General features: G+C 74.5%; 49 protein-coding genes and 2 pseudogenes (1 of these 51 only partly in view). 25 read left to right on the forward strand and 26 right to left on the reverse strand.

Going from position 1 to position 55884, the window contains the following annotated elements; all coding sequences use genetic code 11:
• From ACIGG8_RS34720 to eccD, 9 genes and pseudogenes are all read right to left on the reverse strand, one after another.
• Window positions 1–10823: pseudogene (locus ACIGG8_RS34720) on the reverse strand (hypothetical protein); the annotation flags it as partial.
• Between the two features lie 119 nt (window positions 10824–10942).
• Window positions 10943–11242: a hypothetical protein gene (locus ACIGG8_RS34725; protein WP_350519405.1), complete on the reverse strand. Its 300-nt coding sequence runs from the start codon at window positions 11240–11242 to the stop codon at window positions 10943–10945.
• A complete protein-coding gene (locus ACIGG8_RS34730) occupies window positions 11235–11702 on the reverse strand; it encodes a YbaB/EbfC family nucleoid-associated protein (protein ID WP_396552614.1) in 468 nt (155 codons plus the stop codon). The genes ACIGG8_RS34725 and ACIGG8_RS34730 overlap by 8 nt, the downstream gene beginning before the upstream one ends.
• Before the next feature lie 73 nt (window positions 11703–11775).
• A complete protein-coding gene (locus ACIGG8_RS34735) occupies window positions 11776–14082 on the reverse strand; it encodes a hypothetical protein (protein WP_396552615.1) in 2307 nt (768 codons plus the stop codon).
• A gap of 37 nt (window positions 14083–14119) precedes the next feature.
• Window positions 14120–14530, reverse strand: coding sequence for a hypothetical protein (locus ACIGG8_RS34740; RefSeq protein WP_350519402.1), 411 nt, complete (start codon window positions 14528–14530; stop codon window positions 14120–14122).
• Window positions 14530–14829 (reverse strand): hypothetical protein, encoded by a 300-nt coding sequence (locus ACIGG8_RS34745; RefSeq protein ID WP_396552616.1) that lies wholly within the window; start codon window positions 14827–14829, stop codon window positions 14530–14532. Before ACIGG8_RS34745 ends, ACIGG8_RS34740 begins: the two co-directional genes overlap by 1 nt.
• A gap of 62 nt (window positions 14830–14891) precedes the next feature.
• Window positions 14892–15236, reverse strand: a complete 345-nt coding sequence (locus ACIGG8_RS34750; protein ID WP_396552617.1) for a hypothetical protein — start codon at window positions 15234–15236, stop codon at window positions 14892–14894.
• 75 nt (window positions 15237–15311) lie between these two features.
• On the reverse strand, window positions 15312–16766 hold the full coding sequence (gene eccB, locus ACIGG8_RS34755) for a type VII secretion protein EccB (RefSeq protein WP_396552618.1): 1455 nt from the start codon (window positions 16764–16766) through the stop codon (window positions 15312–15314).
• 80 nt (window positions 16767–16846) lie between these two features.
• Window positions 16847–18238 (reverse strand): type VII secretion integral membrane protein EccD, encoded by a 1392-nt coding sequence (eccD, locus tag ACIGG8_RS34760; protein ID WP_396552619.1) that lies wholly within the window; start codon window positions 18236–18238, stop codon window positions 16847–16849.
• Window positions 18239–18506: 268 nt separating this feature from the next.
• On the opposite strand from eccD, the gene eccCa reads away from it, so the two are divergent.
• The 4 genes from eccCa (at window position 18507) to ACIGG8_RS34780 (ending at window position 26984) form a co-directional block, all read left to right on the forward strand.
• The gene (gene eccCa / locus ACIGG8_RS34765) at window positions 18507–22442 is read left to right on the forward strand and encodes a type VII secretion protein EccCa (RefSeq protein WP_396552665.1); all 3936 of its coding nucleotides are present in this window, start codon (window positions 18507–18509) and stop codon (window positions 22440–22442) included.
• The gene (locus ACIGG8_RS34770; RefSeq protein ID WP_396552620.1) at window positions 22439–25327 is read left to right on the forward strand and encodes a hypothetical protein; all 2889 of its coding nucleotides are present in this window, start codon (window positions 22439–22441) and stop codon (window positions 25325–25327) included. Before eccCa ends, ACIGG8_RS34770 begins: the two co-directional genes overlap by 4 nt.
• Window positions 25328–25495: 168 nt before the next feature.
• Complete coding sequence (locus ACIGG8_RS34775) at window positions 25496–25861, forward strand: hypothetical protein (protein WP_350519395.1); 366 nt, start codon at window positions 25496–25498, stop codon at window positions 25859–25861.
• Window positions 25862–26075: 214 nt separating this feature from the next.
• Window positions 26076–26984, forward strand: a complete 909-nt coding sequence (locus tag ACIGG8_RS34780; RefSeq protein WP_396552621.1) for a LysR family transcriptional regulator — start codon at window positions 26076–26078, stop codon at window positions 26982–26984.
• Window positions 26985–27024: 40 nt separating this feature from the next.
• On the opposite strand, the gene ACIGG8_RS34785 is transcribed toward ACIGG8_RS34780, so the two are convergent.
• Entirely contained in the window at window positions 27025–27936 is a 912-nt protein-coding gene (locus ACIGG8_RS34785) for a neutral zinc metallopeptidase (RefSeq protein WP_396552622.1), read from the reverse strand.
• A gap of 170 nt (window positions 27937–28106) precedes the next feature.
• The gene (locus ACIGG8_RS34790; protein WP_396552666.1) at window positions 28107–28955 is read right to left on the reverse strand and encodes a helix-turn-helix transcriptional regulator; all 849 of its coding nucleotides are present in this window, start codon (window positions 28953–28955) and stop codon (window positions 28107–28109) included.
• 144 nt (window positions 28956–29099) lie between these two features.
• Between ACIGG8_RS34790 and ACIGG8_RS34795 the strand changes: the two genes are divergently transcribed.
• From ACIGG8_RS34795 to ACIGG8_RS34810, 4 genes are all read left to right on the forward strand, one after another.
• A complete protein-coding gene (locus ACIGG8_RS34795; protein ID WP_396552623.1) occupies window positions 29100–29630 on the forward strand; it encodes an EF-hand domain-containing protein in 531 nt (176 codons plus the stop codon).
• 88 nt (window positions 29631–29718) lie between these two features.
• Window positions 29719–30261, forward strand: a complete 543-nt coding sequence (locus ACIGG8_RS34800; RefSeq protein WP_396552624.1) for a hypothetical protein — start codon at window positions 29719–29721, stop codon at window positions 30259–30261.
• Between the two features lie 4 nt (window positions 30262–30265).
• Window positions 30266–30748, forward strand: coding sequence for a hypothetical protein (locus ACIGG8_RS34805; protein ID WP_396552625.1), 483 nt, complete (start codon window positions 30266–30268; stop codon window positions 30746–30748).
• A 334-nt stretch (window positions 30749–31082) separates the two neighbouring features.
• Window positions 31083–31940: an NAD-dependent epimerase/dehydratase family protein gene (locus ACIGG8_RS34810; RefSeq protein ID WP_396552626.1), complete on the forward strand. Its 858-nt coding sequence runs from the start codon at window positions 31083–31085 to the stop codon at window positions 31938–31940.
• A gap of 90 nt (window positions 31941–32030) precedes the next feature.
• Here the strand turns inward: ACIGG8_RS34810 and fusA are convergent, their stop codons facing one another.
• Together fusA and ACIGG8_RS34820 are read right to left on the reverse strand one after the other, a co-directional pair.
• Window positions 32031–34139, reverse strand: a complete 2109-nt coding sequence (fusA, locus tag ACIGG8_RS34815) for an elongation factor G (protein ID WP_396552627.1) — start codon at window positions 34137–34139, stop codon at window positions 32031–32033.
• Between the two features lie 394 nt (window positions 34140–34533).
• Window positions 34534–35142 carry a hemerythrin domain-containing protein gene (locus tag ACIGG8_RS34820; RefSeq protein WP_396552628.1) on the reverse strand — a complete coding sequence of 203 codons (609 nt, stop codon included), beginning with the start codon at window positions 35140–35142 and terminating at the stop codon, window positions 34534–34536.
• 159 nt (window positions 35143–35301) lie between these two features.
• Between ACIGG8_RS34820 and ACIGG8_RS34825 the strand changes: the two genes are divergently transcribed.
• Window positions 35302–35823: a DUF6328 family protein gene (locus ACIGG8_RS34825; protein WP_396552629.1), complete on the forward strand. Its 522-nt coding sequence runs from the start codon at window positions 35302–35304 to the stop codon at window positions 35821–35823.
• 69 nt (window positions 35824–35892) lie between these two features.
• A complete protein-coding gene (locus ACIGG8_RS34830) occupies window positions 35893–36489 on the forward strand; it encodes an AAA family ATPase (RefSeq protein WP_396552630.1) in 597 nt (198 codons plus the stop codon).
• A 1-nt stretch (window position 36490) separates the two neighbouring features.
• Here ACIGG8_RS34830 and ACIGG8_RS34835 read toward each other — a convergent pair whose 3' ends face one another.
• Window positions 36491–37510: a GlxA family transcriptional regulator gene (locus ACIGG8_RS34835; RefSeq protein WP_396552631.1), complete on the reverse strand. Its 1020-nt coding sequence runs from the start codon at window positions 37508–37510 to the stop codon at window positions 36491–36493.
• A 52-nt stretch (window positions 37511–37562) separates the two neighbouring features.
• Between ACIGG8_RS34835 and ACIGG8_RS34840 the strand changes: the two genes are divergently transcribed.
• On the forward strand, window positions 37563–37958 hold the full coding sequence (locus tag ACIGG8_RS34840; RefSeq protein ID WP_396552632.1) for a cupin domain-containing protein: 396 nt from the start codon (window positions 37563–37565) through the stop codon (window positions 37956–37958).
• Window positions 37959–38087: 129 nt separating this feature from the next.
• Here ACIGG8_RS34840 and ACIGG8_RS34845 read toward each other — a convergent pair whose 3' ends face one another.
• From ACIGG8_RS34845 to ACIGG8_RS34860, 4 genes are all read right to left on the reverse strand, one after another.
• Entirely contained in the window at window positions 38088–38477 is a 390-nt protein-coding gene (locus ACIGG8_RS34845) for a hypothetical protein (protein WP_350519376.1), read from the reverse strand.
• A 193-nt stretch (window positions 38478–38670) separates the two neighbouring features.
• Window positions 38671–39138 carry an NUDIX domain-containing protein gene (locus ACIGG8_RS34850; RefSeq protein ID WP_396552633.1) on the reverse strand — a complete coding sequence of 156 codons (468 nt, stop codon included), beginning with the start codon at window positions 39136–39138 and terminating at the stop codon, window positions 38671–38673.
• A gap of 75 nt (window positions 39139–39213) precedes the next feature.
• Window positions 39214–39462, reverse strand: a complete 249-nt coding sequence (locus ACIGG8_RS34855) for a hypothetical protein (RefSeq protein ID WP_396552634.1) — start codon at window positions 39460–39462, stop codon at window positions 39214–39216.
• Window positions 39459–39626: a hypothetical protein gene (locus ACIGG8_RS34860; protein WP_396552635.1), complete on the reverse strand. Its 168-nt coding sequence runs from the start codon at window positions 39624–39626 to the stop codon at window positions 39459–39461. The genes ACIGG8_RS34855 and ACIGG8_RS34860 overlap by 4 nt, the downstream gene beginning before the upstream one ends.
• Before the next feature lie 155 nt (window positions 39627–39781).
• On the opposite strand from ACIGG8_RS34860, the gene ACIGG8_RS34865 reads away from it, so the two are divergent.
• The 3 genes from ACIGG8_RS34865 to ACIGG8_RS34875 all read left to right on the forward strand — a co-directional run bounded on the left by ACIGG8_RS34865 (window position 39782) and on the right by ACIGG8_RS34875 (window position 42007).
• Window positions 39782–40618: a DUF5753 domain-containing protein gene (locus ACIGG8_RS34865; RefSeq protein ID WP_396552636.1), complete on the forward strand. Its 837-nt coding sequence runs from the start codon at window positions 39782–39784 to the stop codon at window positions 40616–40618.
• Window positions 40608–40814 (forward strand): DUF397 domain-containing protein, encoded by a 207-nt coding sequence (locus tag ACIGG8_RS34870; RefSeq protein ID WP_396552637.1) that lies wholly within the window; start codon window positions 40608–40610, stop codon window positions 40812–40814. The genes ACIGG8_RS34865 and ACIGG8_RS34870 overlap by 11 nt, the downstream gene beginning before the upstream one ends.
• A gap of 746 nt (window positions 40815–41560) precedes the next feature.
• Window positions 41561–42007: an NUDIX hydrolase gene (locus tag ACIGG8_RS34875; RefSeq protein WP_396552638.1), complete on the forward strand. Its 447-nt coding sequence runs from the start codon at window positions 41561–41563 to the stop codon at window positions 42005–42007.
• A 72-nt stretch (window positions 42008–42079) separates the two neighbouring features.
• Here the strand turns inward: ACIGG8_RS34875 and ACIGG8_RS34880 are convergent, their stop codons facing one another.
• Both ACIGG8_RS34880 and ACIGG8_RS34885 read right to left on the reverse strand, forming a co-directional pair.
• Window positions 42080–42865: an oxidoreductase gene (locus ACIGG8_RS34880; protein ID WP_396552639.1), complete on the reverse strand. Its 786-nt coding sequence runs from the start codon at window positions 42863–42865 to the stop codon at window positions 42080–42082.
• An 84-nt stretch (window positions 42866–42949) separates the two neighbouring features.
• Window positions 42950–43525, reverse strand: coding sequence for a TetR/AcrR family transcriptional regulator (locus tag ACIGG8_RS34885; protein WP_350519369.1), 576 nt, complete (start codon window positions 43523–43525; stop codon window positions 42950–42952).
• 163 nt (window positions 43526–43688) lie between these two features.
• Between ACIGG8_RS34885 and ACIGG8_RS34890 the strand changes: the two genes are divergently transcribed.
• A complete protein-coding gene (locus ACIGG8_RS34890) occupies window positions 43689–44480 on the forward strand; it encodes a DUF2785 domain-containing protein (protein WP_396552640.1) in 792 nt (263 codons plus the stop codon).
• A 151-nt stretch (window positions 44481–44631) separates the two neighbouring features.
• On the opposite strand, the gene ACIGG8_RS34895 is transcribed toward ACIGG8_RS34890, so the two are convergent.
• Window positions 44632–45381: a C39 family peptidase gene (locus ACIGG8_RS34895; protein ID WP_396552641.1), complete on the reverse strand. Its 750-nt coding sequence runs from the start codon at window positions 45379–45381 to the stop codon at window positions 44632–44634.
• Window positions 45382–45563: 182 nt separating this feature from the next.
• Between ACIGG8_RS34895 and ACIGG8_RS34900 the strand changes: the two genes are divergently transcribed.
• The 4 genes and pseudogenes from ACIGG8_RS34900 to ACIGG8_RS34915 all read left to right on the forward strand — a co-directional run.
• The gene (locus tag ACIGG8_RS34900) at window positions 45564–45812 is read left to right on the forward strand and encodes a hypothetical protein (RefSeq protein ID WP_396552642.1); all 249 of its coding nucleotides are present in this window, start codon (window positions 45564–45566) and stop codon (window positions 45810–45812) included.
• 48 nt (window positions 45813–45860) lie between these two features.
• Window positions 45861–46439 (forward strand): IS607 family transposase, encoded by a 579-nt coding sequence (locus tag ACIGG8_RS34905; RefSeq protein ID WP_396552643.1) that lies wholly within the window; start codon window positions 45861–45863, stop codon window positions 46437–46439.
• On the forward strand, window positions 46432–48078 hold the full coding sequence (locus ACIGG8_RS34910) for an IS200/IS605 family accessory protein TnpB-related protein (protein ID WP_396552644.1): 1647 nt from the start codon (window positions 46432–46434) through the stop codon (window positions 48076–48078). Before ACIGG8_RS34905 ends, ACIGG8_RS34910 begins: the two co-directional genes overlap by 8 nt.
• A 6-nt stretch (window positions 48079–48084) precedes the next feature.
• Window positions 48085–48285, forward strand: a pseudogene (locus ACIGG8_RS34915) (hypothetical protein); the annotation flags it as partial.
• Window positions 48286–48333: 48 nt separating this feature from the next.
• Here the strand turns inward: ACIGG8_RS34915 and ACIGG8_RS34920 are convergent.
• The gene (locus ACIGG8_RS34920) at window positions 48334–48837 is read right to left on the reverse strand and encodes a hypothetical protein (protein WP_396552645.1); all 504 of its coding nucleotides are present in this window, start codon (window positions 48835–48837) and stop codon (window positions 48334–48336) included.
• Window positions 48838–49024: 187 nt separating this feature from the next.
• Between ACIGG8_RS34920 and ACIGG8_RS34925 the strand changes: the two genes are divergently transcribed.
• On the forward strand, window positions 49025–49798 hold the full coding sequence (locus ACIGG8_RS34925) for a cellulase family glycosylhydrolase (protein ID WP_396552646.1): 774 nt from the start codon (window positions 49025–49027) through the stop codon (window positions 49796–49798).
• 31 nt (window positions 49799–49829) lie between these two features.
• Here the strand turns inward: ACIGG8_RS34925 and ACIGG8_RS34930 are convergent, their stop codons facing one another.
• The 3 genes from ACIGG8_RS34930 to ACIGG8_RS34940 form a co-directional block, all read right to left on the reverse strand.
• Complete coding sequence (locus ACIGG8_RS34930; RefSeq protein WP_396552647.1) at window positions 49830–50354, reverse strand: GNAT family N-acetyltransferase; 525 nt, start codon at window positions 50352–50354, stop codon at window positions 49830–49832.
• A gap of 71 nt (window positions 50355–50425) precedes the next feature.
• Window positions 50426–50980 (reverse strand): cysteine hydrolase family protein, encoded by a 555-nt coding sequence (locus tag ACIGG8_RS34935; RefSeq protein ID WP_396552648.1) that lies wholly within the window; start codon window positions 50978–50980, stop codon window positions 50426–50428.
• Window positions 50981–51030: 50 nt separating this feature from the next.
• Window positions 51031–51573, reverse strand: coding sequence for a MarR family winged helix-turn-helix transcriptional regulator (locus ACIGG8_RS34940; RefSeq protein WP_396552649.1), 543 nt, complete (start codon window positions 51571–51573; stop codon window positions 51031–51033).
• Window positions 51574–51712: 139 nt separating this feature from the next.
• Between ACIGG8_RS34940 and ACIGG8_RS34945 the strand changes: the two genes are divergently transcribed.
• The 4 genes from ACIGG8_RS34945 (at window position 51713) to ACIGG8_RS34960 (ending at window position 54322) form a co-directional block, all read left to right on the forward strand.
• Window positions 51713–52066, forward strand: coding sequence for a VOC family protein (locus ACIGG8_RS34945; protein WP_396552650.1), 354 nt, complete (start codon window positions 51713–51715; stop codon window positions 52064–52066).
• Window positions 52067–52137: 71 nt separating this feature from the next.
• Window positions 52138–53214: an aminoglycoside phosphotransferase family protein gene (locus tag ACIGG8_RS34950; protein WP_396552651.1), complete on the forward strand. Its 1077-nt coding sequence runs from the start codon at window positions 52138–52140 to the stop codon at window positions 53212–53214.
• A gap of 428 nt (window positions 53215–53642) precedes the next feature.
• Window positions 53643–53876 carry a hypothetical protein gene (locus ACIGG8_RS34955; protein WP_396552652.1) on the forward strand — a complete coding sequence of 78 codons (234 nt, stop codon included), beginning with the start codon at window positions 53643–53645 and terminating at the stop codon, window positions 53874–53876.
• Window positions 53873–54322: a hypothetical protein gene (locus ACIGG8_RS34960; RefSeq protein ID WP_396552653.1), complete on the forward strand. Its 450-nt coding sequence runs from the start codon at window positions 53873–53875 to the stop codon at window positions 54320–54322. Before ACIGG8_RS34955 ends, ACIGG8_RS34960 begins: the two co-directional genes overlap by 4 nt.
• On the opposite strand, the gene ACIGG8_RS34965 is transcribed toward ACIGG8_RS34960, so the two are convergent.
• Entirely contained in the window at window positions 54323–55126 is an 804-nt protein-coding gene (locus ACIGG8_RS34965) for a helix-turn-helix domain-containing protein (RefSeq protein WP_396552654.1), read from the reverse strand.
• A 292-nt stretch (window positions 55127–55418) separates the two neighbouring features.
• Between ACIGG8_RS34965 and ACIGG8_RS34970 the strand changes: the two genes are divergently transcribed.
• Window positions 55419–55884: the 5' portion of a DUF4097 family beta strand repeat-containing protein gene (locus ACIGG8_RS34970; RefSeq protein ID WP_396552655.1), read on the forward strand. 197 nt of this gene lie beyond the right edge of the window; the window shows 466 of its 663 coding nt (coding positions 1–466); the start codon lies at window positions 55419–55421; the stop codon falls past the right edge of the window.

The raw sequence follows: 55884 nt of genomic DNA on the forward strand, positions 1-55884 counted from the left end.
AGCTGTTCCGGGGAGCCGTGCAGGTTCGCGAAGTACGGCGTGGACTTCGGGTCCCAGGGGACCCGGACGTCGGCGTCGGCGCCGTCGCGCTCGCCGGGCTTGTTGTCGCCGCGCCGGTAGGCCTCCCAGTCGAAGCCGCCGTCCGGGCGGACGGCCTTCTTCGGGACGAAGTCCGGGTTGCTGACCTGGTGTTCGGCGCTCGTCCGCTCCGAGGGGAAGTTCAGGTGCGTCTCGCCGCGCAGCGTGAAGTCCGCCGTGGTGTGGAAGGAGCGTCCGACGCTGCCGCCGTTCGCCCCGACGATGGCATGGGTCACCAGGCCGCCGTCGGCGGAGGGCCGGTGCCCGTCGGTGTGGTCGTCGTGGACGGTGCCGTTGTCGTGGACGGTGTCGTGGATGGTGGCCGGCGGGTCGTCGTGGGCGGGCTGTTCGCCGCCGGGCGGGGTGTCGGCGGAGGGGTCGGCGAACTCCGGGTCGTGGACGGACCATTCGCCCACCAGGTGTTCGTCGGGGAAGAGTCCTTCCGGTGCCACGTCCCTGCGCAGCTCCTGCTCGGTCAGCGGCGGGAGGAAGCGGTAGCGGTGGTAGGTGTCGCTGTAGGTGAGGTCGGTGTTGGCGAGGTTCGGGTTCGCGCGTTCCTCGGGGGTGAGGCTCTCGGAGAACAGGCGGGAGCCGCTCATGATCTCGTGGAAGCTGTGGTCCTCCGACTCCAGCATCCAGCCGAGCAGGGCCAGCCGCAGCCGCTCGAAGTCGACCGGTCCTTCGCCCAGTTCGGCGAGCTTGGCCTTCCCCGCGTCGGTCTTGACGAGTTCCTTGACGGCCTGGAGCATCCCGAAGGCCGTGCCGGAGGTGCCGCTGACGACCAGCCCGCCGCTGTCGTGGGCGGCCTGCTGGAAGTCGGTACCCAGCTTGTAGTGGAAGGACTTGGCGCCCGGCTGCCAGCCGAGCCGGCCGTCCTTCTCCACGGCGCTGTACCACTCGCCCCGGCCCAGCGGCGGGTTGACGTCGAAGGGGTTGCGGTCGGTTTCGAGGATGCTCTTGGCCTGGCGCTCCGCGGCCTTCTGCGCGTCCCCGACCACCCGCTTGCGGTCCCACTCGGGGATCTGCTGGCCCTGGATCCCGGCGTAGGCGTTCCGGATCCCCTCGATGACGGGTCCGTACGGTTCATCGGTGCGGAACGATTCGAAGGGCGTCTGCTGCCCGCGCTCGGCGGCCGGCTTCAGCAGTTCCCCGTAGGCCTTCTTGATCTCCGCGGTCAGCGGGGTGACGACCTCCGCGCCGATGTCGTGGCGGTCCTGCCGTTCCTGCTTCAGCTGTTCCGGTCGCGGCAGTTGCCGCTGCCGCACGAGCTTGGCGAAGTGGTTGGAGGTGTAGCCGTTGTAGAGCAGGGCCATGCGTTCCCGGAGGTTTCCGCCGTCGACGACCTCCTGCAGCATGTGCCGGTCGGTGCCGACCATGCCGGTCGTGCCCGTGCTCCTGGAGCCGAACTGGGTCCTGTCCTTGTCGTTGGTGGTCATGGACCAGGCCAGGTCGACGACCTTCTTGACCTCGCGCCGGACGTCGGCGCGGTCGAGCAGGTGGGTGGCGAGCCGCCGCTCGTAGGCCTCGGCCTGCTCGCGGTAGCGGATGCGCCGGAGGTCTCCGGGCGCGGCGGGCGGGGCGGCCTCCAGGGCCTCGCTCTTCGGGACGGGATCCGGCTCGTGGGCGGGGGCGGCCGCGTCGTCGCCGTGCGGGAGTTGACGGGCCTTGTCCTGGTGCGCCTTGATCAGGTAGCCCTCGAACTCCGGGACGAAGTCCTCGGTCCGGTAGTGGTTCCAGACCGATGCGCCCTCCTTCACCTTCAGGCCGGCGATGCGCAGGCCGCTCTGCTTGTCCGCGGACTGCCCGCCGTCCCGGATGAGGCCTTCGTAGAAGTGGGGGTGGAACTTGAACTGCGTCCCGTCGGTGAGGAAGTCGTACTTCTTCAGCGTCTCCGGGACCTCCTTGGCCGTCCAGTCCTCGGTGATGTTCTTCACCTTCAGGCCGGTGGCCGCGCGGCCGAGGACGAACTCCATGACCACCGGCAGGCCGGAGAGGGTGTCGCTGTAGGTGGCCGCGTGGTCGAAGTCGTGGCCGGTGTAGAGCCCGGGCCCCAGCTGGGACCAGCCCTCCTTGTTCTTGACCGCGCCGATCTTGCCCTGGAGCAGGTACCCGCGCAGCGTCCACGCGTCGGTCACCCGGAAGACCGGCTGCCCGGGTTCCAGGGTGACGACGACGATGTCCGGCTGGACCCGCCCGGTCAGTTCCTTCGCCACCTTCGGGTCGACGGGACGCTCGGTCGCCACCGCCTGCGGCCCGCGCGTGTCGGGGCGCAGTTCCGCGTAGTGCGCGGCCGAGCCCGGCCCCCTGCCGGGGTCGCGGTAGACGTGCACCTCGCGGCCGGTCGCCTCGGTGTTGAACGCGGTGCGGCCGTTCCCCTCGTGGACCACGAGGTGGATGCCGAGGGCGTGGGCGATGACCGCCGGCGCCTCGTCGTAGAACGAGGTGTTCCACAGGGACCGGTTGCGCAGTCCCATGTCGAGCAGGTCGCTCATGCGCAGGTTCCCGAGGTCGCGCGCGGACAGCGTCGACGGCTGCTCGTCGCCCGGGCTGCGGTACACCTGCCAGGTCCGGTCGCGCTCGTGCGGCTCCAGCCGGTCCACGGGCCGCCGGCCGGTGGCGTCGGCGTTGCGGCGCAGCGCGGCGCCGGCGTCGCTGCGGAACCACTGCGAGGCCAGCTCGCGCAGCCCGTGGACGGTGAGGTCGGGGTGCTCCCAGCCGTCCAGTCCGCGGGCGCCGGCGAGGACGGCGTGCAGCAGGCAGTCGCCGTCGCCGGGCACGCTGACGACGTGGTGGAGCCGGCCGCCGTCCAGCACGTTCACGCGTGACTCGTGCACCGGGACCGGGGCGTTCGGCGGCCTGTGGACGGGGCTCTCGGTGACGTGGGCGACCGCGTTCGGCGGTGCCGGGGCGACGGGTCCCTCGGCCTGCCGGTGCTCCTCCGTCAGCGGGGCGGGTGCCTGGGCGGTGTCCGGGCGGGAGCTGTGCTGCTCGTGGGTCAGGTCGCGCAGGACCGGGCCCGAGCGCAGGACCTCCTCGATGCGCTGGAGGTGGCGGGGCAGCACCGTGAAGTCGTCCCGGTAGGCCGCGGTGCCCATCACCCCGTTCTCGCCGGCCCACCAGTCGCGGCGGCGCAGCGCGTAGGCGTCGCCCGGCCTGGTCACCGGTTCGACGTACTCGTCCGGCAGGCCGAGGAAGTGCAGCAGTTCGTGCAGCACCACGCCGGGCGGGCTCTGGTCGGACCAGCGGGTCTGGTTGCTGCGCTCGCCGCCGGGGACCACGGTGACCGTCCGGTGCGCGCCGTGCTCGGTCTGCGCGCCTTCGATCCGCAGGTGCACCTGGTCGCCGCCGGGCAGGTGGAAGCGTTCGTTGAACCGCTCGCCGACCACGTCCCGGGCCCGGTCGAGCGTCCGGGCGGCCTCGTGCGGGGGCAGCGGGTGGCCGTCCGGCCCCTGCAGGTGCAGGCGCAGGGTGAACTCGGTGACCCAGTGGCCGGGCCGGACCTCGAAGCGCCGCGCGTCATAGCCGATCACGGTCGCGGCGCCGTGCAGGCCGCCGAGCAGGCGCTGCCGGTTCTCGTAGTGGTCGCGCACGCCGGGGCCGGCGATGTCGCCCGGGCCGGCCTGGCCACGCACCAGGGGGTCGAAGCGCACCGTGTCCATCCGGGCGGGCGGCGCGAGGGTGCGGATGTCCGCCCAGGCGGAGGCGGGCAGCACCGCGCCCGGGGTGACGGGCGGCGCGGCCGGGGGCACGACGGCGGGAGCCCCGGCGGCGGGCGCCACCGGTGCCTGGGCGTTGTGGTGCACGGCCGTCGCCGCCCCGGCGTTCTCCCCGGCCGGGTGTTCGGGCTGGCCGAGGAGCTGTTCGACCGCACTGCGGAACTGGTCGTTGGCGTCGGCGCCCAGGGCGTCGCGCCACACGTCCAGGTACTGGTGCACCTCGCCGTTCTGGTCGTCCAGGCCGTGCAGGAACGTGCTCAGCTCGGTGGTGTTCCCGGTGGCGAGTGCCGTCGAGGCCTCACCGATCCGGTGCCCGCCCTGTGACGGGGTGCCGTTCGGTGCCAGCGTCCAGGGGCGGGTCTCGCCGCCGGGGCGGGCCGAGATGCCGGGGGTGGCGAGGGTGAGGATCTCCTGCCACGTGTTGGCACCCTCGGTGACGACCAGGGTCGAGCGCTGCTCGAACAGTTCCATCACCGCCGGCTGGACGCGTCCCAGCCGCAGGCGGTGGACGCCCCCGTCGCCGGCCTGGGCGGCGGCGACGTCCTGGAGGCCGGTCAGCAGGTCGGCGTGGTTCTGGACCTCGTTCGGCTCGGCGCCGAGCAGGATCACGACCGCCGGACGGGACGGGTCGGGCAGCGCCCGCAGGGCGGCCTCCATCCGGGTGGCCATGTCGCGGTGGCGGACCGTGCCGTCGCCGATCTGTCCGTAGTAGGCGGTGACCAGCCGGATCTCGCCGTCCTGGGCGCGTCGCAGGAGGTCGGCGACCAGGTCCGGCACCTGGTCGTCGGGACCGGTGGCCTCGGGCCAGTGGTCGCGGACGTGGCCCGCAAGGTCCGCCGGCACGGGCTGCGGGCGGAAGGGGTAGGTGACGGTGGCGCCCTGGTCGTGCCACAGCTCCGCCAGGACGTCGCCCCCGCGGCGGATCTGCCGGGGGTGGCTGTCCCAGAGGAAGGGCTGCAGGACCAGGGCGTCCGGGTCCTGTTCCCCGGTCATCTCCCGCAGGGAGGACGCCAGGTTCTGCTCGAAGTAGGCGGCCGCGTCCTCGCCGTGCGGTGCGTCCAGGGCGGCGAAGACGGTCAGCGTCCGGCCCTGTCCGGAGGACTGGGCGCCGGCCCTCAGGAGGTCGGAGGTCAGGTGCTGGGCGGGGTTGATCGTCCGGTCCCGGTTGTCCTCCTTCGTGACGGAGGCCCGGAAGTCCGTCTGGATCTGCGGAGAATTGCCCGGATTGCCCAGGTAGCGGCTGCGCACGTTCGCGTTCGCCCCGGCGGAGACCAGCCAGGACTCCTCGGGCCTCGCCCCGCTCCAGGCGAAGTACTTCCAGTACGTCTCCAGATCGGCGACGAGCCGCCGCTCGCTCACCCGGTACGCGACGTCCAGCGGCGCGCCCACGGGGTGGGCGGTCACCCGCATCCCCCGGTGGACGCCCGTCCACGGACCGTGGAACAGCCCGTAGGAGTGCCGGGGGTGCCCGATGTCGGCGGCACGGCCGAGCCGTTCGGCGTAGAACGGGGCCTTGCCGCTCGCGAACGTCAGGTGGACCTCGCCCCGGTAGCCCATCGCGGCCAGGCCCTCCAGCACCCTCAGGAAGGCGACCTGGTGGCCGCTGCCGGGCGAGCCCGGGTCGACCAGGCTGACCCGCGGGTAGCGCTGGTGCAGCTGCTGCCCGAGGGCGGCGTCGGCCGGGGACACGGTCGGCGGCTCGCCGGCGTGCGGCGGCATCGCGGCGAGATGCTGCTCGTCCTCGACGCGGTGCTGCTCCCGGATCTCCTGGGCCGGCCCGCGGGAGACCACCGGCACGAGCGGCATGGCGAGGGGCTGTCCCGCACCACCCGGCACGGGCGGCAGCGGCGGACCACCCACCGGCGGAGGCGGCGGGCCACCACCCGGCGGCGGGGGCACCGGCGGGCCACCACCCGGCGGCGGCGGGGGCACCGGCGCACCGGTCCCGCGACCCGGCGGCGGGGGCGGCGGCGGGGGCGGCGGGGCCTGCGCGGGCGTGTGCTGCGCCACCGGGTAGACGGTTTCGTCGGCGGCCCGGCGGTCCTTCCCGGCCACCTCCCGGCGTTCCTGCTCCTGCGTCTCCCGGCGGGGCCCGGCGTCCTCGTGGTCCCGGCCGGTCGTCCGGACCGTGCGGCCCGCCTGGTCCCGCAGCGGTCCGACCGGCCCGGACCGGTCGCCCTCGGGTGCGGGGGTGTCCGGGTGGAGGTCGCCCCGCTCGACGGGTTCGTGGTCCTTCGGGCGGCCGCCGCCCGGCTTCCTGTCCGAGGACGGCTCCGGGACGGTGTCCCGGGGGCGGACGGGCGGGCCGGACGGGGTGCGCGGTCCGGGCACGGGGATCGGCTCGGGCTTGCGCTCCGTCTCGGTCTCCGCCTCGGGCTTGTGCTCGGGGGTCGGCTCGGGCGTGTGCTCGGGCTTGTGCTCCGTCTCGTGCTCGGGCCGGTTCTCGGGCCGGTTCTCGGCGTGCGGGCGGCCGAAGACGTTCTCGTTGGCCGCCTCGTGGCCGCGCCAGCGGTCGCCGTCCAGGTCCTCGGGCCCCCAGTGCTCCTTGTAGGCGTCGAAGAACTCGCCGCCGTAGCGGGTCTTGAGCTCCTGGACCTCCTCCGGCGACACCCGGCGGCCCTCGGCGAGGCGGTCGTAGCCGGCGGCGGCGTGTTCGCGGGCGGGCAGCACGGCGCGCTCGAAGGCGACGTGCTCCTCCAGACCCTGCGTCAGCCGCTCGCGCTCGCGCCGCCACTGCTCCAACTGCCCGCGCAGGTCGGCCTTGTGGTCGGCGTCCGGGTCGCGCAGCAGGGAGCGGAAGTGCTCGTCGAACGCGGCGCGGACCCGCTCGGTGTAGCCCTCGCGCACGCGCCGGGCCGCGGCGGAGGCCGGCGGTTCCGAGCGGTCGGTGCGGGCGCCGCGCACCGGCCGTCCCAGGGCCGTCTCGACGGAGGCCGCCGGGTCGGTGCGGTGGTCGGCGGCGTCGGGGCCGCCCAGGTCGTGCGGGACCTCGGCGCGGGCGGTGTCCTCGGCCGCGCGCACCGCCTCCTCGCGGGCGCCGTGCAGGGCCAGCAGACGGTTGGCCTCGGCCTGCGAGGTCAGCCGGTCCAGTTCGGCCTTGAGCCGGTCCGGGTCGCGCCCGGCGGCGGTGTGCTCGGCGACGAGGCGGTCGGCGCGGCGGGCGAGGTCGGCGCGGGCGGCGGCCACCGCGCGGGGGGACGGGCCGTCGGCCAGGCCGAGTTCGCGCAGCGTCTCGGGGCCGAACTGGTCGGGGGCGCTGGCCTTCCACGCCGCGGCCGCGTCGTCCACCGCGTCGACGGAGCGCTTCAGGACGGTCTCGCGGACCGCCTGGACGGTGAACTCGTGGGACAGCCCGCTCCGGTGGCTCTCGAAGCCGGCCCGGAAGTCGGCTTCGAGCTGCTCCTTCCCCTGGACGGCGGAGTCGAGGGCGGCGAGGTCCTCGCCGTTCTCGTCCTGGATCCCCAGGAACGCGTCCTCGTCGCGGCGGCCGCCGTACGGTTCGGTACCGCCGGGGCGCCGGGCACCCGGCTCGGTCTCGTCGACGTGCTGGGCCGTCCGCTCCTGGTAGCGGCCGTGGAAGTCGGCGATCCGCTCCCGCATGGCCTCGGCGATCTGGTCGCGGGCCTCCTCCGAGACCCGGGCGTCCTTCGGCACGCCTGCGGCGTCCAGCAGGGCGCGGTCCGTCTCGGTGAGGTCGTCCCGCTTCCAGTCGGCGTGGGCGTCGTCCACCGCCCGTTCGATCCGTTCGGTCTGCGTGGCGCGTGCCTGCCGGACGTCCAGGTCCCCGGCGGCCCGGCGAAGCCGGTGTTCCAGGGCGCGGGCGGCGAGGGCGTTGCGTTCGGGGGTGACGTCGGCTCGGGTGGCGTACAGCTGGGCGATGTCGCGTTCGGCGTCGGAGCGGAAGCGTTCGGTGGCCTCGCGGCGGATCTCCGCGTGCAGGTGGTCGCCGCCGGTGGCGGCGGGGTCGAGGCCGCGTTCGGTCAGCAGGTGCTCGAAGCGGCCGACGGCGACCCGCAGGGCGAGTTCGCGGGCGCCGGCCAGTTCCAGGCGGTCGGCGGCGGCGTCGAGGATCTCCTGGCGCTCGTGCGGGCGGGCCTCGATGTCGGTCTGCAGGTCGGCGGCGGTGCGGCGCCACGCCTCGGTGCCGGGGCCGGTGAGGGTGCGCAGTTCCCGGGGCAGGTCGGCGTGGATGTCGATCAGGCGGTCCTCGATGTCGCCGTGCAGGGCTTCCTTGGCCTCGGCCTCGGCGAGCACGGCGTCGTGCCGCTCGGCGATCTCCTTCTGCTTGTCGTGCCAGGAGGTGCGCCGTTCGTCGCCGGCGGGTGCCTTGGCGTGCTCGGGGGCGTCGACGCGGTGGTAGGGGTGGCCGGAGGCCGTGTGGGAGGTGGCGGGGCCGTCGGGGGTGTGCGGGTCGGCGGGGCCGCCGGGCTCGGGGTCGCGCGGCGGGGTGGCGGGCGGCACGGGGCCCTGCGGGTCGGGGCGGTTCGCGTCCGGGCCGTTCGGGCCGTTCGGGCCGTTCGGGCCGGGGCTCTTCGGGTCCGGGGTCTTCGGGGCCGGGCCGTTCGGGTCCGGGTGACCGGGCGCAGCAGGCGCGGTGCCGTTGCCGTCGCCGGGGCCGCCGGCGCTGGTGCGCACCGGCGGCGGCGAGGCGGCCGGGCTCCGGTGGGCGGTGTTCTCCTGCGGCTGCGGGCTGGTGTCCGTGCTGCCGGGGTGCCGGCCCGCTCCCCCGGGGCCGCCGCCGGTCGAGGTCGGGGGCTGGTGCAGGGGCGGTTCGTTGTGCTCGTCGACGACCGTGGTGCGGCGCGCCGGGTCGAACGTGGGCTTGGGCTGCGGCTGGGGTTTGACGGCGCCGTCGCGGCCGTTGGCGTCGGCGGAGGCCGTCGCGGTGGTGCCGCGTTCCCCGCCGTTCACCGGGTTCCCGGCGCCCTGGTTGCCGCCGCTCTGGTTGCCGCTGCCCTGGTTGCCGGCCTTGGGTGCGCCCGCGCCGGTGGTGCCGGACTCGGTGGTCCCGGGTCCGCCGCCCGTCTTGCGGGGCACGGGCGGGGTGACGGGGGCTTCCCGGTCGCCGGGCGCCGTGGTGGACTTCGGCGGGGTGGGGGCGGTCGTGCGCTCGTCGCCGCGGGACTGCGTCTCGACGGGCCGGGCGGGGGCCTTCGGGTCCCATCCGCCGTCGACCGAGGAGTTGAAGCTGGTCTTGCCCTTCGGGTCGGCGAGGACGCCGTCGCCGTTCTCCTCCCGGTGGTGGTTCCCGGATCCGAGGAGGGTGGAGCCGGACAGCGAGGCGCCCGACTTGATCGGGGCGCCGTCGCCGCCCGACAGGTGCGTCCCGGCGATCTGGTCGATGTGTCCGGGCCGGGGCACCGGGAAGGGCGCCGAGTGGCCGCCGATGTTGCTGATCACCGACAGGATGGTCAGCGGGTGGGTCAGGGGGTAGTTGGGGCCGGACTCGTCGGTGATCCGGGAGCTCTCCAGGCCGCGGACGAAGTCCGCGTAGCGCAGGGTCAGCGGCGAGGCGAGCCCCATGATCATGTGGCGCATCCCGCCCATCATGAAGCCGCCGACGAAGCTCATCCCGCTGGCTTGCCACTCGCCGTTGTAGATCGTGTTGTAGATGCCCTCGGTGAGGTACTGGTTGATGCCCGACTCGATCTGGCTGCCCAGCACGTGCCCGAGGTGGAACATCTTGTTCATCCTGTTGACGCCGCCCGCGAGTTCGGGCATCTTCTCGACCAGCAGCTTGAGTTCGGGCGTGAGCGCGACCCGGGCGCCGTCCTTGGCGAGGTTCTCCAGGGTCTCCGTGAGCGCTTCCTTGCTGCTCTCCTTCATCACCGTCTTGAGCGAGTGCTCGGCGAACTGCCTGCCGATGTGCTCGCCCATCTCCCGGGCGAACTTGGCGCCGAGCTCCTGGCCGAGTTCCTTCTCGAAGAGCTCGCCGAGCTGTCGCACGAACTTCTCGCCGGTCGCGGCGCCCACCTTGCGTCCGGCCTTGAAGCCCTTGGTCAGGTACTGGGCGTTCTCCTTCAGGAGGTTGGAGATGCCCTTCGCGAACCGCTCGGCCGCCTCGTTGCCGAGCAGGTGGCCGAGGCCCTCGCCGCCGGCCTTGGCCCCTTCCTTGGCGCCCGCCTTGACGGCGCCGTCCCCGAGTTCCTTGATGCCCGACTTGAGGGTGCCGCCCGCCACGCTGCCGGCCAGTTCCTTGGCCGCCCCCTTGAGGGCTCCGGCCGCGGCGTCCTCCCCGAGTTCCTTGCCCGCTCCCTTGAGGGTTCCCCCGGCCAGCCCCTTGATGACGTCGTCGAGCGCGCTCTGCACGAACAGCTTGGCCAGACGGCCGCCGAGCAGCTTGCCCAGGCCCTCGCCGATCAGGCTGAGCGGCCCGCCGATCGCGCCGCTGAGCGCGCCGAAGATCGCCGCCTGCTTGGTGAGGTCCTTGTCCCACTCGTGGCGGTCGCCGTGCTCGAACTGGATGCCCTGGATGATCGCGTCCAGGATCAGGCCGCCGACGACGCCGCCGAAGGTGTGCATGGCGATCAGCAGCGCGAGCTTCTTCAGCAGCTGGAGGAGGAACTGCCGCGTCAGGATCTTCTGCCACTCCAGCTGCACCATGGAGAAGCCGCCGGTGAACACGGACCAGGCGATGGCGAAGGCGATCTCGATGATCAGCTGGACGAGCTGACCGATCGCCATCCACTTGGTGTACTCGACGGTGTTGGCGACCTTGCCGGCCAACTCGGCCAGCTGGGTGCAGAGTTCACCGGCCTTGCGGAGCGGGTCGTCGCTCGGGTCCTGGCTGGTGAACTGACTCCACTCCCGCCTGAAGGCCTTGGCGGCCTCGCCCTCGATCCGCTTGTCGCAGGTCTGCACCGCGTCGAGGATGTACTCGCTCAGCTTCGGCAGGTCCTGGGCCAGCGCGAGGTAGTCGTCCCGGACGTCCCGCAGCAGCCCCTCGTCCGACTCGGGCCAGGGCATGCCGCTGATGATGTGGAAGAACTGCGCCACGCCCGGGGAGACGTGGATGGACGAGTGGGACATGGCGCAGGGCCTCCGGGGCGGTGCTGGCGGTACGGGGGGTGCGGGGGCCGGCGGGAGCGGGCGAACGGACGGGCAGGCGCGCGGGACCGGCGCCGGGGCCGATCCCTAGCGGAGGCGGTTCACACCAGGCCGCGGCCGTGGTCGTCGGCGGCGTCGAAGAGGTCGGCCGTGCCCTGGCCGTGGGCGGACATCGCCTTCAGCTTGTTGCGGATCTGCGTGGTCAGCCCGGTGAGGTCGGCGGTGGGCTTGTCGATCTTCTCGTGGTACTGCTTGCCGATGTCGTCGCCGCCGCCGGCCTTGACGTTCTTCGTGTTGATGTCCTCCACCTCGGTGTTGATCTTCTCCACCAGGGCGGCCACGTCGTCGAAGTTGGCGAACGCCTGCTTGAGGCCCGACTCCTTGCGCAGCCTGTCAGCCATTGAACTCTTCCTGCTTGCGGGACTTGACGCTCTGGTCGGCGCCGGGGCGCATCGCGGTGAGCGGGGCGAGCAGCGCGTCCAGGTCCAGGGCGCCGCCGGTTCCGAACGGGTCCTCGTCGCCGCGTTCGCCGGTGAAGTTCATCCGCAGCGTCTCGCCGACGCCCTCGAAGCCGCGCATCTCGGCGGCGATCCGCTCGCCCATCCGGGCCTTGGCCTCGTTGAGGACGTCCTTCAGCACGGCGCTCAGCTCGGCCGGCGCCATGGACTGGTAGGCGGTGGTGTGGAAGCTCAGCGCGAGCAGCTCGCCCTGGGGGCCGACCTTCGCGGTGACCATCCGGTCCTTGCTCCTGGCCTCGGCGGTCATCGCCTGCATCCTGCGCGTCGACTCGGCCAGCCTCTCCTTCTGTTCCTCCAACGAGGCCAGGGCCCGGTCCAGTTGGTCCTCGAACGAGTACGACATGCCTTCTCCGTGTCCTTTCCCGGGGCGGCGTCCCTGCCGGGACGCCGCCCTGCCTGCCGGTGGTGCCCGCCGCTCAGCGGCCGATCACACCGTTGACCGCACCGGTCTCGGTGCCCCACACCTCTTCGTCCTCGGCCAGCCAGGTGGTGCGCTGACGGTCCTTCTCGCCCTGGCCCGCGCCCATGCCACCGCCCATGCCGCCGCCCATCGGCGGCATCATCGGCATCCCGCCGCCGCTGGTGGACACCGACCGGCCGCGCATCGCGGCCTGCTCCTCGGCCGCCAGCGCGGAGGCCTTCTGCATCGCGGCCTTCTCCGCCGCGGCCGACTCGGCGGCCGCGGCGGCCGCCGTCCTGCCGCCCGGGGCCAGCCCGCCGCTGTTCTCGACGGCTCGCGCGCTCAGCCCGCCGCCGGATCCGACCAGCTTGGGCAGCGAGCCGCCGGAGGGGATGCCGCCGGAGCCGCCCACTCCCCCGACGCCGCCGAGGAGGCCGGCGTAGGAGCCCGGGCCGCCGGAGCCGGAGTCCGCGCCACCGCCGGAGCCGTAGTCGCCGAAGGAGGAGCCGAGGTCCAGCTTCCAGTCGTCCCCGCTGGACGGCGGGCGGATGCCGCCGCCGCTGCCGGTCCCGCCCCCGCCACTGCCGCTGCCACTGCCGCCGCTGCCGACCATCGCGTCGATGGCGTGCTGGCGGTCGGTGTAGCGCTGGGAGATGTCGGAGATCGGGCGGCCGGTGGAGTCCAGGAGGGTGCCGTCGCCGGCGACGGAGCCGCCCTTGGGCAGCACCACGGGGTTGCCGTCGCGGTCCAGCACCTCCTTGTCGTCGGGGCCGATCACCGTCCCGTCCTCGCGGACCCTGGAGCCCCTGGGCACCTTGGCGTTCTGCCCGTAGACGCCGCCGCCCGTGCCGGGCGGGACGTCCGAGCCCGGCGGGACGACGACGGGCTTGCCGTCCTTGCCGATCACCTTCTGGCCGTTGGCGTCGTACACCTGGCCGTCCTTGCCGATGTAGCCGCCAGGGGGCAGCAGCACCGGCTTCTTGTCGGCGCCCAGGACGGGCTTGTGGTCCTTGTCGAGGATGGGCGTGCCGGCGCCGTCGCCGATGCCGCTGCCGCCTCCCCCGCCGGGACCGATGACCGGGGGCGGCGGGGGCAGGTGGGTCTTGGAGTCGCCGCCCTTGCCGTCGCCTCCCTTGCCGGCACCGCCGCCGCTGCCACCGCCCAGGTCGAACTTGCTGCCGGAGCCGCCGCCCCCGCCGCCGCTGCCGCCGCCCAGGTCGATGTTGCCGTCACCGCCCTTGCCGTCACCGCCCTTGCCGTCCTTGCCGTCACCGCCGGTGCCGTCGCCGGTGCCCGGGCCGGGGGGCGCCTGGGTGGGCAGGTCCAGGCTGATGTTGACGTAGCCGCGGCCGAAGTCCGTGACCAGCTGCTTGTAGGCGGTGTTCAGGGCGTCCGTCGGGTCGGTCCCGCCGCCGGTCCCGCCCTTGCGCGCGTCGAGGTACACGGCGGCGTTGGAGCGCCAGATCTCCTTCGCCCGCTGCTCCAGCAGGACGTAGAAGGAGTCGTGCAGGGCGTCGCCGAGCGTGTTGGAGGGGATGGCCGTCGCGTTCCCGGAGGCGTCGACCGTCGGCGTGACGCCCCTCAGCGCCTCTTCCAGGGCCTGGTAGATGGCGTGGGAGGGCCACAGGGTCCCGGAGTCCCACCACTGCTGGTGGACGGTGTAGAGGCCCGTGACCGTCTTCGGGATCTGGTCGGCCGCCGCTTCGAGGTCGTGCGGGTGGTTCACCGTGTCCAGCTGGAGGCGGATGGTCTCGATCTCCAGCGCGTACCGCTTGAGCAGCATCTTGAACTCGCCGGCCGCGTCGCCCTGCCAGTTGCTGTCCGGGCCGTCGATCAGGTCGACCCACTTGTTCACCCGCGGGTACCAGGTCTCCAGCCACGTGCCCACGTCCCGCAGGCCCTGGGCTGCGGCCCGCAGGCTCCGGGGGTCGATCGCGGCGTTGCCGCCGCCGGACGCCAGCGGGCTGAAGATCCCCTCGTGCTGGTGGATGAACTGGGACAGCGGCTTGTCCGTGTCGTTGCCCCAGTCCGTGTAGTTGACCGGGATCCCGACCAGGATGTGGCTGTGGCTGCCACTGCTCCGGGTGAAGTTCCACGCCCACCAGACGTCGGGCCTGCTCTCGCCCTCCTTGGCCATGTCCGTCTTCCCGACGTCGGACTTGTCCCCGAAGTAGAAGTCGGCGCCGGTCTCGCCCTTCTTGACCTGATCCGTCCTGATCCAGGACTTGGCGCCCGTGGGCAGCTCCGCGACCTTGGTCCGGTCCACGATCTTCTGGTCCGGGCCCGCGAAGAACGTGAGCACCTGCTCCCAGCTCACGGCCATCAGTGCCCCCACATGCTCGGTACGGTCAACTACTTTTTCAGCTGCCCGACTTGGGCGCGGTGGCGGTCGACACCTTGGTGAGGACCTCCATCATCTCGGCCGCCGTCATGGCTTTCTCATGGGCCTCGTCCATGATCGTCAGCGTCAGCTGGATCTTGATCTGGGCCTGACGCATCTGGGCCTTGAGGGTGCCGAGGTCGGTGGCCAGGCCGGTGGCCAGGTTCTTGAAGTCGAGGACGACCGAGTCCGCGAAGAAGTACTTGTTGCCCACCAGCAGCGAGTTGCCCGTGTCGTTCAGCATCCCGGCGTAGCGCTGCATCACGTTGTAGCCGGGGTTCTGGTTCAGGTCGTCCAGCAGGCCGCCGATCTCCGTGTTCGCGAAGTACTGGAGGTCGTCCTTGTCGACACTGAGCGTGTGTTCGTAGTTCGGCGGCTCGGGCGTCGCCATCAGCCGACGCCCGCGGCGGCGCGCTTGTCGGCGTCGCGCAGCAGGCCGTGCATGGTCCTCAGGGTGCCGGCGGCGGCGGAGATGTCGTTGGTCATCTCCGACTCCTGGGCGTCGAGCATCAGCCGGAACTCCCGGGCGGCGGTGGCGAGCTGGCCCTGGAGCTGGCCCTCGGTGCTCTGGAGCGCGGTGCGGAGGTTCTCCATGGCGTCGTGCATGGCGCCGCCGGCCGCGGCCAGCGCGTCGGCGGCCTCGTCGATGTTGGCGTGGTTGAGCGTGATGTGTCCGTCGTTCGCGGCCATCGGTTTCCCCTCGGGTCGGTGGTGCGGGTCGGTGGTGCGGGTCGGTGCCGGGCGGCCGGCTGCTACTTGGGGTTCAGGCCGTTGCTGATGTCCAGGCTGAGGCTGGAGGGGCCGGAGCCGTTGACGGTGGCCAGGGCCTCCGAGTGGGCGGTGTTGATGGTGTTGTGCCCGGCCGCGAAGTTCTCGTGGAAGGTGCTGTAGGCGCTGTTGAGCTGCCGGTAGCGCGTCGTCCAGTCGTTGATCTTCTGCTGGTAGAGGTCGCTGCAGGCGGCCTGGAAGTGCTGGTGGATCTCGGTGTTGATGTCCTGGATGTTCGTGCAGGCCCTGAGCATGGTGTCGATGTGGCCTTGCAGGGTCGCCAGGACGTTGCGGACGACCGTGTCCTCTGTCTGCAGGGTGTTCACCATCGGGGGCTCCTCTCCGTCGGCCCGGCGCGGATGCCGGGTTCATTTCAGGTCAACGGCGCCGTGTCGGCGGCCGGTTCACCGCGGGCAGGCAGGTGCGGGGGCGGCGGGCGCGGGGGCGGCGGGGGCGCCGGTGAGGGCGGCCGGGTCGAGGCTGGGGCCGGTGGGCAGCAGGGTCAGCAGCGCCTCGGGGACGCCCGGCGGGGCGGCCTCGCCGTAGCCGAGCTGCTTGGCGACGGCCGGTGAGGGCAGCGGGTACTTCACCCCGGTGTCGGTGACCAGGTACAGGGTGGTGCCGGTGCCGGCGGTGGACAGGGCGCGCACCAGGGCGCCGCCGCCGGGGCGCACCGCGATGGTGTCGGCGGTGGCGCAGGGCGCCTCGACGCCGGGCTGGACGGTGGGGGCGGAGCCCTGCAGGGCGGTGTCGTCGACGAGGGTGACGGCGGTGGTGGGCCCGGGGTCGCCGGGGCGCAGTTCGGCGCAGACGTCGCGGCCCTGGGGGGCGGTCAGGAGTTCGGGCACGGTGGTGGGCAGGGCGGTGGCGGCGTTGGTGGCCGGTGCGGGGGGTGCGCTGTGGGCGGCGAGGTCGGCGGCGAACACGGCGGCGGGGGTGACCGCGGCGTCCTGGTAGGCGCTCTGCTGGGTGCGGGGGTCGTTGCGCAGCAGTTCGAAGGCCATCGGGGTGAGCGGGGTGAGTCCGGCGGCGGTGAGGACGTAGGGGTCGCCGTTGGGGCCGGTGAAGAGCTGTCCGACGCGGGTGGGGCGGGTGGCGAGGTCGGGGCCGGGGGTGCCGCGCTGGTCGAGGTCGGGGGCGGCGAGGTCGGGGCCGGCGGGCAGGGCGTTGAGGAAGGCCTGGGGGACGGGCTGGGCGGTGGCGGCGCTCTGGCCGAGGGCCTGGCGGGCGCCGTTGCGGGTGTCCAGGCGCAGGCGGCGCCCGTGCCACAGGAGGTGGGCGGTGCCGTCGGGGGCGGTGACCAGGAGGGCCTGGTTGTCGGTGAGGGCGGTGCCGCGGGTGGCGGGGTCGACGGCGAGGGCGAGGTGGGGGGTGCGGGTGCCGGAGGGGCCGGGGCGCAGGGCGGCGCAGGCGAGCCAGGGGGCGGTGGTGAGGCGGCCGGGTTCGGGCAGGCCGTCGGGGGCGCCGAGGATGCCGAGGGGGGTGCCGCGGGGGGTGCCGGCGAGGGAGTGGGTGCTGACCTGGTCGACGGTGAGCTGGTCGCCGGCGATGAGGCGGGCGGTGGTCTCGTTGAGCAGGGGGTGGAGGGTGCCGTCGAGGTAGAGGTAGCGGGCGCCGCTCTCCTTGACCAGGACGAGGGTGCCGGGTTTCTTCCAGCCGGTGGCGCCGCCGGGGACGAGGACGCCGTAGACGGCGGCGATCAGGCAGGCGAGGACGGCGATGACGGTGCCGGTGACGATGCCGCGGGAGGTGCGTGCGGTGGGGGCGTCGGGGGCGTCGGGTTCGCCGCGGAGCATGCCGGTGGCGAGGCGGCCCATCACGAACAGGTGGGCCTGCACCTGGTCGCGCTTCGACTGCATGGCGTGGTTCTCCTCGGGGCGGGGCGTCGGGTCGGCTCGCGCGGGCGGTGCGCGGGTGCGGGTGCGGGTGGCGGCGGGCTTCAGCCGGAGATGGCGCGCAGCCCGTGGTAGGCGCCGGCGGCGGCGAGGGCGAGCGGGAGCACGCTGACGGCGGCGAGGGTGTGCAGGAGGTCGGCGGCGCGGCCCCAGTAGGGCAGCAGGCGCCGGCCGGGGACGGTCCAGGAGACGGCGGCCAGGACGGCGGCGGTGGCGACCAGGGCGGCGAGCAGGCCCGTGCGCTCGGCGGTGGACCGGCCGGCGGCGAGGTGGGCGATGAGCAGGGCGGGGCCCAGGGCGCCGGGGACGAGGACGGCCAGGCGCTGGGGGATGCTGCCGATGCCGCGGGCGTGCAGCAGGAGCAGGAGCGCCAGGGCGCAGGTCAGGGCGGTGGGGGCCCAGCCGTCGCGGCCGGTGAGGGTGACCAGGCAGAGGGCGAGGACGGGGGCGAGGGCGAGGTGGAAGGCCGTCAGGAAGCCGTCGGCGACGGCGCTGCGGGAGCGCACGGAGGCCGCGGGGACGGCTTCGATGCCTTCCTGGAGTTCCTCGGCGTTGCGGGGCAGGGCGGGCAGGCGCAGGCCGGACAGGCGGAAGCACAGGCCGGGCAGGAAGGAGGCGGTGGCGACGGGCAGGACGGCGAGGACGGCGGCGGTGGCGGGGGCGGTCAGTCCGCCGAGTAGCAGGGCGCCGGCGGTGGTGACCTGCAGGGCGAGCAGGACCAGGCCGAGGAAGAGCGGGGCGGCGCAGCCGACGGCGGCCATGGCGAGGACGGCGGCTCCGGCGCCGGTGCAGCCGCCGGCGAGCAGGCGGGCTCCGGTGGCGGAGGGTCCGGTGCCGGTGGTGAGGAGGGCGCCGGCCAGGGCGAGGTAGGGCACGGCGGTGGCGCCGAGGGCGGTGCCGGCGCCGGCGTCGCCGACGGCGCGGGAGGCGCTGAGGGCGCCGAGGAGCAGGAACAGGCCGGTGACGGCGGCGGCGCCGGCGCGCAGGTGGGGCGGGCCGGGCAGGAGGAGGAGGGCGAGGCCGCCGGCGAGGGCGGTGACGGCCAGGGCGAGGGCGACGTGGTGGGTGAGGGCGGGGCGCCAGGTGTCGGGGCGTTCGCGCATGCCGGTGGCGACGCCGTCGGCGAGGTCGTCGTAGTGGACCTCGGGCAGGGGGTCGCGGCGCGGGCGCAGGTGGAGGTCCTCGCCGTCGTGCAGGCCGAGGGCGTCGGCGCCGAGTTCCTCGTCCAGGGGCGGTTCGCCGAGGCGTTGGAGGATCCAGCCGTCGTGTTCGGTGCCCCGTTCCTCCAGGTCGTCGCCGGCGTGGGCGAGGACGGCGGGCAGCAGGTCGGCCAGTGGCACGTCGGCGGGGACCGCGAGGTCGAACACCGCTTCGGGTGCGTGGAACCTCAGTCGGCACAGTCCGGCGACTGCGGTCCCGTTGGCGCTCCCGTTCAAGGCTCTCCTCACGTCCGTACGGCCTGGGCCGTCCGCCCCGCGGGGGCGGTCTCCTTCACCCTGGGCCACGGGCGGCGGGGGCCGCGGGGTTCACCGGCGGGTGGCGGGTTCCGTACGGCGGGTGAACCCGGGGCGGGGCGCCGTCCGTGGTCCTGGGCGGACGGCGCCCCGGACCGCGGGGGCTTCGCGGCCGTCCCCCCTGGTGCGAGGAGCCGTTGCGTTGAGTGTGGTGCTGGTCGACCGTCCGCCTCGGCGTCCCGGTCCGGCGATGCCCGACGGCGAGATCCAGTTGCAGGAGCCGCCGGTCCTGCCGGAGTCGCAGAGCGGCATGTCGAGCATGATCTCGATGGCGCCGATGGCGTTGAGTTCGCTGTCGATGGTGTTCGTGTTCCTGCGTCCCGGTGAGGGCGGCGGGGTGCTCGGCTACGTGGCGGTGGGCATGATGGGCCTGTCCGCGGTGGGCATGCTGGTGACCTCGCTGATCCGCGGTTCCAGCGACCGCAAGCGGGAGTTGCGGGCCGAGCGGCGGGACTACCTGCGGTACCTGTCGCAGATGCGCCGGCAGGTGCGCGGGCACATCGTGCGTCAGCAGGAGGCGCTGGCCTGGCGGCACCCGGCTCCGTCGACGGTGGCGTCGCTGGTGCGCACCTCGCGGCTGTGGGAGCGGCGCAGCGCGCACCCGGACTTCGGTGACGTGCGGATCGGGGTGGGGCACCAGCGGCTGGCGGTGCGGCTGGCGCCGCTGTCGACGAAGCCGGTGGAGGACCTGGAGCCGTTGTGCGCGCACGCGCTGCGGCGGTTCATCCACGCCTACGGCACGGTCGCGGACCAGCCGATCGCGGTGTACGTGCGCGGGTACGCCCAGGTGCTGGTGCGCGGTGACGACCGGGAGGCGGCGCGGGCGCTGGCGCGGGCGATGCTGGCGCAGCTGGCGCTGTTCCACGCGCCGGACGAGCTGCGGATCGCGGTGGTGACGGACGCGGAGCACCGGGAGCGGTGGGAGTGGGCGAAGTGGCTGCCGCACGCGCTGCACCCGGTGGACACCGACGCGTTGGGGCCGGTGCGGCTGGTGGCGGGGTCGCTGGCGGAGCTGGAGCAGGTGCTGGGGGCGGAGTTCGCGGGGCGCGGGCCGTGGGAGCCGGAGGCGCAGCCGGGCCGGGACGAGCCGTTCACGGTGATCGTGCTGGACGGTCCGCAGGCGGGTGCGGGCAGCCGGGCGGCGCTGGCGGGGTGGCGCAACGCGGTGCTGCTGGACCTGGGTGACGCGTTGGAGTGGAAGCCGTTGCGGCACCGGTTGCGGCTGCGGATCGAGGAGGGCCGGCTGGCGATGGTCGGCGCGGACCGCAACCACCGTGACGAGGTGACGGAGCTGGGGCGGCCGGACGCGTTGTCGCTGCCGGCGGCTCGGCGGCTGGCCTCCCTGATGGCGCCGTACCGGCTCGGGGACCAGGTGGAGGCCGGGGAGCCGCTGGCGGGTGACTTCGATCTGGCGTCGCTGCTGGGCATCCGGGACCTGCACCGGCACGACGTGGCGCTGAGCTGGGCGCGGCGCGGGATCGCGGACCGGCTGCGGGTGCCGCTGGGGATCGCGGCGGACGGCACGCCGGTGGAGCTGGACATCAAGGAGTCGGCGCAGGGCGGCATGGGTCCGCACGGGATGCTGATCGGGGCGACCGGGTCGGGCAAGTCGGAGCTGTTGCGCACGCTGGTGCTGGCGCTGGCGCTGACGCACTCCTCGGAGGTGCTGAACTTCGTGCTGGTCGACTTCAAGGGCGGTGCGACGTTCCTGGGGCTGGACCGGCTGCCGCACACCTCGGCGGTGATCACCAACCTGGCCGACGAGGCGGCGCTGGTGGACCGGATGCGGGACGCGCTGCACGGTGAGCTGGTGCGCCGTCAGGAGCTGCTGCGGGCGGCGGGCAACTACAGTTCGCTGCTGGACTACGAGACCGCGCGGGCGGGCGGGGCCGATCTGGAGCCGCTGCCGACGCTGTTCGTGGTGGTCGACGAGTTCTCCGAACTGCTGGCCGCGCACCGGGACTTCATGGAGCTGTTCATCATGATCGGCCGGCTGGGCCGGTCGCTGGGCGTGCACCTGCTGCTGGCCTCGCAGCGGCTGGACGAGGGCCGGATGCACGCGCTGGAGTCGCACCTGTCGTACCGGGTGGGGCTGCGGACGTTCTCGGCGATGGAGAGCCGGGGCGTGCTGGGGGTGCCGGACGCGTACCACCTGCCGTCCCAGCCCGGCAACGGGTTCCTGCGCAGCGACATCGCCACCCTGACCCGGTTCAAGGCCGCGTACGTCTCCGGGCCCTACCGGGCGCCGCGGCCCGCGGCCGTGCGCCGGCAGGCCGCGGCCGGGCAGGTCGCCGCGTACGGCACCGGGTACGTGGCACCGCGTCAGCCCGTCCTGGTGCCGGAGGAGCCGGAGGTGGAGGAGGAGCAGGAGAGCGGCAGCCTGCTGGCCATCGCGGCCGGGATGCTGCTGGACGCGGGGCCGCCGGCGCACCAGGTGTGGCTGCCGCCGCTGGGGGTGCCGCCCACCCTGGACCAGTTGCTGCCTCCGCTGGCGCCGCACCCGGAGCACGGGCTGACCACCGAGGGCGCGGCGGGCCGCGGCACGCTGAGCGTTCCGGTCGGTGTCGTCGACCGGCCTTTCCAGCAGGTGCGCGACCTGCTCACCGCCGACCTGTCGGGGGCGGGCGGGCACGTGGGGATCGCGGGTGGCCCGCAGAGCGGCAAGTCCACCCTGCTGCGGGCCCTGATGACGGCGCTGGCGCTCACCCACACCCCGCGCGAAGTGCAGTTCTACTGTCTGGACTTCGGCGGCGGGACGCTGTCCTCGCTGCGCGGGCTGCCGCACGTGGGCGGGGTCACCGGGCGGCACGACCCCGAGCGGGTGGTGCGCACGGTCGCGGAGGTCAACGCGATCCTCGCGCGGCGCGAGCAGCGCTTCGCCGAACTCGGCATCGACTCCGTCGCGGCGTTCCGCCGGATGCTGGCGGCCGGTGAGCTGCCGCAGGAGGCGCACGGCGACGTCTTCCTGGTGATCGACGGCTGGAACACCGTGCGCCAGGAGTTCCCCGACCTCGCTCCGGTGCTGACCCTGATCGCCCAGCGCGGCCTCAACTACGGCATCCACCTGGTCGTCGGCACCACCCGCTGGGGCGAGGTCACCGGCGCGCTGCGCGACCTGCTGGGCACCCGCTTCGAGCTGCGCCTCGGCGACCCGGTCGACTCCGCGATCGGCATGCGCGTCGCGGGGACGGTGCCCAAGGTCCCCGGCCGCGGTCTGACCGTGGACGAACTGCACTTCCTCACCGCGCTGCCCCGGATGGACGGCAACGGCGCCACCGACGACCTCGGCGAGGGGGTCGCGGACCTGGTCGACGCCGTCGCCGAGCACTGGACGGGGCCGCGCGCGCCCGAGGTCCGGATGCTGCCGCTGCAGCTGCCCGCCGCCGCGCTGCCCGCGCCCGAGGGCCGGCTGCGCGTCCCGCTGGGTCTGCAGGACGTGTCGATGGACACCCTGTGGCACGACTTCGAGGAAACGCCGCACCTGGTGGTCGTCGGTGACAGCGAGTCGGGCAAGACGAACCTGCTGAAGCTGGTCGCGGCCGGCATCACCGGCGCCTACCGGCCCGACGAGGCGCGCATCATGCTGGTCGACTACCGCCGGGTGCTGCAGGGCGCGGTACCGGAGGAGTACCGGCTCGGGCACGCGGTCGCCGTGGACGTGCTGCGCCAGATCGTCGACGGCGCGGCACGGGCGATGGGCAACCGGCTGCCCGGCGCGGACATCCCGCCCGAGCGGCTGCGGCTGCGTGACTGGTGGGAGGGCCCCGAGCTGTTCATCCTGATCGACGACTACGAGCTGGTCGCCGGCTCCCCCGGCGGGATCACCGCCCACCCGTTCGCGCCGCTGCTGGACCACCTCGCGCAGGGCGCCGAACTGGGCCTGCACCTGATCGTGGCGCGCAGCGCCAACGGCATCGGACGGGCCTCCTCCGACCAGCTGCTGCGCAAGCTGGAGGAGGTCAACACCCCGGCGGTGCTGCTGTCCTGCCCGCCGAGCGAGGGCTTCCTGTTCGGCAACACCAAACCCCGGACGTTCCCGCCCGGACGGGCCCTGCACATCACCCGGCGGCGCACCGTGCAGGTGCAGACCGCGGTCCTCGACGACGCCGACGGGGCGCAGCGGTGAGCGCCGGGAGCGCGCCGGTGCGGCGCTGGCTGGCCCGTCACCGCGACGTCCCGGCGCCGGCGCCCGCACCCGCGCCCGCGGTGCTGCACGAGGCGGGCCCGCACTTCGTCATCGCGCCCGGCCCGGCGCGGGGCGCGGCCGGCGGGACGGCGGACGGGACCGAGGCGACGGCGGTGCTGCCGGCCGACCTCGCCGACGCGCTGGCCCTGCTGCCGGCGGTGGTCGGCACCGTGACGGTGCTGGCGGCGGCCGCCGACGCGCAGCCCGTCCTGCTCGCCGGCCTGGACGAACTCGCCCGCACCGCGGCCGCCCGCCGGGCCGCCACCCTGGTCCTCGCCGCCTCCGGCCTCGCCGCCGGCCAGGCCGACGGACGGCGGCCCGCCCAGCGGATCGCCGAACTCGCCGCCACCAGCATCGTCGCGCCCGACGGCGTCGTCACCCTGCGGCCCGACGGGACCCTGCTGAGCGGCGGCGCCGAGGACGGCGAGCCGTCCTCCTGGTGGTTGTTCACCCCGGCGGGGCGCACCCGCCGGCTCGGGCCGGTGTGGCCGCTGCCGGAGACGGCGGCGGCGCCGGCGGGCGCGGCGGCGGCCCGGGCCCGGGCGGCGGACCCGGCGGGCGCGGTGCCGGCGGTGCCGGCGGTGCCGGTCGCGGCGGGCGCGGTGCCCGCCGCCCTGCCCTCCCCCGCACCCGCACCCGCACCGACACCGGCGGCCCTGCCCGCGCCGGTGGCGGGCACGGCCGTACCGGTCGCGACCGGCCCGGTGCCTGCCGCCGACCCCGTCCCCGACCCCGTCCCCGACCCGGCGGCCCTCCCCGCGCCGGTGGCGGGCACGGCCGTACCGGTCGCGACCGGCCCGACAGCCCCCCGGACACCGCCACCGCCCGCACCCTCCCCCGTGGCGGGCGGCGACCGCGACCCGTTCGACGGGGACCCGCTGGTGACCGTGCTGCCGCGCGGCTACTGGTTCCGCGACGAGCCCGCCCCCGACGTCCGGCCCGGCCTGCTCGCCCGCACCACGGCGACGCCGGGCACCCTGGTCCTGGTGGTCGGCCACCCCGGTGCGCCGCTGCCCGAGGCCGCCGGCGTCGCCGAGCGGCTGCGCCGCGTCCACCCGGCCCCGGACGACCTGCTGGTCAGCGCGCCCTGGGCGCCCACGACGGCCCTGGTCGCCCTGGCCGCCGCTCTCGCGGCCGAGCTGGGCCACGACGTCCGGGCCGCCGTCGGCCTGCCGATGCGCACCGGGGACGGCTGCTCCGCCCGGATCCTGGACGCCGACGGCATCCCCGGCTGGGAGCCGTGGCTGACCGAGCTGACCGCTTCCCCCGGCCGCGGCCGGGTCGTCGCCTCGGCCTGGCGTCCCCTGCCCGACGGCACCACGTCCTGCGGCCCCGCGCTCTACCGCGCGCCGGTGGCGGGCTGGTGCCTGGAGGCGGTCCCGGCCGGCCTGTGGCTGCGCCCGGAGGACCCGCCGCTGGACCACGGCCCGCGGCTGCTCGACCCCGACCCGGCCCGTCCGGTGCTCATCGCGGGCGTGACCGACCGTACGGTGCCGGCGGAGGTGCTGGCCGCCGTGGACGGCCTGCTGACGGCGCTCACCGTCCCGGGCGCGGCGGTACCGGGGCTGCTCCTGAACGCGGGCCCCGCGCCGGAGACCGCCCGCCCGGCCGTGCCCGACCGTACCCCGCTCCCCGACGCACCGGACACCGAACCCGAACCCGGGCCGTCGGTGCCACCCGCCGGCCCGGACCCGGACGGCGCCGACACCGACCCCGGCCCCGGCTTCCCCGAACCGCCCACCTGGGCGGCCACCTCCGCCGGCCCCGACACCACGGGCGGCCCCCGGGCACCCGCCCCCGCCCGTACCCCGCTCCCCGACGCACCGGACACCGAACCCGACCCGGAACCGGCGCCCGAAGCGGCACCCGTCGGTCCGGGCGCCGGGCCCGCCGCCGTGGAACCCGCCGTCACCGAACCCGTCCCCGTCGTCCCCGAACCCGTCCCCGTCCCCGGCCCCGTCTCCGTGGACCCCACGGCCGGGCCGGACGGCGACACCGGCAACGGCGACTCCGACGCCGGCGACACCGAAGGCACCGCCGTGTCCCGGCTCGTCGCGCCGGACGGCGCGTTCCCCGCCGGCCGGCCGTCCACCCCCGCGGAGCGGGCGGCGTTCCGGGCCCTGCTGGGCCCGCACTTCCACCGCTACGCCAGCCGAGCCGAGCAGGTCGCCCTGCGGTTGCCGGCGCTGCGGTCGCAGGCCCGTGACGACCTGAAGGACGACCTCGCGGCGGTCTACCTGCACCACGCGGACACCGGACTGCCCGCGTCCCGGGCCGAGTTGGTGGCGGCGGCCCGTCGGCCCGGCGGCGCCGGGGCGCTGGACCCGTACCTGGCGTGCCTGGGTTCCGGGCTGCGCCGGCTGCCCAACCACCGGGGGCCCGTGCTGCTGGGCGCCGACGCGGACGAGGAGGTGCTGCGGCACTACGTGCGGGACGCGCTGCTGACGGAGCCCGCACCGCTGGTCGGGACTCCGGAGGCCGACCTCCTCCCGGGGACGTCGGCGGAGTTCCTGGTGTGGTCGGCCACCGGCCGCCGGACGTCGGTGATCGCCGAGGACGGGGACCCGGAGGTGGTCTTCCCGCCGGGTGCGCGTTTCCTCGTCCTGGACGTCCTGCCCGGCGCCGACGAACGTCCGGCCAGGGTGCTGCTGCGCGAGGCGGACGCCGTTCCCGCCGCGGACGGGGCGGCGGCGGAGCGCAACCAGCAGGCCCGGGCCCGGCTGCTCGCCTGGCAGGCCCGCCGCGATCAGCTGACGCCCGACCAGCTGCGCCCGCCGGCCCGTCCGGAGCGGCTGGGCCTGACGCCGGGGGTCGCCACCGGCTGAGGCCCCGGGGGTCCCCCGGCCGGGAGGCCGGGGGCGCGGGGCGGCGGGGGGCAAGCAGCCACGCCCCTGTCAGATGTCAGGGACCGCCGGGGGCGCCGCGTTCCTAGGCTGACGGGCACCGGTCCGGCCGATCGCCGGGCCCCGTACCAGCCAAGGGAGAACCACCCCATGCGCAGGATCACCCACGCCCTGGCCGCCCTCGGCCTCGCCACCGCCGCCCTGACCGCGATGGGCACCGGCAGTGCCGGCGCCGCGGACGGCTCCTGGGCGGGCTGCCCGTCCGGGGCGGTCTGCATCTACCCGCAGAACCAGAACCCGGCCGTCTCCCCCACCGACGTCTACTACAGCTACGGCGCGCACAACCTGAGCAACCAGTTCGGCAACCACTGGGTGCTGAACAACCAGACCGGCGGGGCGCACGCGCACCTGTGCCGCGGTTCGGGCGGCACGAACTGCGTCTACGACATCCCGGCGCAGAACGGGGTGTACTACGACCTGGGGCCGATCAACTCGATCACGCTCGACCGCCCCTGACGCATCGTCACGGATCGTCACCGGGTTTCCGGTTCCGGCAGTGCCCGCCGCACGGGGGAGCGGCGGGCACTGCCCGTGCCCACGTCTCCCGCACCGGCGGCACCCACGCTGGTGCACTGCCCGCCGGCCCGTCCGAAGCCGCGGATACCCTGCAGGACCAGGGATGGCGGTGTGCCGTCGCCACGGACACGGGGACAGGACGGGACGGACGCCGGTGGACCTGCACACGCTCGGCCAGTTCCTCGTCGTGGCGCGGCTGGAGCACCTGAGCCGCGCGGCCGAGGAACTGCGCGTCGCCCAGCCGTCGTTGAGCCGCAGCATCGCCCGCCTGGAGGCCGAGCTGGGCACCCCGCTGTTCGACCGGGGCGGGCGGCTGCGCCTCAACGAGGCCGGGCGGATCTTCCGCGGCCACGTCGAGCGCTCGCTCGGCGAACTGGCCGCCGGACGGCGGGCGGTGGCCGAGGCCGCCGGGCAGGGCTTCGGCACGGTCCGGCTGGCCTCGGAGACCTTCCTGGCCTTCAGCGGGCCGCTGGCCGCGTTCAAGCGGGCCCACCCCGGGGTGGAGATCGAGTTGCACCAGCTGTCCGCCGAGGAGGCCGCCCGCCGGCTGCGGGCCCAGGACGTCGACCTCGCCGTCGTCTCCCAGCCGATCGCCGCCGAAGGGCTGGAGACCGTCCCGCTGCTCGACGAGGCGGTCGGGCTGGCCGTCGCCCCCGGCCACCCGCTGGCCGCCCGCACCGCGGTCGGCATCGACGAGATCGCCGGCCACCCGTTCATCGCCGCCCGCCCCGGGCACTGGCAACGGCGCCTGCTGGAGCGGCTGTTCGCCGGGCGCGGCCTGGTGCCCAGGATCGTCTGCGAGGTCGACGAGGTCGGCGCCATCGCCGAACTGATCAGCGCGGACCTGGGCATCGGCCTGGTGCCCGCCGTCGGCCGCCGCACCGCCACCCGCCTGCCGCTGGCCTGGGTCGCCGTCGACTCCCCCGACTGCCGCCGCACCCTCACCCTCGCCTGGGGCGCGGGCACCCGCCTGCCCGCCGCCGTCCGCCTGCTGCGCGACGCCGTCGCCGGCTGGGACTGGGAGGGCGGCGGCGCGGCGGGCCCGGGGGCCGGGCCGGCCTGACGGCGCGGGCGCGCAGCGGAGGCCTCGGGGCTGCAGGCTGCTACAGCTTCGCCGCCGAGAAGGTGTCGCACTGCGCGAGGTCGCCGCTGCGGTAGCCGGTGGTGAACCAGGCCTTGCGCTGCTCGGAGGAGCCGTGCGTCCAGGCCTCCGGGTTGATCCGCCCGGTGGCCTGCTGCTGGATGCGGTCGTCGCCGACGGCCGCGGCCGCGTCCAGGCCCTGGGCGATGTCCTGGTCGGTGAGGGAGGCGATCAGCGGGCGTCCGGTGGAGGGCTGCGGGGTGGTGGTGGCGTGGTGGGCCCACACCCCGGCGTAGCAGTCGGCCTGCAGTTCCAGGCGCACCGAGGCGCTGTTCGCGCCCTGGCGGTCGTTCCCGACCTTCTGCATCGTGCCGGTGAGGGTCTGGATGTGGTGACCGTACTCGTGAGCGACGACGTAGGACTCGGCGAAGGGGCCGCCCTTGGCGCCGAAGCGGGCGGAGAGCTCGTTGAAGAAGCCGAGGTCGACGTAGGCCTTCTTGTCGCCGGGGCAGTAGAACGGGCCGACGGCCGAGGTCGCCGGCCCGCACGCGGTGGAGACCCGGTCGGTGAACAGCACCGTCTCGGCGTTCTTGTACGGGATGTTGGTGCGGCGCGGCAGTTCGGTGCGCCAGAACTCCTGCAGGCTGTTGGTGACCGCCACGATCCGGCAGTCCTGGCGCTTGTTGGCGTCCGCGCCGGTCTTGCAGGCCTGCTGGGCCTCCCCGGCGGTGCGCACGCCCGAGGAGGAGGAGCCGGAGCCGGAGCCGCTGCCGGAGGACAGGCCGAGCAGCTTCGGGTCGACGCCGAGGACGACCGCGATCAGCACGGCGATCAGGCCCACGGCCCCGCCGCCGACGGCGATCTTCCCGCCCGGGATGCCGCGCCGGTCGTCCACCTGCGAGGTGTCGAGGTCGCCCTGGTCGTCGAACTGCATGCCCTGCCTGCCCGGTTCCGTACGTGTTCCGCCCTGCTGGTGACGGTCTGTGCCGTCGGCGGCCCGCCCAGCCTACGGGCAGCGGCCCCGGGCGTGGCGCGCCGGGGCCCGGGGGCGAGGGGAGCCGGGGGCCTTCAGGCCTGCACCCGCGCTGACGCGTGCGCCTGCGCTCACACCTGCGCCTGCGCCTGCGCCTGTGCGCCGACGACGCGCAGCAGCTGCAGGCGGGAGGCGGACTCGCTGCCGGGTGCGGCGGTGTGCACCAGCAGCAGCTGGTCCTCGCCGCCGGCGGCCAGCACCTCGCACTCCAGCTCCAGCTCCCCCACCACCGGGTGCCGCACCCGCTTGCGGCCGGTGCGCCGCCGGGCGACCTCGTGCCGTTCCCAGTGCGTGGTGAACTCCTCCCCGGTGGCGAGGAGTTGCTGCAGCAGTTCGGCGGCGCGCCGGTCCCCGGGGCGGGCGGAGCGGGCCGCGCGCAGGGCGGCGACGTGGGCGCGGGCCAGGTCCTCGTGGTCCTCGGGCGGGAACAGCTCCCGGCTGCGGGGTTCGGTGAACCAGCGCAGCAGCAGGTTGCGCCGCTCGGGCGCCAGGGTGCTGGTGTCACCGAAGACGGCGCCGGCCATCGGGTTCTGGGCGAGGACGTCGCCGAGGTCGGTGACGACCTGGGCGGGGGTGTCGTGCAGCCGGTCCAGGATCAGCAGCAGCCCCGGGCGCACGTGCCCGAGCGGCCCGTGCCGGCGCGGCGGCTCGTGCCCGGCGAGGCGGAACAGGTGGTCGCGCTCGTCCTCGCTCAGCCGCAGCACCCGCGCGAGTGCCGCCAGCAGCTGCGGCGAGGGCTGCGGGCCGCGCCGCTGCTCCAGGCGCGCGTAGTAGTCCACCGACAGCCCGGCCACCTGCGCGACCTCCTCGCGCCGCAGTCCGGGCGTGCGCCGCCGGGCGCCGGGCGGCAGCCCGAGGTCGGCGGGGGTGAGCCGGGCCCGGGCCCGGGTGAGGAAGTCGGCCAGCGCCGTTCGGTCGATCATGCCCCCAGCATGGCCCGCGGGGGCGGGCCGCAGCCAGGGACCACCGGTCCCCGGCTGCGCGCCGCGCCTCCCGGGCCCGCGCCCGTCCCGCCGATAGCGTGACGGACGCAAACATCCCTGTGAGGAACGGTTGGTGACGGAATGTCCGATGCGGCGAAGCGGCGCATCTTCGCGATGCTGGACGCCGACGGCGACGGTGTGATCACCCGCGGCGAGTACCTCGCCCGGGTCGACCGGGCCGCCTCGGCCTTCGGGCGCGGCCCGCAGGACCCGCTGGTCGCGGCGGCAAGGGCGGCCCACCGGGAGGTGTTCGGGCGGATGGACGGCGACGGGGACGGCGGTGTCACCTTCGAGGAGTACCGCGACTGGGCCGGTCACGAGACCTTCGAGCAGACCTGCCGGCCCGCCCTCGGCTCGCTGTTCGACCTCGCCGACGGCGACGGCGACGGGCGCCTGACCCGCGAGGAGTTCACCGGGCTGCGGACGGCGAGCGGCAACCCGGCCGAGGGGGCCGACGCCGCGTTCGACGCCCTGGACCCCGACGGCGACGGCACCGTGGACCGCGCCGCCTACCTGGCGGCGATCCACGCCTTCCTCACCACCGGCTCCTCCCCGATGGCCGGCGCCTACGGCGACGTCCGCCCGGTCCTGCGGGAACCGTCCGCCCGCTGACCGGCCCGCCGGCCGGGGCCCCGCCGCACGCGCGCCCCCACCGGGAAACCCGGGTGCCCCGCCGGTGGGGCCGTGCGAGCATCGGCGGGTGATCGACATCGAGGAGCTGTCCGGCGCCGACCTGATCGGCAGACGGCTGCTGAAGGTGACCGCGGCGTGGCACCACCACGGCGACGACGAGCCGTCGCTGCTGCACCTGTGGCTGCATCTGGAGGGCCTGGGCCCGGTGCTGTTCCACACGCCGTCGACCGGCCTGTCACTGCGGGCCGAGCGGCCGCACGGGCCGTACGCGATGGCGCAGTACGGCAGCGTCCGCGTGACCGGTGACCCGCCCGGCGTCCCGCTGACCGGGTTCGTCGGGCAGCCGGTCCGCGCGGTGCGGGAGATCGGCTACGACGACGGCCGGGTCGCCTTCACGGCCGGCCTCACCCTCCGGTTCCCCGGCGGGGACGTCCGACTGCTCGCCCTCGTCGACGAGTTGACCATCGCCGACGACCGGCACCCGGGCCCGGCCGGGGCCCACCTGCACGAGGGCGCGGACCTCACGCGGGCGGGCGGCGCAAGACCTGCCGGCGCTCCACCGGGCGGCGCTCCACCGGGCGGCGCTTCGCCGGGCGGCGGAGAGGGCTGAGTCGATGGCCACCCACCCCGGCCGCGACTACGCGGTCATCGCGATGTACTCCGTGGCCGAGGACGCCTGGCACCTGGAACTGGAGTTCCTCCGCGAGCAGCGCACTCTGGCGGTCGCGGTCGTCCCCGACGAGGACCCGGCCCGCGAGCCGACGGTGAGCTTCGATCCCCAGGAGCGCTGCCCGGACGTCCCGTTCGAGGTGCTGCGCTGGTTCGTGGAGCAGGTCGAGGAGGAGATCCGCACCTCCCGCGCCTGGATGCGGCTGCGGCCCGAGCTGGTGGAGGTGGTCCACCGCCTGCGCCGGGAACACGCGGGCGCCGTCGAGGACGCCGACTTCCCCGGCGTCCTCGCGCGGCTGCGCGACGCCGTCGCCGCGCCGGACCTGCCCGCCGTCCTGGCGGCCGCCTTCGGGCGGGGCCCCGACGGCAGCGAGTTGAGCGGCGGGCAGGCGCTGCGGATCGTCGAGGAGGCCGCAGCGGCCCGCTGACGGCCCGGGGGCCGCAACCCTCGGGTTGCGGCCCCCGGACGAGGTGAGGCTGCCCGTGATCCCCGACCCGATCGAACGCACCGTCGTGATCAACGCCCCCCGGGGAGCGGGTCCGGTCCGCCCGGTGGAAGCGCCGCCTCGGCGCGGTCAGGGGAGCTGTCGGAGGACGCCACCGCCCCGTGAGCCGACCGGCGATCCCCGCCGGCGGCCGGCCGGCGGGCCCAGCCAGGGACCGCCGGTCCCTGGTTCGGGAGGTCTCTGCCGCGCCACCCGGTGCGCGGGCAGGGTGGTGGGTGTCGAAGAACGGCAGTGACTTCCCTGGAGGGGACGGGCGATGACGACGATCCTGGTGACGGGCGCGACCGGTTCGGTGGGCAGCCGGCTGGTGCCGCGGCTGGTGCGGTGGGCCGGGGCGCAGGGCTCCTCGGTGCGGGTGCTGGTGCGCGACGAGCGGAAGGCGGCCGCCCTGGCGGGCCTCGGCGTGCAGGTGGTGACCGGCGACCTGTGCGAAGAGGCGGACCGGGCACGGGCGTTGGCGGGGGCCGACGTGGTGCTGAACGTGGCGGCGGCGCTGCGCGGGGTGCCGGACGAGGCGGCGTGGGCGGTCAACCGGGACGCGGCGGTGGCGCTGGGACGCGAGGCCGCGAAGGCGGGGGTGGCGCGGTTCGTCCACACCAGTACGAACCTGGTGTACGGGCGTGGGCTGGGGCGGCCCGCGGTGGAGGGCGACCGCCTGGCGCCGGACCCGGCGTGGGGGGTGTACGCGGCGTCCAAGGCGCAGGCGGAGGCCGGGCTGCGCGCGCTCGGGGACGAACTGCCGCTGGTGGTGGCGCGGTTGGCGTTCGTGTACGGGGAGGGCGATCCGCACCTGGCGCAGTCGATGCAGTGGGCGGCGTCCTGGCCCGCGCACCAGCGCCTGGCAGTGGTGCACCACGCGGACGTGGCGCAGGCGCTGTGGCGGGCGGTGACCGTGCCGGGCATCGAGGGGCGCACCTACAACGTGGGCGACGACGCGCCGCTGACGGCCTGGGACCTGCACGCGCTCAACGGCCGTACGCACCCGGGCGGTTCGCCGCAGGCGCCGTTCGACCCGTGGGAGGGGCAGGTGTCGACGGCGGCGGCGCGCCGGGAACTGGGCTGGCGTCCGCTGTACCCGTCGGCGTGGGCGGCGGCCGAGGCCGGGGCGCTGTAGCGGACGCGCACGCGCGCGCGCCGCCGCACCCGCGCCTGCGCCGCACCCGCGCCCGGCCCTCCCCGGGGCGGGGAGGGCCGGGCAGCGGGCTCAGCCGGCGCTCGCGGGTGCGGGCGCGTAGCCGGCCGGGCGGCTGGTGAAGGTGCCGCGGCCCTGGGTGCGGCTGCGCAGGCGGCCCGCGTAGCCGAACAGTTCGGCCAGCGGCACCAGTGCGCTCACCCGGGCGGTGCCGCCGTGTCCGGCCGTGGTGGCCCGGACGAGGCCGCGGCGGGCGGCGAGGTCACCGAGGACGGTGCCCAGCGCGTCCTCGGGCACGGTGACCGTCACCTCCGCGACCGGCTCCAGCAGGCGCATCCGCGAGGCCCGCAGCGCCGCGCGCAGGGCGAGGCGGGCGGCGGTGCGGAAGGCGAGCTCGGAGGAGTCCTTGGGGTGGGTGGCCCCGTCGGTGAGGGTGACGGCGACGCCGGTGACCGGGTGCCCGCCGAGCGGGCCCTCGGCGAGGGCGTCGCGGCAGCCCGCCTCCACGGCCTGTACGTACTCGCGCGGCACCCGCCCGCCGGTGACGGTGGAGGCGAACGCGAACTCCCCGTCGGCGTCGTCCGCGAGCGGGCGGACGTCGAGCACGAGGTGCGCGAACTGGCCGGCGCCGCCGTCCTGTTTGGCGTGCCGGTACACGAAGCCGCCGACGCCCTCGACCAGGGCCTCACGCAGCGCGACCGTCGGCGCCCCGGTGACCGCCTCGATGCCGCTGTCGCGGCGCACCTTCTCCACCGCGACCTCCAGGTGCAGCTCGCCCAGGCCCGACAGGGTGCGCTGGCCGGTCTCCGGGTCGGTGGCCAGGCGCAGCGAGGGGTCCTCCTCGGCGAGGCGGGCCAGGGCGGCGGCGAGCTTGTCGGTGTCGGCGGCGCGGCGGGCCTCGACGGCGACGGTGACGACCGGTTCGGCGCTCACGGGTGCCTCCAGGCGGATGGGGTGGTCGGGGTCGCACAGGGTGGCGCCGACGCGGGCGGCCTTGGGGCCGATGACGGCGACGATGTCGCCGGCGCGGGCGTGGTCGGTCTCGCTGTGGCGGTCGGCCATCACCCGCAGGATGCGGGCGACGCGTTCGGTGCGGCCGGTGGTGGTGTCGAGCACGGTGGCCCCCTTGTGCAGGGTGCCGGCGTACAGGCGCAGGTAGGTCAGGCGGCCGGTGGGGGCGGCGACGACCTTGAACGCCAGGGCGGTCAGGGGCTGTTCGGGGTCGGCGGTGCGCTGCTGTCGGGTGCCGTCCTCGCCGTGGTCGGCGGCCCGTACGGGCGGGACGTCGAGCGGGGAGGGCAGGTAGGCGACGGCGGCGTCCAGCAGGGGTTCGATGCCGCGGTTGCGGTAGGCGGAGCCGCACAGCACGACCACGGCCTCGCCGGTGCGGGTGAGTTCGCGCAGGGCGGTGGCCAGGGTCGCGGCGGTGACGGTGCCGTGGGCACAGAACTCCTCCAGGGCCTCGGGGTTCAGTTCGGCGACGGCCTCCTCCAGGGCGCGGCGGCGTGCGGCGGCCTCGGCGGCCAGGCCGGCGGGCACCGGGGTCTCGGCGGCCGGGGTGCCGTCGTCGTGCCAGGTGAGGGCGCGCAGGCGCAGCAGGTCGACGACGCCGGTGAAGGACTCCTCGGTGCCGATGGGCAGTTGGACGGCGAGCGGGCGCGGGTGCAGGCGTTCGCGGATGGAGGCGACGGCGGTGTCCAGGTCGGCGCCGGCGCGGTCGAGCTTGTTGACGAAGGCGATCCTCGGCACGCCGTGGCGTTCGGCCTGGCGCCAGACGGACTCGCTCTGCGGTTCGACGCCGGCGACCGCGTCGAACACCGCCACCGCGCCGTCCAGGACGCGCAGCGAGCGTTCGACCTCGTCGGCGAAGTCGACGTGGCCGGGGGTGTCGATGAGGTTGATCCGGTGGCCGGCCCAGGCGCAGCTGACGGCGGCGGCGAAGATGGTGATGCCGCGGTCGCGTTCCTGGGGGTCGAAGTCGGTGACGGTGGTGCCGTCGTGGACCTCGCCGCGCTTGTGGGTGGTGCCGGTGAGGTAGAGGATCCGCTCGGTGACGGTGGTCTTGCCGGCGTCGACGTGGGCGAGGATGCCGAGGTTGCGGACGGCGGCGATGGTGGTGACGCCGGTGCCGGTGGTGACGCCGGTGGCGGTGGTGCTGCTGGTGGTGGTGTGGGTGCGCATGACCCGGTTGCCTTTCGAGGCGTTTCGGTACGGGGTGGGCGCGCGATTGCCGGTGCCGGCGGGCCGTCGGAGACGGGTGGTCCCGCAGGGGCCGCAGGGGGCCGCCGGGCGGGGGCCGGCCGGGGCATGCCGGGGCATGCCGGGCTGTGCCGGGTTCAGACGGTGGCGGCACCGTTCCGGTGCCGGCCGCGCAGCGGGCACCGGAAGGACGGGGACACCAGGATCACCTCGTACCGCGACGCGGGAGAGGGGGCGGCGGCGCACTGCTTCGGCACGGCCGCTCGCCCCCTCTCTCGTCTCGTTCGTCGGCTCGGTGGGCCGCGCGTCGGGGCGCGGCCGCGTGGCGAGTGTAGGGAAGGCCGCTCGCCCTCGGCGACGGGTTTTACGGCGGGTTCTACGGGGCCGGGGTCCCGAAGCGCAGGACCGGCTCGGACCAGCCGTCGTCGCGCACCCCGGCGTCGAGGGCGGCGCCGATGGCCCGTTCCTCGTAGCCGAAGTGGGAGTCCATGATGGCGGCCAGTCCGTCGAGTTCGCGCCCGATGGCCTCCAGGTCGGCGGGGGCGGCGGCACTCGCGGGGTCGGCGGCGGGGGCGGCGGCACTCGCGGGGTCGGCGGCGGGGGCGGCGGCACTCGCGGGGTCGGCGGCGGGGTCGGTGGCACTCGCGGGGTCGGGCAGGGCGGCGGCCTGTGCGGCGAGGTCGCTCACCCGGGTGAGGATGGCGGAGATGAATCCGTGGTCCTCGACGAGTTTGGCCACGGTCGGCCCCAAGTCCGGCCTTTCGCGCAGGAGTTGGGCGAAGAGGCCGTCGTCCTCGCCCTGGTGGTGGTTGGTCAGGGCGGTGCAGAAGGCCAGGCAGTGGGTGAGGAGGGTGTCGTCGCCGTCGTCCGGGCGGCGGTGCCCGAGGCCGACGCGGACGGCGGCGAGACGGCGGCGCAAGTCCTGGTGCGCGCGGGAGAGTTGAAGGCTGAGGGCGGCCGTACGGCCGTCGGAGGGGGAGGCCACGGGTGGCGGTCCCTTTCGGTCGTGCACCTCCATGCCTGACGCAGTCCGTCACCGGCACGCGATGCCGGCGCCAGCAGATCACGCCACCCGGCGCCCGGGCAAGCGCGCCGGTGCGGCGGCTCCGCCGCGGCGCGCCGCCGCCCGGCGACAATGTGACCCATGACCAGCACACCGCCGCCCCCGGACGCCCCGCAGCCCTCCCCCGCGATGCCGCCCGGCTGGGAGAACCCCGCCGTACGGGCCGACCGGCGCCTGGTGGAGATGCTGCAGGAGCTGCGGGTGCTGCAGACCGGCGTGCAGATCGTCTTCGCCTTCCTCCTCGGCGTCGCCTTCACCCCGCGCTTCACCGAACTCACCGACGCCCAGCAGGACATCTACATCGCCACCCTGCTGCTGAGCGTCGTCGCCGCGGCCGTCCTCGCCACCCCCGTCGCCCTGCACCGCGGCCTGTACCACCACCCCGCCAAGACACGGATCGTCACCGTCTCCACCCGCATCGCGCAGATCGGCCTGGTGCTGCTCGCCAGCGCCCTGACCGGCGCCGTCCTGCTGGTCCTCGACGTCGTCCTCGGCGCGGCGGTGGCCGTCCCGATCGCCTGCGTCATCGCGCTGACCTTCACCGGCCTGTGGTTCGTACTGCCCTGGTCCGTCCGCCGCGCCGCCACCCGCGACCAGGACTGACCCACCCCGGGGGTCTGCCGCCCGCACCCCGCCGGATTTGTGCATGCCCCCGGCGCCTACCGTGGCCGTATGCACACCGACGACAGCCCGTGGGACGTCCTGCTGATCGGCGGGGCCTCCGGGGTCGGCAAGAGCCGCGCCGCCGCCCGCCTGGCCGCCCGGCACGGGGCGTTCACGGTGGAGTTCGACGACGTCGTCGCCGCCCTGCAGGCCGCCACCACGGCGGCCACCCACCCCGGGCTGCACCACTTCACCGGCCCGGCCCCGGCCGGGAGCGCCGAGCGCGTCCTGGAACTGCAGATCGCCACCGCCCGCGCCCTGGAGGCGGCCCTGCTCGGCGTCGTGCGCAACCGCCTCACCGTCGACGTGCCCGCCGTCGTCGAGGGCGACTACCTGACCCCGGCCGCCGCCGCCCGCGCCGCCGCCGAGGCCGCCGGGCAGGGGCGGCGGGTACGGGCGGTCTTCCTCCACGAGGACGACCCGGCCCGCATCGCCGCCAACTACGCCGACCGCGAGCCCGACTGCGGCCCCCAGCCCGAACGCGCCGCCGTCAGCGCCCGCTACTCCGCCTGGCTCGCCGCCCAAGCCGCCGCCCACGCCCTGCCGGTGCTCGACTGCCGCCCGTACGCCACCCTGCCCGAACGCCTCGCCGCCGCCCTCGCCTGACCTACCCGGCCGCCCCGGCCCCGTTCCCGGCCACCGGCCCGGCCCCGAACCGGCGCTGGTACGCCGACGGCGTGATGCCCGTCTCGCGGCGCATCAGCGCCCGCAGGTTGGCCGCGGTGCCCAGCCCGCTGCGCCGTGCGACGACCTCGAAACGCCGCTCGCCCCGCTCGATCAGCCGGCAGGCCAGGGCGAGCCGCTCCCCCGTCAGCCACGCCAGCGGGGTCGTTCCCAGCTGCGCCCGGAAGCGGCGGTGCAGCGTCGCCGGGCTGACCGCCGCCCGCCCGGCGAGGTCGGCCACCGTGAGCGGCGCGTCCAGCCTCTCCTGCGCCCAGGCCAGCACGGGCGCCAGCGACTGGTCCGGCAGGTCGGGCATCGGCCGCTCCACGAACTGCCGCTGCCCGCCGTCCCGGTGGGCCGCGAAGACCAGCCGCCGGCTCACCGCGTTGGCGACCTCCGCGCCGTGGTCGCGCCGCACCACGTGCAGCCCGAGGTCGAGCGCGGCCGCGCTGCCCGCGGCGGTGAGGATGTCGCCGTCGTCCACGAACAGCACGTCCGTTTCGAGGCGGACGGAGGGGAAGCGGGCCCGGAAGGAATCCGCCCACTGCCAGTGCGCGGTGGCCCGCCGCCCGTCGAGGACCCCGGCCTCGGCCAGGGTGAACGCCCCGCTGCAGAAGCCCATCAGCCGCGCGCCGCGCGCGTGCGCCCGGCGGACGGCGTCCAGCACCGCGCGGCGGCGGGGCACCTCGGGGTCGGGGCGGTTGGGCACGATCAGGGTGTCCGCGTCATCGGCCGCCTCCAGGTCGGCGACGCCCGTGAGCGTGAAGAACCCGTCCCGCATCAGGGTGCGGGGCCCGGGCGAGCACAGCCGGAAGTCGTAGAGGTCGCGGCCGATCTCCGGCCTGCGCAGACCGAACACCTCGGTCGCGCACCCGAGCTCGAAGGGGTTGGAGTTCTCGTCCACGATCACGACCACCCGGTGCACGCCCGCCGTGCCGCCCCGGTGCGAGGATTCTTTCGACATGTGCGATTCCTAGCACTCCCGCCGGTCGGCCGGCACCCGCAGGATGGGCCCCATGAACAGCCTGCCCATCCCCCTGGACGAGGCCCTGGCCTCCTTCGACGCGCTGTGGAGCCCCCGCATCGTCACCCGCGTCAACGACTACGACGTCCGCATCGCCAAGGTCCACGGCGACCACGTCTGGCACGCCCACGACGACACCGACGAGTTCTTCCTCGTCCTCGACGGCGAACTGCACATCTCCCTGCGCGAACCCGACGGCGAGCGCACCGTCGTCCTGCCGCGCGGGTCGGTCTTCACCGTCCCGCGCGGCACGGAGCACAGGCCGTCCGCCCCGGACGGCGCCGCGATCCTCATGTTCGAGCCGACCGGCACCCCGACCGTCGGCGACCGCCACGACGAGATCCCCGCCCACGTGGACGCCACCACCGGCCACACCCTCGGCACCTGACCCCGGCCCCGCCCCGGGCACCTCGCACAGGAAGTCGGCCCCGCCGACTTCCTGTGCACGGGACCGGCCGGAAGGGACATCCCCCGGACGGCGACTCCGCGCGGGGCGGGGGCGCTCACGCGTGGGGCCTCAGCCTTCCTCGATGTCCGAGATCAGCTTGGTGCTCAGGTCGCTCTGCACCGCCAGCCGGGTGTGCCCGGCGTCCGGACCGGTGCCCCAGGTCAGGGTGACGGTGGTGAACAGGTGCCCGGCGCCGGAGTCGTGGTAGCGCACCTCCCAGCGGGTCGGCACGTCCTGCGCGCGCAGCACCCCGTCGGCGTGGTTGGCTTCCTCCCAGGCCGCCAGCCGCCGGCGCAGGTCCTCGGTGAGGTAGTGGGCGCGCAGCTGGTCGCCCAGGTCATCGGTACCGTCGGAGACGGCGTCGATGTAGGCACCGTAGAAGTCGGCGACCCGGTCCACGGCGGAGTCCGGGCTGCCGCTGCGCACGGCGGCGCCGGCCTGGGTGTCGGTGTCGGTCATGAAAGGTCCTCTCGCTCGGGGGCCGGACAGCCTGCTGCCGCCGGCCGGGCCGTTTGACCCGCCCGGGACAACGAGCCCGCACCCGGCCGGTTGCGGCCGCGACCGCCCCCAAGCCGCAGTGAGCGCAACCCGGTTGGCCAGTGCGGCGGACCGCCGGCCCGGGCACGGGGGCGGCTGGTGCCGGCGCCCTGAGTCAGGTGGGTCGCTGTCCGTGGAGGAGGACCGGCAGGGCGCGGCCGGCGAGGGCTTCGGTGACGCGGGCGGCCTGAGCGGGAGCCATACGCGCGGGCAGCTCGCGCACGGGGACGAAGCGGGCGCCGAGCAGTCCGCTGCGCTGCTGCGCGGGGACGGTGAGGGGGGTGTCGTCGGGGACGGTGCCGCCGTCGAAGACGAGGTTGAGGCGTTCCAGGTGGCGGTCGGCGGGGGTGAAGTCGACGGCGATCACGTCGCTCAGGCGCAGGTGCAGGCCGGTCTCGGCGTGCAGGTGGCGGGCCGCGGCCAGGTGCGGGGGCTCGTTGGGCTTGGCGGAGCCGCCGGGCAGGATCATGCCGTCCAGGTAGTCCGGGTCGACGAGCAGGACATCGCCGCGCCGGTTGCGCACGAGGACGAGACAGCCGAGCCGGCACACCGGCGGCTTGGCGAGAAGGCGGGGGTCGCGCATCGGGCGGTTCACTTTCGAAGCGTGCGGGACAGGAGGAAGGCGAAGCAGGCCCACCACAGGAGGCGGGCCAGGTGATCAGTCGTCATACGTCAGGCGCTCGTAGCGCAGCCCCTTGCGCAGCAGGTCGAGCAGCCGCAGCAGGTCCAGCGGCCGGGCCGACCCGAGGTCGACCAGGTAGTTCCCGGTGATCCGCCCGTACTCCCAGTCCACGGCGATCGAGGGCAACGTGACCCCACCGAGCGCGAGCACGGAGACGAGGTCTTCCACGACGCAGGCCGCCTGCCGCCGCTGCTCGGCCGTCACGCGAGAGAGCGCGGAGGTCATCGCGGCGCCTCCCCCGGCCTCGGGTGCACCTCGAACTGGCGCCACGCGGTGTAGGCATCCCCGAAGAACGTGAAGGAGGCCAACTCACCGGAGTCCCGGTGCAGCCACTCCCCCGTGATCTCGTTGCGGACCCGGTAGCACTGCGCCCCCGGATCGAACCGCACCCCGTACCCGTGGAGCTTAGAAGTCTTGCGATTATCCATTGAATGACCTTCTGCGGTCGAGCACTCACTTTCTGTAGGGAAAGGGTTGCCCAGAGGCCCCCGCGTAGGGAAGCATCTGAAGTCGCCAGTTCAGCAGGGTTCAGTTGGGAAGCACCATGAACCGCAAGGATCTTGATCCCACGTCATCCCCTTACGCTCCCCTCGGCGTACAGCTCCGCCGCTTCCGCGACGCGACCGGGATGACGCAGGACGAGTTCGGAGAGGTCATCTCCTACTCCGGCTCCTACATCTCCAGCGTCGAACGCGGAGTTCGACGGCCGAGCCGTCGATTCGTGGAGATCGCCGACAAGGCGCTCAGCACGGGCGGCACGCTCGCTCTGATGCTCGACCAACTCGAACACAGCATCCCGATAGAGGGATTCCCCGAGTACGCCGAGCGGGAAGCCGAGGCCACTGCGCTCCGACTCTTCGAGATCGGAGTCGTGGCAGGACTCCTTCAGACCCCTGAGTACGCTGCCGCTTACGAACAGGCGCCTGTCACACGCGGCACTGTCACCCAGCAGCAGGCCGACGAACGCCTGCGCTTTCTCCTCACCCGCCAGGAGAAGGTCAACCGGCCGGCGCCGCCCTTCATCCATGCCGTGCTCGACGAGTGGTGCCTGAGGCGCCCCATCGGCGGGAACGCCGTGATGGCCGGGCAGTTGGCCCACCTGGAGCGCCTGGCCGGCCAGCCGAACCTGACCATCCAGGTGACTCCGATCGGCCTCGGGGAACATCGGCCGTTCGCGCACCCGGTGACGATCCTCACGATGCCGAATCGTTCGCTCCTCGGCTACTCGGAAACCCACCATCGAGGCCTTCTGGAGCGCAACGCGGAGACCCTTGCCGGCTGGGCCAGGGAGTACGATCGGCTACAAGCCGAGGCGCTGCCTTTGGCCGCGTCGCTAGAGCTGATCCGCGCAGTACGGAAGGAATTTGACCGTGCACCTTGACCTATCCGGCGCTCACTGGCGCAAGAGCACCCACAGTGGTCAAGGCGGCCAGTGCGTCGAGGTGGCCGACGGCATCCCTGGCCTCATGCCCGTCCGTGACTCCAAGGACCCCGAAGGCCCGGCCCTCCTCTTCCCCTCCACCGCCTGGCAGTCCTTCGTCACCGCCGTCCGCACCGGCGAATTCGACACCCGCTGACCCCGCTTCATGCGCCGTCGCCCCGGCCCGGGGCGACGGCGCCAAGACCCCAGGCGGTCGACGCCCAGTGATCCGGTCCGACATCCTCCAGTCCAACGTGAAGACCGGGCACGACCGGGAGGTGTTCGCCGTCTACCCGTACCGATCGGCCTGCCCCCGATCGGTGTGGGCGCAGCTGATCGCCGAGGCACGGTCCGAGATCTTCCTCGCCGGGTACACCAACTACTTCGTCTGGTTGGAGCAGCCCGCCCTGCTGCAGACCCTGCGACACAAGGCCGAGGGTGGCTGCCGGGTGCGCTTCCTGCTCGGGGATCCCGACTCCGACACCACGCGCCGGCGTGAGCAGATCGAGGACGTGACCCTCACGGTGTCCACCCGGATCCGGGTCACGTTGGAGAACCTGGCCAAGCTCGCCGGCGTCCCGGGGGGCGAGGCCCGGTTCAGCGCCCCTGAGGACGGCCCGAACCACGTCGGCCTCTCCGTCTTCCGCTTCGACGAACACGCTCTCGTCACACCCCACCTCGCCCGCACCGTCGGCCACGACTCGCCGCTGATGCATCTGCGGCGCAGCGGGGAGCACGGCATGTTCGACCGTTTCGCCGACCACGTCGAGGAGCTCTGGTCCCGGGAAGCGACATCCGCACGGATGCTCGCAGCTGACCGGGTTTCGGCGCCCGGCCGCTGCGAGGCGCGGCCCGGGCGGGCCTTCTGCTTCTTTGCCTCTCGGAGTCCCTACGCTCGCACCCATGAGCAGCCACGCCACCCCGTCGCCCCTTCACTCCGTGTCGGTCGCAGGAGCGGTCGTGCGGGAGGACGGGCGTGTACTGGCGATCCGCCGGGCCGACAACGGCACCTGGGAGCCACCGGGCGGGGTCCTCGAACTCACCGAGACCATCGAAGACGGCCTGCGCCGCGAGATCCACGAGGAGACCGGCCTCAAAGTCGGCGTCGACCAACTCACCGGCGTCTACAAGAACATGACCCGCGGCATCGTCGCCCTCGTCTTCCGCTGCCACCCCGAAGACGGCACCGAACAGCTCTCTCCCGAATCCACCGCCATCACCTGGCTCACCCCTGACGAAGTCGCCGATCACATGGGCGAGGTCTACGCCGTGCGCATCCTCGATGCCCTGAACCCCGGTCCTCCCCGCATCCGCTCCCACGACGGCCACCGCCTCACCACCCCCGCGTAGGAAGTCGGCGGGGCCGACTTCCTACGCGGGGGGGGACCTCTCGGGAGGTGCCGGTGGGCCGGTGCGGGGCTGTCAGGCGGTCTTGATGGTGCCGCCGTCGATGACGTGGTCGGCGCCGTGGATGTTGGCGGCGCGCTCGGACAGCAGGAAGGCGACCAGGTCCGCGACCTCCTCGGGTGCGGTGAGACGCCCCGAGGCGATGTTGAACTGCCCGGGCAGGGCTGCGAGCAGGGCGTCGTGGTCCACGCCGGACGCGGCGGCCACCTTGCTGCCGAAGCCGTCCGGGTCGGTCCACACCGGAGTGGCCGTGGGACCCGGGGAGACGGTGTTGACGCGGACTCCGCGCGGCGCCAGTTCCTCGCTGAGCCGCTTCCCGAACTGGTTCAGCGCGGCCTTGGCCTCCGCGTAGCCGACCGGCGCGCCGGTCGGCATGCGGGCGTTGATCGAGGAGATGTTCACGATCGCGCCCTGGCGTTCCAGGATGCTCGGCAGGGCCGCCTTGGTGGTCCACACCGCGCTGAACAGGTTGAGGTCGAAGATCGTCTGCCACTGCTCGTCATCGACGTCCAGGAACCCGTCGAGGGACAGGTTCCCCGTGTCGCCGCCGACGTTGTTGACGAGGAGGTCGATCCCGCCGACCGCGGCCAGCGCCCGGTCGACGACCGACCGCGCCCCGTCGCGGGTGCTCAGGTCGACGGACAGGGCCGCGACGGCGACCTCCTCCAGCTCGGGCGTGACGGTCCGGGCGGCACCCACCACCCGGACGCCCTCCGCGGCCAGGTTCCGGGCGATCGCGAGTCCGATGCCGCGACTCGCGCCGGTGACCAGAGCGGTCTTCCCGCTGATACCGAGATCCATGATCCACCCCTCGTGGGACTAATTCTTGAACTTGAGGTCTAAAATCAGGGCACGAAAAGGCACCGCCCGCGGCGGCGCAGCGCCTCAGAGGCCGGCCAGGGCCGTGTCGATGATCCGGTGCAGCACCGGCCGCTCGAAGGTCCGGGTCATGACCCGCAGCCCGGCGAGGGTGGTCTGCAGCAGCAGGGCCTGTGCCCCGGCGTCGACGCTCCGGTCGACGTCGCCGTCCCGCTGCCCCTGCTCGATGCGGGCGGTGAACAGGGCGATCATGCGCTCCTCGATGCGGTGCACCGCGCGGGCGGCCTCCTCGTCCTGCCCGCCGAGCTCCTCGACCGTGTTCTGGGCCAGGCATCCGCGCCGTACCGGCCCGTCCAGGTCCGTGTCCACGAGCAGCACGAAGTACGCGTGGATGCGCTCCCTGGCGGTGCCCGGCCGGGAGAGGAACTCCTCGGTCAGTCCCGAGCCGAGCCGGCCGTAGAGGTCCAACGCCCTGGCGAACAGCTCCCGTTTGGAACCGAAGGCGTGGTACAGGCTGCCCTTGGCCACTCCGGTCGCCTCGGCGAGGTCGGCCGGTGAGGTGGCCGAGTAGCCCTTGGTCCAGAACGTCTCCATCGCCTGCGCGACGGCCACGTCCGGTTCGAAGCCCTTCGGTCTGCCCATGCCGTCACCGTAGTGAGTAGTTGACCCAGAGGTCAACTACTGCGGCCGCAGGCGCCCGGCCCGCGGCCTGACGACACGCCACCGTCCCCCGGGCCGGGAAGGGCCGGACTCCCGGGCGTTATTCGCAGGCGTACGGCATCGCCGGCGCCCTATCCTGCGCGTCATGATCGACTGGAAGAGCATCGAGGCCGCCGACTGTGCCGTGCCCGCCGGACCGCCCGTGGACGACGTCGTCGACGAGCTGTCCCGCGCGCTGGCGGATCCCGATCCGCTGGTGCGCGACGGCGCGCCCTACGCCGTGCTCGCGACGTGGATATCGCGCGGGGTGATCGGGGCCTCCCGGCGGCTGGAGCTGGGGGACGAGATGGCCGCCCGCTTCACCGACCCGCGGATCGAGGCCCGCACCTTCGCGCCCCTGGTCCTCGACATGCTGGTGTCCGCCGGGGACTTCAAGGCCGGCTGGGTGGACGCGTTCGAGCGCTGGTACCCGGCGGAGCACGACCTGCGCGGCCACGACGACGTGCTCGGCTGGCTGCACGCGGTGGCCCACGGCGCGGACCTGCTGGCCACCTTCGGCCGACACCGCGAGGTGGCGCCGGTACGGATGCTGGAGCTGGCCGCCGCGCGGCTGACGGCGCCCACCGACCACGTCTTCGACCAGCTGGAGGACGACCGCCTGGCCCGGGCCGTCGCCCGCGTCCTCACCCGCACCGACCTGACCGAGCGCGAGGCCGTCGACTGGCTGGAGCCGATCGCCGACCGCTTCGGCGCCGACCGCCTCAGCACCCCGGTGCCCGCCCACCTCAGCAACTGCCTGCGCACCCTGCGCCTGCTCTACGTCCTCGCCGACCGGGGCGTGCGCCCCGCGCCCGACCAGCCCGCGCAGCCGCTTGCCCACCGCGACGCGGTCAAGTCCGCCGTCGCCGCCGTCCTCGACCGGATCGTCAAGCGCTGACACGACCCCCGGTCCCGGGGCCGGGGCCTGGCCGGGACCGGGGGTCGTGCGCTGCGGTGGCCGGTGCTCCGGGCGCACGGGCTTCGCGTCCCGTCGCCCGGGGTCGCCCGGGGTGGAGCGGGGTGGAGCGGGGTGGAGCGGCGGCGCGGTGTCACCGGACGATGACCGCCATGTCCTGGTACGTGGCGTAGCCGGCGTCGAAGGCGCCCTCGCTGATCCAGGACTCCCCGCGGGCCGGGTCCTCGACCAGGAACTGTCCGTCACGGACCGCGGAGACGACCACGGTGTGCTCGGACGGCCCGGCGTAGAGCACCTGGCGGCCGTCGTAGGCGGTGTACGAGCCGGCCGGGACGTCACGCCAGCCGTAGTCGACCCAGACGATCGCCGGATGGCCCGCCGCCACCTGCGCGCGCAGCTCGGAGGGGCTGATGCCCTGCCCCGCCTGCATGACCGCCAGGCCGTAGGAGCCCGCGGCCCGGGCGACCGGCGGGTAGTACACGCCGTAGCCGGTGCCGGCCGTCTCCGAGCCGTTGGGGTCGCCCACGAAGGCACGGTAGGGATCGCCGGAGAGCGGACCGGAGACGCCGAACTGGTAGTGGACCCGGTCGACGCCGATCCGGGCGAGGATGGCCTGGTCCCCGACCTGGACGCCACGGGCGGCCAGCACCATGCGCAGCGATGCCGCCTCGCAGTCGTTGGCCAGCTGCTGGGAGTAGTGCGGGACCGCGGTGGTGGCGGCGCCCGAGGGTGCGGCGCACAGCAGCGTGGCCGCGCCGGCCAGGGCGGCGGCCAGCGCCGTGAGCCGCCCGCCGCGCGGTAACCGCCTGGCCCTGCGGGGCGTGGGCTGCGGCTTCCCCGGGCGGCGGGTGTGCTCGCTCCTCGTCACGGCGCTCCTCGTCATGGCGCTTCTCCTTCGCTGCTTCCCCCTTCCATGGCACCTCGTCCTCGCCCGCCTCGCAGCTGGGGAGGGCGGGGAGCCCGTCACCGTCGCGGGCGGGGAGCCCGTCACCGTGGCCGGGCAGCCGCCGCAGCCTCAGCCGCCGCAAGCCTGCCCGGGGCGGGTCATCGGTAGTCTGCGGACCCATGACACGCCTTTGGATCCTGCCGGCCCTGATCGTCCTGTCCGGCACGGTCGTTGCGGCGCGGCCGGCCGCCGAGGGGGACACCGGTACGGCCGCGGCCCTGCTGCTGGTGTTCCTGCTGCTCGCCGCCGTGAACACCCCGCTGGTCTTCCCGCGGTCGGTCAGCGCCGCCGAGGCGCAGCGCCGCAGTGCGGCCGACGGTCGGCCGGTCGTCTTCTGGCGGCCGGGGTCGCTAACTGCTCTCGAATAAGTGTTCATGAGTGTCTTTCAGATGTCATGAGTGTGTATGTTCTTGCGTGTGAACCTGACGGAGTGGGCACGCGCACAGGGGGTCGCCCCGCGTACTGCGTACCGCTGGTTCCGTGAGGGCACGTTGCCGGTCCCTGCGGAACGAGTGGGGCCGCGCACGATCCTGGTGAACATCGACGCGAACACCTCACCCACCGTGACCGGCGGTGTGGGCTTGTACGCCCGCGTCTCCTCCCGCGATCAGAAGGGTGACCTGGAGCGGCAGACCGCACGGTTGTCGGCGTGGGCAGCGAAGGCCGGTCACAAGGTCGTCCGGGTCGAGTCCGAGATCGCCTCGGGCATGAACGGCTGCCGTGCGAAGGCGAGGCGGCTGCTGGCCGACCCGAAGGTGACCACGGTCGTGGTCGAGCACCAAGACCGGCTCGGCCGCATGAACGTCGAACTGATCGAAGCGGCCCTGTCCGCGACCGGGCGCCGCCTGGTGGTGCTCGATGACGGTGAGGTCGAAGACGACCTGGTCCGCGACATGGTCGAGGTGCTGACATCGTTCTGTGCCCGCCTGTACGGCCGCCGGTCGGCGAAGAACCGGGCGAGGAAGGCGCTTGAAGCGGCGGCTGCCGATGACTGAGTCGAAGAAGAAGCAGCTCCGCACGATCGAGGAGCCGTTCGTCGCGCTCGGTCCCTCCGGTGTGGCGATACGCGACCGCCTCAAGCACCTCACGCCCGAGGACGACAAGGTGTTGCGCCTGGTCGGCGAACACCTCGGACACCTCGCCTGCCTGGACCTGAAGAACCGGTGCGCTGACGGCCTGGACCACACCTCGGATTCGTGGGCGGCCCGCAAGCAGGGCCTGACCGCCGACTCCTCGTCCCGGTGGGCCGGGGCGATCACGAAGGCCACCCACGATCAGTGGGCACTGTCCCGTCGCTGCCAGCTCGCCCACATCCAGGGCCTTGAGGCCGGCGTCCGCACGCTGATGCACCGCCTGGCCCAGCCGGTCGGGGAGAAGGGCACCAAGCGGGCTCCCGGCGGATACCGCAGCAAGGGCGAGTGGTTCCACAAGTCCCGCCGCCTGGCGACGCTGGAACACCGCCTCGATGACACTCGTGCTGAGCGGGAGGCCGGTGTCGTGCACGTCGTGCGCGGCGGCCGGCGCCTGCTGGGCAACCGTCACAACCTCGAACAGGCGCAGCTCACCGAGCCGCAGTGGCGCCGGCGGTGGGAAGCCGAGCGGTGGTTCCTCGCCGCTGACGGAGAGACCGGCAAGCGGTACGGGAACGAGACGGTCCGCGTCACCCCGGACGGTGAGGTCGGCATCAAGCTGCCCGCACCGCTCGCCCACCACGCGAACGCCCCACGCGGCCGGTACGTCCTCGCCTGCAAGGTGGCCTTCCGGCACCGGGGTGCGGAGTGGCGCGACCGCATCGGAGCCAACCGGGCTGTCGCCTACCGCGTCCACCTGGACGTGGAACGGGGCCGCTGGTACCTCACTGCCTCGTGGACCAAGCCCGTAGTCAAGACCGTGCCGCTGGAGTCGGCCCGTGCTGAGGGCATGGTCGGCGTGGACACCAACGCGGACCACTTCGCCGCCTACCGCCTCGACCGGCACGGCAACCCCGTCGGCGACCCGCGCCGCTTCTTCTACGACCTGTCCGGCGCCGCCGACCATCGCGACGCGCAGATCCGGCACGCCGTCAGCCAACTGCTGCACTGGTCAGGCCGGTGCGGCGTCAAGGCCATCGGTATCGAGAACCTGGACTTCACCGCCGAGAAGACCCGCGAGCAGCACGGCCGTAAGAAGCGGTTCCGTCAGCTCGTCTCCGGCATCCCCACCGGCAAGCTCAGGGCCCGGCTCGTCTCCATGGCGGCCGAGCGCGGCCTGTCGATCGTCGCCGTCGACCCGGCGTACACGTCGATCTGGGGCGATCAGCACTGGCGCAAGCCCCTGACCGGCAACAAGCGAAAGATGTCCCGACACGACGCAGCGAGCGTCGCGATCGGGCGACGCGCCCTCGGGTACCCGATCCGGCGACGGACGGCACCGCCCCACGACGACCGGAGTGATCGTCGTGGGCATCGGACCGCCCAGGCCGGACCGGGTGATCGAGGGCGCGAGGGAACCCGCCCACCCGTCACGGAGCGTGCACACGATGCACGCAGTCGGATCGGGGAACAGCGAACGCGGGAACCCAGCGCATCCAACACCGTTCGGGATGCGCGCAGTTCCGGGAGCCGGCAGCGAATGTCACTCCTGGACACTGTTTAGGAACGGTGCACGTACTGCCTGCGGTTGCGGCTGGGGCGCAGTGCCGGCCGACTGCACTGGGTCGACATCCGGCGCGATCCCGAGGCGGCGGCCGTGCGGGCGGTGAACGACGGCAACGAGACGGTGCCGACGGTCTTCGTGGCGGGCCGGGCGCACACCAACCCCGATCCCGGTTGGGTGCGTGAACAGCTCTCGCCGGTCGCGTGATCCGCTGCCCGCGCCGCTGCCTGATCCTCTCGCGGGCCGGGTCGTGGGTCAGCGCTGGATCTCGGCCCGTGCCCTCTCGTCGGGCGTGCCGATGTCCCAGAAGCGCATGGTGCCGCGGGCGCCGGCGTAGGTGCCCGTGCCGCCGGTGACGGCCATGTCGAGCGGGGCGGTCGATCCCTTCGTCCAGAGGGACTGCATCGTCAGGGAGCCGCCCTCGACTTCCATGGTGAGCAGGCACTGCGCGGTGACGTCGGCGCCGTCGGCATAAATGACCTGGCACGATCCGCCGCCGCGGCCGACGCTGCGGCCGTCCTTGAGGGCGGTGCCGGAGTAGACGTCGAGGTCGCCCAGGCTGGGCCCGGCGGGGGCGAGGTCCACGGCCTGGTACTGGTCGTTGCGGACCTTGAGTTCGAGGACCTCGACGTGGCTCCTGCGCGGGGTGTCGGCGTCCGCGGTTCCCCCTGCGGCGACGGCGATCGCGGCGGTGGCCAGCGTGGCGGCGAGGAGCCGGTTGGCCGTCAGGCGCCTGCTGGTGTTCCGGTCGGCGGGCATGGTGGATTCCCTTCGCTGTGGACTCGTGTGCGAACTCCCTCGACGCTATGGCCGGCGGGTCGGTGTTTTCCAAGACCAATACGGCTATGGGGCCATGCCCGCGCGGGTATGACCGGCGCTTCCCGTCCCCGGCCCTCGGGGGGCCCGCGCGTCGCCCCACGCTGGTCGCGCGCCGCCGGGGCCGTCCGTGCTGGGCTACGACCTGATCAACGAGCCGTGGCCCGGCTGGGACTACCCGACGTGCTTCCCGGACGGCTGCCCCGCCTTCGAGCGCGGTGTGCCGGCGCCGTTCGAGGCGAAGGCCATGACGGCGATCCGCGGGGTCGACCGCCGCCACCTCCTGTTCTACGAGCCGTCCCTGACCAACGACTTCGGCACACCGGACTTCGTGCCGAACCCGACCGGCGACCCGGACGCGGGGCTGAGCTTCCACGACTACTGCTTCGGCCCGGTCGACACCTGTGTGACCAACGGGCTGGAGCGCGCCGCCGCCGACGGCGCCGTCGGGGTGGTGACCGAGTTCGGCGCGACGACGGACGCGGCGAGGCTGACCCGCCTCACCGACCGGTTCGACGAGAACACGGCGTCCTGGATGTTCTGGTCCCTGGCGCAGGACCAGACGCCGGGGCACTCCCAGGAACCGCCGACCGGCCCGAACCTGATCGACCCGGCGATCGTCCGGCCGTATCCGCAGGCGGTCGCCGGCACCCCGCAGCAGTGGCGGTACGACACCACCACCGGGACGTTCACCCTCGGCTACAGCACCCGCCGCGCCGACTCCGGCGCGCCGTTCGCCGCCGGCGCCCGCACCGGGGTGTTCCTGCCGCAGTCCCTCTTCCCCGACGGCTACCGGGTGGAGAGCCGGGGCGCCGCCGTCGTGTCCGCGCCCGGCGCCCGGCTGCTCCAGCTCACCGCCGACCCCGGGCAGGACACCGTGCAGGTGACGGTGACACGGCCCTGAACCGGCGGGCCCGGGGCCGGGCCGGTGTCCGCTACGGCAGGTCCTTGCGCATGATCGTGCACATGGTCTCGCGGCGGCGGATGGAGCCGTCGGGCGCCTCCTCGTCCCAGGCGTCGGGCCGCCGGTCGAACGCCGTGTAGCCGAGCCGCTCGTACAGGGCGCGGGCCCGCGGGTTGTCGTCCTCCACGCCGAGTTCGGCCCGCCCGAGGCCCCGGGCGCGGATGCGCTCCTCGGCGCAGCGCACGAGCAGCGAGCCGAGCCCGTGGGACTGCAGGGCCGGGAGCACGGCGAGCTGCCACAGCGTGCCCGCGCCGGGGACGCTGCGGTAGTCGACGCCGCCGGTCGCCACGGGCAGGCCGGTGCCGGTGCACACGGCGAGGTAGTCCACCTCGCCGGCCGCCGCCCGTTCCAACTCCCGTGCGACCTGGCGCAGGTGGGTCGCGGATCCCGACCAGGTGCAGGCCGGCAGGTCGGCGGGCGTCAGGTCACGGACGTGGACGGGGACGGAGAGGGACACGGGAACAGGGGCGGGGGCGGGGGCCCGGTGGGAGTTCATGCCCGTCATCCCACCAAGGCGCCGGATGCGCGCGCGACGGGTTTTCCGCGGCCCTGCGACGCGACGCCCCGTCAGTTGCGGGCGGTGGCCAGGAGGGTGTCGGTGGTGGTGACGGTGGCGCCCAGGCCGCGCAGCGCGTGGAGGGCGGCGGTGTGGGCGGGGGCGGCGAGCGCGGTGACGGCGTCCTCGGGGACGGCGACGGGGTGGCCGAGGGTGAGGGCGGTGCGCACGGTCTCGCCGACGCCGTACTCGGTGGTGATGCCCGCGATGACGAGGCGGGCGGCGCCGAGGCGGCGCAGGCGCTCGGCGAGGTCGGTGCCCTCGAAGGCGTCGATGCCGTACTTGGTGACGACCTCGTTGCCGGGGCGGGCGGCGACCTCGGGCGCGAAGCGGTTGAACACGGAGTCCGGGCCGCCGTCGCTGCCGTCGAGGCGGGCGTAGCGGACCAGGACGACGGGCCGGCCGGCGTCCTCGAAGGCGGTCTTCAGGCGGGCGGCGCTGCGTACGACGTCGGCGCCGGCCAGCGGCGCGGAGGGGCGGTCGACGATCCACTGCTGGAGGTCGACCAGCACCAGGACGGTGCCCGGGGCGGTTGCGGGGCCGAAGGGGGCGGGGCGGTCGGTCATCGGGGCTTCCTCGGGTGGGCGGTGGCGGACGGGTGGTGGCGGGTGGACGCTCAGTCGCTGCCGTGGTCGGTGCCTCGGTCGGCGCCTCGGTCGGTGCCGCGCAGGGCGGCGGTGGAGCGGTCCAGGAGGTCGCGCAGCTGGGCCTGTTCGGCCGGGTCGAGGGCGTCGGTGAGGCGCTGTTCGACGCCGCGGGCCAGGGCGTCGGCCTTCCTGGTCAGCGCGTGGCCGGAGCGGGTGAGCCTGGCCACCAGGACCTTCCGGTGGACGCTGGAGGTCTCACGGGTGATCAGGCCCTTGGTCTCCAGGTTGGCCAGGACCGTGGTCATGGTCTGCGGGGTGACCATGCACCCGCGGGCGAGCTGGGCGCCGGACATGCCGGTGGACTGCTGGAGGAGGAGCAGGGTGACGTACTGGGGCACCGTCAGGTCCACGGTGCGCAGTGCGCGGGTCTTCTCGCCGATGAGGGCCTGTTCGGCGCGTTTGATGGCGTGGCCGAGGCGGTCGCGGGGGTCGCGGGGGTCGGCCGGAGCCGGGGCCGCCGGGGCCGCGCCGCCCGCCGGGTCGGTGCTGTGGTCGGTGCTGTGGTCGGTCATGGTGATCGCCTCCCTGGCTCCCCCCGGGTCATGGACTGTGAGGGTTCTACGTTATATCAGGGGGCTGATACACCGCCAGATGCGGGTCCGGGCGCGCCCGCCCGTCCGTACGGCCCGCGGGCTGGCAGGATGGGGCGGCATGGAACGTGTGCTTGGAATCGGCGGGTACTTCCTGCGGTCCGCCGACCCGGCGGCGCTCGGCGCGTGGTACCGCGACTGCCTGGGGCTGGACGCCGACGTGAACGGGCTGTGGCGCCAGGAGGGCGGGCCGACGGTGTTCGCGCCGTTCGACGCCGACACCGACTACTTCGGCTCCCCCGCCCAGCAGGCCATGCTCAACTTCCGGGTCCGCGACCTGGACGCGATGCTCGCGCAGCTGCGCGCCAAGGGGGCGCAGGTCGCCGAGCAGACGCAGGACATGGCGGGCGTCGGCCGCTTCGGCTGGGTCACCGACCCGGAGGGCAACCGCATCGAACTGTGGCAGCCGGCCTGACCGTACGAAGCGGCTCCGGCGCCAACTCGCTTCACGGGAACCCCCGTTCACTCCTGTGCCAGGATGGGGCCATGAAGTCGACACTGCCGTTCGGAGAGGAACTGCGAGCCGCTCTCGGCACGCCCCGCCGGGCCCGCCTGCTGGAGAGCAGCCCGCGGTCGCGGGTGTGGCGGGCGGAGCTGTCCGGCGCGCCGGTGGTGGTCAAGCAGCTGGTCGACGCCCCGGAGGCCGACGAGCGCTACGCCCGCGAGGCGTCCGCGCTGGCCCTCGCCGCCCGGGTGGAGCCGCCCGTGGTGCCGCGGCTGCTGGGCACCGACCCCGTCCGGCGGGTCCTGGTCCTGGAGTACCTGGAGCACCGGCCGCCCGCCGAGGACTGGGTGGTGGACTACGCCGCGGCCCTGGCCCGCCTGCACGCCGCCACCGGCCCCGCCGACGCTGGCGGCGCGCTGCCCGCCTGGCCGGCCCCCGGCCCGGGCGACACCGACTCCTTCCTCGCCCTGGCCGCCGCCCTCGGCGTCCCGGCGGCACCCGCCGTACGGGCCGAACTGGACGCCCTGACGGCACGTCTGCGCACCGCACCGGGCCACGCGCTGCTGCACGGCGACCCCTGCCCCGGCAACGACCTGCACACCGGCGACGGCGTGCGGTTCGTCGACTTCGAGCAGGCCTCGCTCGGCAGCGGCCTGGTCGAACTCGCCTACCTGCGCATCGGGTTCCCGACCTGCTGGTGCTCCACCGCCCCGCCCGCCGCCCTGCTGGACGAGGCGGAGGCCGCCTACCGCGCCGCGTGGCGCGCCGCGACGGGCACCGAGGCCGGGGACGACCTCAGCGACGCGTGCGCGGGCTGGCTGCTGCGGGGCGACGCGCTGGTCCAGCGGGCCGAACGCGGCACCGTCGACCACCTGGCCAGGGCCGTGGAGCAGGACTGGACCTGGGGCACGGCCACCGCCCGCCAGCGGCTCGCCCACCGCCTCGACGTCGTCGCCCGGCTGACCGCCGACGGGGCCGGCGGCGGTCGCGGTGGCAGCGGTGACGGTGGCGGCGGGCTGCGCGCCCTCGGGCTGCTCGCGGCGGACGTCCGCCGGGCCATGCTCGCCCGCTGGCCGCACCTGCGCCCGCTGCCCCTGCTGCGCCCCCGGCAGTCGTAGCACGGCCGCCGGGCACGGCTGCGCCCGGCGAGGGTGGGCGGCCGGGCCCGGCTGCGGGTGGGCCCGCGGGCAAAACCGGTGGCAGGGGCGGGCTTCGGGCCGCGAGACTGCCCGGGTGGACACCGCCGTACCGGACCTGCGCATGCACACCGTCGTGCCCGACTACGCCGCCATGCACGCCCTGGTCGCCGACCTGGTGCTGCCCGAGGGCGCGCCGATGTCCGTGACGAGCGCGCTGGACACCTCCCGCGAGCTCGTCCGGCACTCCTCCTTCCGGTACGAGTTCGCCACCGTCGCCGTCACGCACGCCCTGCTGGCCCTGGAACAGGTCCTCGCCGGCGGGGCACGGCCCGGGCGGGCACCTGGAGCACCTCGCCCGACAGTGGCAGGAGTACACCCGGGCCCCGTTCCCGGCGAGCTTCCGCGGGGTGGACGTCGACGGCGCCGACCTGGTCCTCCTGGACGTGTACGTCGCCGGGCTCGTCCACCGGGAGCTGAAGGGCGGACTCGACGACGACGGCATCGCCGTCCTGTGGCAGTGCATCGCCGACCTCTCCCGGGTCGTGCCCCGGATCGACGAGGCGTACTGCGCCGCCTACTTCGCCCGTCTGCGCGACGTCGCCCGGCTCGCGGCGGCCCGCCACCTGCCGCCGGCCACGTGAGCGCCCCGCCCGACGACCGGTACGCGCGGGCCCTGGAGGCGGAGCAGCGGGAGGACTGGGAGACGGCGATCGCCCTGGTGGCCGCGCGGGCCGTCTGCTACTCCCCCGACCACCTCGCCCACGCCCACCACCTGTGGCACCTGGACCTGTTGGCCCGCGCCGGGCGCCTCGCCGAGCTCGCCGTCCTCGCCGACGGGGCCGGCGGGAACGGCGGGGACGTCCACGCGCGCCGCAGGCTCGACCGGGCGCTGCGCGAGCGCGGGATGGCGGCGCAGCTGCGCGAGCGCGCGGCGGCCGGGGACGGCGGCGCCCTGTACCGGCTCGTGCGGCTGCTGGGTGGGACGGGCCGGGCGGCGCAGGCCCGTCGGGTGGTGCGGGAGCTCGGTGCGCGGGACGCGTACGCGCACCGGCTCCTGGACGGCTTCCGGGAGCGGCCCGACGGGTGATCACCGCGCGGCGGCGCCCTGGCCCTTGACGGCGGCGGCGCCGCCCGGGGCCGCGCCGGCCGTGTCGTTGCCGGCGGTGGCGCCGGGAACGGGGGCGGGCCTGGTGTGCAGGACGGCGCGGGCCTGTTCGGCGGCGCGGATGATGCTCTCGCTGATGAAGTCGAGGAAGCGGGCGACGTTCTCCAGGCGGTGGGCGGCGGGGGTGTCGGCGCCCAGGATCGCGGCGCCCTGGCGGGCGGTGGCGACGAGCTGGTCGTTGGCGCGGGCGCTGGCGACGGTCGCCTGGTAGAAGAGTTCGTCGTCGACGATGTAGCGGTCGCGGCGGCGTTCGTCGCGTTCGCGGCGCACCAGGCTCTGGCTCTCCAGGAAGGCGATCGCCTTGGAGATGGAGGCCGGGCTGACCTGCAGGCGCCTGGCGAGTTCGGAGGCGGTGAGGCTGCCCGCGTCGGTGGTGAACAGGCAGGTCAGGACGCGGGCCGTCATCCGGGACAGGCCCGAGCCCATGAGGACGGTGGTGAGCGTCTCCTCGTAGTCGGCCAGGGCCTCGGTGTCGCGGCCCTGCGGCCGGGCGGCGGTGTCCGGGCCGTGGGAGGCGGCGGGCTTGCGCCGGTGGGCGCGGCGTTCGGTGGCGCGGTGGGCCAGGTCGGCGCGGTAGGAGGTGGGGCCGCCGTTGCGCATCACCTCGCGCGTGACGGTCGAGGTCGGGCGCTCCAGGCGTCGGGCGATCTCGGCGTAGGGGAGGCTGTCGGCCAGTCCCAGCGCGATCTGCTGGCGTTCGTGCTGGGTGAGTCGGCCTCCCGGCATCGCGGTCTCCTCGGTGGTGCCTCGTGGTGGTCCTTGATCCCCACCATAGCGTTCACTTCTCACCCATTGCAATGAACAAGTCTCATGTCGTTGCGTTACCGACAGAACCGTTGCAACACTTTCCCGCACTTCACCTGCAGCGATGGCATTCTGATGCAACGACAGCATTGCTGGTTCATGGAAAGCAACGTAGCGTTTCCGATGTCAGAAACACCGACCGGGACACCCCCGGCCGGGCACCGCGACGCACACCGCGAGCGGCGCACACCGCGACCGAACACCGGAGACCACGATGCAGACCTTCGACACCCCCGCCGCGATCACCGCCGTCCTGGACGTCCCCGCCGGTCTCGTACGGCTGGTCGCCGCCGACCGCGCCGACACCACCGTCGAGGTCCGCCCCGCCGACCCCGGCAGGAACCGCGACGCCCGCACCGCCGAGCGCACCGCCGTCTCCTACGCCGACGGCGTGCTGACGGTCCGCAGCGCCCCGGCCGACAACCCGCTGCTCGGCGCCGGCGGCGTCGAGGTCATCGTCCACCTGCCGGCCGGCTCCCGCGTCGAGGCCAGGACCGAGGCCTGCGCGCTGCACACCACCGGCCGCCTCGGCGACCTCGCCTTCGACGGCGCCCACCGCCGGATCGAGATCGACGAGGCCGCGAGCGTGCGCCTCACCGCCGTCGACGGCGACGTCGAGATCGGCCGCCTCACCGGCCCCGCCGAGATCAGCACCGCCCGCGGCGACATCCGCATCACCG

Source organism: Kitasatospora sp. NPDC085464, assembly GCF_044541955.1.
Lineage (GTDB): Bacteria > Actinomycetota > Actinomycetes > Streptomycetales > Streptomycetaceae > Kitasatospora.

Coding starts and splice junctions, on each gene's coding strand:
- ACIGG8_RS34920 (WP_396552645.1), bottom strand. CDS start 48,837: ATGCCCGCCGACCGGAACACCAGCAGGCGCCTGACGGCCAACCGGCTC.
- ACIGG8_RS34840 (WP_396552632.1), top strand. CDS start 37,563: ATGAACAGCCTGCCCATCCCCCTGGACGAGGCCCTGGCCTCCTTCGAC.
- ACIGG8_RS34745 (WP_396552616.1), bottom strand. CDS start 14,829: ATGGCCGCGAACGACGGACACATCACGCTCAACCACGCCAACATCGAC.
- ACIGG8_RS34855 (WP_396552634.1), bottom strand. CDS start 39,462: ATGACCTCCGCGCTCTCTCGCGTGACGGCCGAGCAGCGGCGGCAGGCG.
- ACIGG8_RS34850 (WP_396552633.1), bottom strand. CDS start 39,138: ATGCGCGACCCCCGCCTTCTCGCCAAGCCGCCGGTGTGCCGGCTCGGC.
- ACIGG8_RS34965 (WP_396552654.1), bottom strand. CDS start 55,126: ATGCCGGGAGGCCGACTCACCCAGCACGAACGCCAGCAGATCGCGCTG.
- ACIGG8_RS34750 (WP_396552617.1), bottom strand. CDS start 15,236: ATGGTGAACACCCTGCAGACAGAGGACACGGTCGTCCGCAACGTCCTG.
- ACIGG8_RS34935 (WP_396552648.1), bottom strand. CDS start 50,980: ATGACCGACCGCCCCGCCCCCTTCGGCCCCGCAACCGCCCCGGGCACC.
- ACIGG8_RS34865 (WP_396552636.1), top strand. CDS start 39,782: ATGAACCGCAAGGATCTTGATCCCACGTCATCCCCTTACGCTCCCCTC.
- ACIGG8_RS34735 (WP_396552615.1), bottom strand. CDS start 14,082: ATGGCCGTGAGCTGGGAGCAGGTGCTCACGTTCTTCGCGGGCCCGGAC.
- ACIGG8_RS34830 (WP_396552630.1), top strand. CDS start 35,893: ATGCACACCGACGACAGCCCGTGGGACGTCCTGCTGATCGGCGGGGCC.
- ACIGG8_RS34835 (WP_396552631.1), bottom strand. CDS start 37,510: ATGTCGAAAGAATCCTCGCACCGGGGCGGCACGGCGGGCGTGCACCGG.
- ACIGG8_RS34930 (WP_396552647.1), bottom strand. CDS start 50,354: ATGAACTCCCACCGGGCCCCCGCCCCCGCCCCTGTTCCCGTGTCCCTC.
- ACIGG8_RS34810 (WP_396552626.1), top strand. CDS start 31,083: ATGACGACGATCCTGGTGACGGGCGCGACCGGTTCGGTGGGCAGCCGG.
- ACIGG8_RS34825 (WP_396552629.1), top strand. CDS start 35,302: ATGACCAGCACACCGCCGCCCCCGGACGCCCCGCAGCCCTCCCCCGCG.
- ACIGG8_RS34740 (WP_350519402.1), bottom strand. CDS start 14,530: ATGGCGACGCCCGAGCCGCCGAACTACGAACACACGCTCAGTGTCGAC.
- ACIGG8_RS34795 (WP_396552623.1), top strand. CDS start 29,100: ATGTCCGATGCGGCGAAGCGGCGCATCTTCGCGATGCTGGACGCCGAC.
- ACIGG8_RS34890 (WP_396552640.1), top strand. CDS start 43,689: ATGATCGACTGGAAGAGCATCGAGGCCGCCGACTGTGCCGTGCCCGCC.
- eccCa (WP_396552665.1), top strand. CDS start 18,507: ATGCCCGACGGCGAGATCCAGTTGCAGGAGCCGCCGGTCCTGCCGGAG.
- ACIGG8_RS34895 (WP_396552641.1), bottom strand. CDS start 45,381: ATGACGAGGAGCGCCGTGACGAGGAGCGAGCACACCCGCCGCCCGGGG.
- ACIGG8_RS34875 (WP_396552638.1), top strand. CDS start 41,561: ATGAGCAGCCACGCCACCCCGTCGCCCCTTCACTCCGTGTCGGTCGCA.
- ACIGG8_RS34910 (WP_396552644.1), top strand. CDS start 46,432: ATGACTGAGTCGAAGAAGAAGCAGCTCCGCACGATCGAGGAGCCGTTC.
- ACIGG8_RS34950 (WP_396552651.1), top strand. CDS start 52,138: ATGAAGTCGACACTGCCGTTCGGAGAGGAACTGCGAGCCGCTCTCGGC.
- ACIGG8_RS34805 (WP_396552625.1), top strand. CDS start 30,266: ATGGCCACCCACCCCGGCCGCGACTACGCGGTCATCGCGATGTACTCC.
- ACIGG8_RS34775 (WP_350519395.1), top strand. CDS start 25,496: ATGCGCAGGATCACCCACGCCCTGGCCGCCCTCGGCCTCGCCACCGCC.
- ACIGG8_RS34730 (WP_396552614.1), bottom strand. CDS start 11,702: ATGTCGTACTCGTTCGAGGACCAACTGGACCGGGCCCTGGCCTCGTTG.
- ACIGG8_RS34900 (WP_396552642.1), top strand. CDS start 45,564: ATGACACGCCTTTGGATCCTGCCGGCCCTGATCGTCCTGTCCGGCACG.
- ACIGG8_RS34725 (WP_350519405.1), bottom strand. CDS start 11,242: ATGGCTGACAGGCTGCGCAAGGAGTCGGGCCTCAAGCAGGCGTTCGCC.
- ACIGG8_RS34885 (WP_350519369.1), bottom strand. CDS start 43,525: ATGGGCAGACCGAAGGGCTTCGAACCGGACGTGGCCGTCGCGCAGGCG.
- eccB (WP_396552618.1), bottom strand. CDS start 16,766: ATGCAGTCGAAGCGCGACCAGGTGCAGGCCCACCTGTTCGTGATGGGC.
- fusA (WP_396552627.1), bottom strand. CDS start 34,139: ATGCGCACCCACACCACCACCAGCAGCACCACCGCCACCGGCGTCACC.
- ACIGG8_RS34940 (WP_396552649.1), bottom strand. CDS start 51,573: ATGACCGACCACAGCACCGACCACAGCACCGACCCGGCGGGCGGCGCG.
- ACIGG8_RS34945 (WP_396552650.1), top strand. CDS start 51,713: ATGGAACGTGTGCTTGGAATCGGCGGGTACTTCCTGCGGTCCGCCGAC.
- ACIGG8_RS34785 (WP_396552622.1), bottom strand. CDS start 27,936: ATGCAGTTCGACGACCAGGGCGACCTCGACACCTCGCAGGTGGACGAC.
- ACIGG8_RS34845 (WP_350519376.1), bottom strand. CDS start 38,477: ATGACCGACACCGACACCCAGGCCGGCGCCGCCGTGCGCAGCGGCAGC.
- ACIGG8_RS34880 (WP_396552639.1), bottom strand. CDS start 42,865: ATGGATCTCGGTATCAGCGGGAAGACCGCTCTGGTCACCGGCGCGAGT.